Consider the following 56,388-nt stretch of genomic DNA (forward strand, 5'->3'; position numbering starts at 1 on the left):
GATCGGCATGTCGGGCGTCTGGGCCTCCGGCGGCATCACCTCCTCGCCCCGCGACCTGGCCACGTTCATCGGCGCGTACTCCGCCGGAGCCCTCACCTCCCGGGCGGCCGTGAAGGAACAGCGGCACTGGATCCCCGGCGCCTCCGAACCGGCCGGCCCGGGCCGCAACAGCGCCGGACTCGCACTCTTCCGCTACGCCACCCGCTGCGGGGTGGTTCTCGGACATACCGGAAACACCCTCGGTTACACACAGTTCATCGCGGCCACCCCCGACGGTCGGCGCGCGCTCACTTTCTCATTGACAACTCAGGTGAACCAGGCGGGTACCCCCGCTCTGCTGCGCAAGCTGCGCGCGGTCGAGGAGGACGCCGTGTGCAGCCTGCTGGGAGGAACGTACGGGTCGTGACTCCGGCGTCCGGTGCCTCGGACCCGGACGCCGCCGGAACCCGGGCCGCATGTCGGACGAGACCGCGGCGATGATCCTGCACTTCGGCCGGCCAACCGCCGCACCCACGCCCGCAGTTCGGGGTGAACTCGCCGAAAGCACCCTGACCGTCGGTGACTTCCGCACCCTGGGTCTGTTCGCGGGCTGCCCGGGGTGCGGCCTGGGCAGCGACCGGTTGCGCCCGTACGTCACCGTCGACCATCTGCACGACCGCGCGCTGCGGCTGGTCGGGTGCGGTGCGTGCGGCCGGCAGGACGGCTGTGACCTCCGAGCCTGGTGAACCGTTCCTGCTGAGGCTCAGGCGACCGTGCTGTCGGGCCCGTCGAGGCGTCCCTCCCGCTCCGACGAGGCGGGCAGGGACAGCCACTGGGCGATCGTCCGGGCGATCGGCTGGCCCGTGTCCGCCTCGACGAAGCCGAACTGGCCCGACTGGTTGCACTCCAGGAACCACCAGGTGCCGTCGCCGTCCTCGGCGAAGTCGAAGGCGCCGTAGGCCAGTTCGGCCTCGCGCAGATAGGTGCGGACGGCCTCGGCGATGCGCGGCGGGACCTCGGTGGGATGCCAGGGCTGCGCGGGTGTGGCGAAGCGGACATCGACCTCGGCGGGGTCCGCGTCCGGGGCGGTCGCCGTGCGGGCGGCCAGCATCCGGTCGCCCACCACGGTGAGCCGGATGTCGGCGCGCTTGGCGATCCGCCGCTGCAGCAGCGTGGGACCGAACGCGACGGCGGCGAAGTCGGTGTCCGGCGCGACCCGGCTGGTCGGCACCGCTCTGGGCGGATCCTGCGGATGGGCACCGGAGACCGGCTTGACCACCAGGTCCGGGAAGCGTTGCGAGAACTCGCGGGCGGCCTGCGGGAAGGTGGTGATCAGGGTGGCCGGCACGGGCAGCCCGCTGCGCTGGGCGAGCCGTAGCTGCCAGGGCTTGTGCCGGGCGCGGCGAGCGGCGTCGGGGTGGTTCATCCAGCGGGCGCCGGAGCCGCGGAGCATGCCGTAGAGCGCCTGGGACGCCTCCTCGGTCAGCCACTCGGAGGGCTGGGGTCCGCGGGTGGCCGGAGTGCCCGGTCTGCGCACCCAGATGGACCGCAGTCCGCTCAGGCTCACCAGCCGCCCTCCGGCGGACAGATGACCCCGGAAACGGCCGTGGACGTACTCGCCGGAGAGCGCGACCCCGCCGGTGAGGTCGGCGGGATCGATCCGGACCACGGGGACGCCGGACGCGTGCAGGTGGACCACCACCATGTCCGCCGTGACGTCCTCTTCACAGGTAAGGACCAACACGGTCATTTTCGTCGTTCCGTGTTCAGTCGTCGAAGTGGGTCTTCGATCCCGCGGTGGACGTCGTGGTGCCCAGTTCTCTCAGCAGAGCGAGATCATGGGCGGCCACCCGTCCGTCGGCGAGCACGTTCAACTGCAGTCCGGAGTCGTAGCTGTACGGAGCGGAAAGCTCCAACTGTGAAGCCGGGCGAGCGTAGTTGAGCGCGAACGGTTGCATCGTCTCTCCCTCGTCGGTACTGCCTCGTGCAAGCGGCCGGCCACCCTGCGAGGTCGCTCGACCCGCCGACTTCCGTCTGCTTCCAGAGACTTATACGAATCGAACGAGTGAATGGTTTCCTTACGCTGCGTAGTCACAGGAAGGAAGGCGAGACGCACGCCGGGGTCAGCCGGGGTCGCCCGGCCGCCCCTCCTCCTGCTCGCCGAGGGAGTTGCGCATCGTGCGCAGGGCGAGGAGAAGGACGGCGATGTCGTCCAGATACACGGGGTCGGGCATCAGGTCGGTCGGCAGTACGAAGTAGAGGACGGCACCCCAGAAAACCCATTTGGGGCCGGTCGGAAGCCCTGCGCGCCGCAGTCCGCGCCGCGTACGGACGAGCCGCACCAGCACTCCGACGGCCACGGCGAGCAGCATCACCGCGAGCACCACGGCGACGACGATCACGGTTGTGGTCGAATCCACGGGAGCCCCTTTTCCGGTGCGGCCGCACGGCATGTGCCCTATCCGAATGCCCGGTTACGGCCCCGGTATTGCCTGCGAGGGGAACATCACACCCGAACGCCCGGAAGGGTCTTGACAGTCGCCGACCGCGCTTGACCGTCAGCCACAACTCCCAGGACTGGTACGGGCCTTGCAGTGACTTTCCGGTGTCCCACAGGGCCAGTCAGGATCGATCCCGATCATCGTCACGCGGTGGATCCGCACGGTCCGCGTCGACCGGAGAAGCGGGGCGCAGCGCCTTCGTCGCGTCCCGCAGGCGGCCGAACGTCCGCTGGAGCGGGGACACCGATGCTTCGGGAGGCAACCCGGACACGGCGCCGGCGGACTCGCGCAGGGCGGCGAGCGCCTCGTTGGCGCGGTCGGCGGACTCCCGGTACAGGTCCCGGGACTTCGTCATCGCCTCCAGCGCCTCGGCGTACATGGCCACCAGCCTGCGCTCCCGGGCGAGTTCCTCCTCAAGCGTCATCAGGCGCCACTGCTCCCGCAGCGCGGTGACGGCCGCCTCGCCGCCCTCCGGCAGCGGACGCGCGGAGGCGGCGTAACGGCGCAGCACGTCCACGAGTTCGGTCGGCTCCGAACCGTCGAGGAAGACACTGCGCACGGAGAAGTCACGCACGTCGTAGCCGGGCGCGGCCGGGCTCGTGGGCAGCACCACCGCGCCGCCGCGCGGTACCTGGAAGTCGAACTCGCGCAGCAACGCCCAGTTGACGGACCGCAGTTGGTCCGGCGTGGCCCGGTGCTCCACCACGCGGTGCCGGAGGCTCTCGGGCAGCAGCCGCGCCAGGGGCAGCCGGCCGCGCGCGTCCGGGGTCATGGCCTCGTGCACGACGACGTGAATGCTCCAGCCGTCCTGCGCGCAGCTCCTGAACAGGCGCCGCAGCTCCTTCTCGTCGGACGGCAGCGGATTGACCTCCCGGAAGCGCAGCCCCGGAACCGTCACATGGTCCCAGCCGGCGTCCGTGTCCTCGGGGTCCTCGGGCCAGAACACGGTCGCGGGGGAGGGCCACCGGGGATCCCAGACCCGCTCGGCCTCCGCGACCAGGACCCACTCCTGCCCGTCGGCCGCTGCCGAACCCGGCTCCGGAGCGGACGGCAGCGTCAACCGGGCCCGGACGGTGACCGTCCCCTCGACCCGCCAGCGCGCCTCGAAGACCGGCTGGAAAGCGTCCGGTTCGTCGTCCGCGTCCGGTTCCAGATGGTCGTCGATGACCTCGCGGTCCTTGAGTCGCTGCAACTGTCGCCGTACGACGTCCGCCGCGTCGGACCCGACGTGGCGGCCGCGAGCCAGCCACACCGTGTGGGGGATCGTGGGCGGAGCTGTGGAGGAGTTCGACATAGGCCAATCTGCGGGCGGGGGCGGTGCTGACCCACCAGTATCACCGTCGGAGATCTTGGCGCGTCAAGCGGGGGTCGGAGAGTCTCGTATGCCCGGCTTTCCCGCGATACGGCGCGAGCGTACGCGCGGGGTGTGATCGGTTCGCTCCGGGCGGCCGGGTTTCACTCGTGCCTTTGACATGGCCCGGTCCTCAGAATGGTGGGGCGGACGGGACCCGCCCACCATCCGCTCGGGGTGGGTCCCTTCCGTGCGCCACGCGGTCTCACCTCCGCCGACGGCCGTCCACGGCACCCCGCCGGGACGGGGCGCCCGGTTCGGGCGCGGGCGCGCTGAAGCCGGCCGGCACCGGACGCGCGCTCGTCGCGGACGGGGCCTGAAGGGGTACGACCGGCTCCTCGCGCGGCGGCCGGGTGCGCGGCAACGGTTTGCCGACGACTCGCGTGTGCGTCATCAGCGAGGCGCAGGCCGCGCAGACCTCGGTCAGGGTCCACACCTGGCCGACCGCGGGATCGTGGCGCAGTACGAGCAGCACCGAACCCGAGCAGTCGACCCGGGTCCCCTCGTGCGCCGCGCACCGCTGCCGGCGGCAGCCGCAGGCGGCGTCGGGGCGTACGGTCGCCGCTCTGGCATGGGCCGCCGCATGGGCTTCGGCGAAGCGGCGCAGGGCCGCGATGTCACGCGACCGCGCGGGCATGCCGCACCCGGAGGAGCAGCTGACCGAAGCGGTGCGGTCGCGGTGACCGGTGATGCGAATAGTCCAGATACGCCCGGGTCGACGGGCTGACGGGGCGTCAGGGTACGCGAGAGCCAAGACCACAGTTCCTTTGAGTGGAGGTGTTCACGCGGAAGAGGCGCTGAGTTAAGAACTACCCGTCGTGAGGCACTTCACAGCATTTATGTGCCCCAAGTATTCGTTCGACCCCGTGGTCTTCTTCGGGTCGGTCAGTGGGGGTAGGCGCGCGGCGCCCGCTGCCGGGGCAGTTCGTCGCGGAACTCCGCGATGAGGGAACTCACCTGCCGGATCAGGGCGGTCTCCTCCAGCCGGTCGAGTTAGAGGTTGCGGCGCGCGAGACCCCGCGCGTCCACGCAGAAGTACAGGGCCATCAGCAGATTGATGAACAGCTCGCTGCCACGCGTGCGTTCGGTGAAGCGGACGTCCCCGAAGTCTCCGCGTACGGCCGCCGCCACGGAACCGTTGACGATGCTCGGATGCTCCGGCGTGGACTTCTGGGCGTGGGCCACCGCGTCGAGGTACAGCCGCCCCTCGCGGCTCTCGCGCGGCAGGGAGAACGCGCCCAGGTAGGCACCGTCACGCTCCAGCGCGGCCAGATTCTCCAGGACCAGCGAGTGGTTGACGCCGTGATAGGCGTCGACGCCGAAGCCGAGGCACGCCACCAGCCGCACCGCCACCTCGTCGAGCCCGTTCACGGCGGCGAGGCTGACCATGTCCTCCTCCGGCGTGCCCAGTCCGTGCTCGTCGCCCCGCATCAGGATGTCGGTCCCGCCGTCCACCAGCACGACGGCGTCGACCCCGCCGAGATGCCCGATCAGCGCGCGGTACGCGTCCCGCAGCGGCCGCACACCGGTGAGGGGGAACGCGTACACCGTTGACGGCATGTCGTGCAGGTCGAGCCAGCGCGCGAGGGACCGCTCGGGGAAGTAGTCGCCCCGGGCCTGCGTTTCGGGCCGTATCGCGGCGACGTCCGGCTCCAGCCACACGTCCTGGTCGAGGCCGTACAGGTCGGCGAAGGACAGGTTCGCCAGGTGCACCTCCTTGCCGGCCGCGCGCAGCGCCAGGGCCAGCGGCAGCCCGGCGTAGACGTCGAAGCCGCCGCCCGCACCGGCGACGAGAATCCGGCGCGCGTCGCGCAGCCGGGAAAGGAACGGGGGTTCGAGAAGTGTGAACACCTCAGGACGCTAACAGCCCCGTGGGCCATGATGGGCGGGTGGACTTCGAGGCGTTCCGGGGCGAGTTGGTGGCGTACTGCTATCGGATGCTGGGCTCGTTCCACGAGGCCGAGGACCTGGTGCAGGAGACCATGCTGCGCGCGTGGAAGGCCCGCGACCGCTATGACCCGGCGCGGGCGTCCGTACGGACCTGGCTGTACCGCATCGCCACCAACGTGTGCCTCACCGCGCTCGAAGGACGGTCCCGCCGCCCGCTGCCGTCCGGCCTCGGCGCACCGGGCGAGGACCCCGGGACGCCGCTCACCCCGGCGACCGACATCCCCTGGCTGCAGCCCTTCCCCGACGCCCGCTACGACATGGAGGCGCGGGCGGACATGCGGCTGGCTCTCGTCGTAGCCCTGCAACACCTGCCGGCGCGGCAGCGGGCCGTGCTCGTCCTGCGCGAGGTGCTCCAGTTCAGCGCCGCCGAGGTCGCCGACCAGCTCGACACCACGGTCCCGGCCGTCAACAGCACGCTCCAGCGCGCCCGCGCGGCCCTCACGGACGTCGGCGACAGCGACGCGATCACCGAACCGGACGACCCCGAGGCACGCGAGGTGATCGACCGCTACCTGCGGGCCTTCGAGGCGGCCGACGTCCCCGCCCTCGTACGGCTCCTGGCCCACGAGGTCGTCCTGGAGATGCCGCCGGTCCCGCTCTGGTTCCGGGGCACCGAGCACTACGGCGCGTTCATGCGCCGGGTCTTCGAACTCCGGGGCACGGACTGGGCGTTGACGCGCCTGTCCGCCAATGGTCAGCCCGCACTCGCCGCCTACGCGACGGGTCCCGAGGGATACCGGTGGTTGCACAGCGTCCAGGTCTTCACCGTCACCGGCGGACGTGTCGCCGGCAACGTCGTGTTCACCGATCCGCAGGTACTGGAGGCCTTCGGCCTGCCACGACAGATTTCCTCGGACCGATCGCGCGCGCAGCGATGAGTTCGGCCGACGCCGCCGGTATGTACCGGTGAGCATCGACCGAAGGGACACCGATCATGAGCGTCATCGTCATTCAGTTCACCACCCTGGACGGCATCGTGTCCGACCCCGACGGGTCCGACGGCACCCCGGACGGCGGCTGGATCTTCCGCTACGGCCGTGAGGAGATCGGCGGCGACAAGTTCCGGCTGGGCAGCATCCTCGACGAGGGGGTCATGCTGCTCGGCCGCACCACCTGGGAGGCGTTCTCGCGGCTGTGGCCGGGCCGCGACGAACCGTTCGCCGCCCGCATGAACGCCGTGCCGAAACTGGTCGCGTCCCGCACCCTGACCGATGTGTCGGCGTGGTCGCATTCGACCGTCCTCGACGGCGATCTCGTCGACGCCGTGAAGCGCGAGGAACGGGACGTGATCGTCATCGGCAGCCTGAGCGTCGTCCGCGCGCTGATGGCGGAGGACCTCGTCGACGAGTACCGGCTGATCACCTTCCCCACGGTCCTCGGCACCGGTGAGCGGCTCTTCCCGGCGGGCGGTCCGGCTGTGCACCTGGAGTGCCTGGCCGTGGAGAAGCCGGGGCCCACCGTGTACGCGCGGTACGGGCGGGCGGCGAGCTGACCTGCGCGAGGGGCCCGGCGATACGTCCGCCGGGCCCCTCGCCTTCAACTCGGTGGCGCTTACGCGCCGCTCGCCCTGAGCATGTCCTCACGCTCGACGAGCTTCACGCGCTCGCGGCCCTGCGGCTCGCCCAGCGCCTTCTCGGCGGCGTCCAGCCGGTACCAGCCGTCCCAGGTGGTGAAGCGGACGTCGCGCTCGGCGAGGAACGCGTCCACGGCCTCCGGGTCGGGCGAAACAGGCGTGTGCAAACGGCCGTTGGCGTGGTCGTCGAGCAGGTTCGCGACCGTCTCGTTGGCGTCGCCCTTGGTGTGGCCGATCAGACCGACCGGGCCGCGCCGGATCCAGCCCGTGACGTACGTCGACTGGAGGTGCTCGCCGGTCTCCTGGATGACCCGGCCGCCCTCGTCCGGGACCGTGCCCGACTCGATGTCCCAGGGAAGCTTGGGGAGCTTGTCGGAGAGGTAGCCGACCGCGCGGTAGATCGCCGTGACGTCCCAGTCCTTGAACTCGCCGGTGCCCTTGACGTTGCCGGTGCCGTCGAGGGCGGTGCGCTCGGTGCGCAGGCCGACGACCTTGCCGTCCTCGCCGAGGATCTCCGCCGGCGACTCGAAGAAGTGCAGGAAGAGCTTGTGCGGGCGGTCGCCCACATCGCGGATCGCCCAGTTCTCCAGCGTCTTGGCGACCATGTCGGCCTGCTTGTTGCTACGGCGGGTGGTGATCGAGCCCTCGTCGTAGTCGATGTCCTCGGGGTCGACGATGACCTCGATGTTCGGGGAGTGGTCCAGCTCGCGCAGCTCCATCGGGCTGAACTTCGCCTGCGCCGGGCCGCGGCGGCCGAAGACGTGGACCTCCAGGGCCTTGTTGGCCTTGAGGCCCTCGTGGACGTTCGGCGGGATCTCGGTCGGCAGCAGCTCGTCGCCCGTCTTGGCGAGGATGCGGGCCACGTCGAGGGCCACGTTGCCGACACCGAGCACGGCGACCTTCTCCGCCTCCAGCGGCCAGGTGCGCGGGACGTCCGGGTGGCCGTCGTACCAGGAGACGAAGTCGGCGGCGCCGTAGGAGCCGTCGAGCTCGATGCCGGGTATGGACATCTCGCGGTCGGCCGTGGCACCGGTGGAGAAGACCACCGCGTCGTAGAAGCTCCGCAGGTCGTCCAGGCAGATGTCGGTCGGGTAGTCGACGTTGCCGAAGAGGCGGATCTGCGGCTTGTCCAGGACCTGGTGCAGGGCGGTGATGATGCCCTTGATGCGCGGGTGGTCGGGGGCGACGCCGTACCGGATCAGGCCGAAGGGCGCGGGCATCCGCTCGAAGAGGTCGATGGACACGCCGGGTTCGGCGGCCACTTCGGACTTGAGCAGGGCGTCGGCGGCGTAGATCCCGGCGGGGCCGGCTCCGACGATGGCTACCCGCAGGGGGCGCAGCATGATCAGGTTCCCTTCGAGCGATTTCGAGCGATACTGAGCGACTCGACGGGAAGCCTAAACTAAGGCATGCCTAACTCGGTATGCGGGTCCGGTCTATGACCTCATAAGGCCGGCTTATGGGGTGCCGAAGTCCGGTGCATGGGGGGTTGGGCCGGGATCCTCAGCCCGCCGGACGGATGTGCACCACGTCCTGGACGACCTCGGGCGGTGTGCCGAGCAACTGGAGCAGGACCCGGGCGGCGGTGGCCGAAAGGAGCGGCTTCGTGGCGCCCACCCTGGTCAGATAGCCGTCCGCCTCCCACACCGGCGCGGCGCGCTGGCGGTCCTCGCCGGTGAAGTTCTCGTAGAACGCGCTGTCCGAGATCGAGCCCAGGATCACCAGGGCGACCCGGATGCCGTCGCCGCGCAGCTCCTTGTGCATCGCGGCGGTGAAGCCGTTCAGGCCGTGCTTGCTCGCCGCGTACATGGCCATCAGCGGCATGTGGTCCAGGGTGATCTCGGAGGAGATGTTGAGAATGTCACCGCCCCCCGCCGCCCGCAGCAGGGGGACCGCCGAGCGGATCGTGTGGATCGGGCCCAGGAGGTTGGTGCCCACACAGGCGTGGATGTCCTCGTCGGCGGTCTCCTCGATGGCGCGGATACGGGCGGTCCCGGCACTGTTCACCAGGATGTCCACCCGCCCGAACCGCTCCTCGACCTGAGCGAACGCCGCGCGGACACTGTCCCCGTCGCTGACATCGGTCGGGATCGTCAGCACCGCCCCCGCCATCTCCCGCGCGGCCGCCTCCAGCCGGTCGGCACGCCGGGCGAGCAGCACCACCTTCGCCCCGCTCTCCGCGAGCAGCGCCCCGACGGCACGCCCCACACCGGTCGAACCCCCGCTGATCACCGCGACCTTGCCCTGCATCGTGCCTGCCATGGCGGCCTCCCCCGCGAGACGTGGCGATTGCGGGAGAGGCTACCTCTCGCTATGTGAGAACACCATATTCGCGCACTGCGCACCGCACCCGACCTCCCCGCTCGAAAGGGGTTCAACTCACTGGTGACGGACCCGTCCGCTGGCTAGGCTGCGCACAGAATCGGGATCGTCAACGCGCCGGTGGCTGGGTAGCGCGTCTCTCCGACATGTTCACGGGAGACGCCGATGGCGTACCGATCCCTCCTCCGTGTTCCCGGCGCGGGATTCTTCCCGCTCGGGTTCCTCGCCCGCCTTCCCTACGCCACCTCCGCCCTCGCGACACTCGTCCTCGTCCAGGCCGCCTCCGGCAGTTACGCCTTCGCCGGTCTCACCGCGGCGGCCCAGGGCTGCGCCAACGCGCTGGGCGGTCCGCTCTCCGGGGCACTGGCCGACCGTCACGGCCACCGCCTCGTCGGGACGGTCACCGCACTGGCCAACGCCGTCGCCCTGACCGGCCTCGTCGCGGCGAGCCACACCGGCCGCGCGAGCATGCTCATCGCGGCGGCCCTCTCGGGTCTCACTCAACCGCCGGTCGGCCCCCTGGTCCGCGTGCACTGGTCACGCCTGCTCCGGGCACGCGGGCGAACCGACCTCATCCCCACGGCCTTCTCGTACGAGGCCACCGCCGACGAGATCAGCTTCGTCGCCGGACCGGCGATCGTCGGACTGCTCACCTCCATCAGCCCGACAGCGCCGACGGTGGCGGCCATCGTCCTCCTCGTCCTGGCCACGTTGCCCTTCGCGTTGTCCCTGGCCGACGGGGAGACCGAGCACCGGGAGAGCCCGCGTTCCGCGCGAACTCCCTTGCCACGGCTGCCACTTGTGGGCCTGTTCCTCGCCATGGCCGCCATGGGCACCGTGTTCGGCGCGGTACAGACCGGCGTCACCGCGTACGCCAACGACAGCGGGCACCCCGGCAGCGCAGGACTCCTCTACGCCCTCTTCGGCATCGGCAGCGCCCTGGCCGGCGCGGCCTGCGCCTGGCTCCCCGCGCGATTCAGCCTGCTCCAGCGGTACGTGACCTTCGCGGCGACCCTGCTGCTGGGCACGCTCACCGTGGTCGTCGGGGAAACACACAACGCCGTTCCCGCCGCCATGGCCCTCGCCGGCGTGACCGTGGCCCCCTACCTGATCAGCCTCTACGCCCTCACCGAACGCCTCGCGCCCGCCGACCGGGCGACCGCCGCACTGGCGATCCTGTGCGCCGGAGGCCCCCTCGGCACCGCGACCGGCCAGGCGCTGGCCGGGTACCTCGCCGACAGCCACGGCAGCGCCGGAGCGTTCCTGGTCGCGCCGATCGCGGCGGCAGCGGCACTACTGCTCGCCGTGGCGACGCTCCTCGCGGACTCGGCCGTACGCCCCGCCCGGGCCCGGTGATCGAACGGGACAGGACCACCGCATGGCCATCCGTGTCAGCCGTTGCGGTCGGGTCCAAGACGCCTGAGTCTGAAGGAATGTGCCGGGCCATGAGGAGGACTCACGATGGGGACGAGCGGTGAAACGGCGGACGCCGAGCGGCGACGGCTGGCCGAGGCCGACGATTCCGGGGTGCCTTGGCGCCGTTGGGGTCCCTATCTGAGCGAGCGCCAGTGGGGGACCGTGCGGGAGGACTACAGCCAGGGCGGCGACGCCTGGTCGTACTTCACCCACGACCAGGCGCGCTCCCGCGCCTACCGCTGGGGCGAGGACGGCATCGCGGGCGTCAGCGACGACAAGCAGCGGCTCTGCTTCGCGCTCGCGCTGTGGAACGGCCGCGACCCGATCCTCAAGGAGCGGATGTTCGGCCTCACCAACTCCGAGGGAAACCACGGCGAGGACGTCAAGGAGTACTACTTCTACCTCGACAGCACGCCCACGCACTCGTACATGAAGTACCTCTACAAATACCCGCAGGCCCAGTACCCGTACGAGGCCCTCAAGGCGACCAACCGGGACCGGGGCCGCGGCGACTTCGAGTACGAACTCCTCGACACCGGAATCTTCGACGAGGACCGCTACTTCGACGTGTTCGTCGAGTACGCCAAGGCCGGCCCCGAAGACCTGCTGATCGAGATCACCGCCCACAACCGCGGCCCCGACGAAGCCCCGTTGCACCTGCTGCCGACCCTGTGGTTCCGGCACACCTGGTCCTGGGCGGGCGGCAGCGCCGTACCGGCCATCCACCAGGAACCCGGCGGCCCGCTCCGCGCCGACCACGCGGAGCTGGGCCCCCGGTGGCTGTACTGCGACGCGGAAGCGCCGACCCTGTTCACCGAGAACGACACCAACAACGAGAAGATCTTCGGCAGTTCGAACGCCTCCCCGTACGTCAAGGACGGCATCGGCCGTTACGTCGTCCAGGGGGAGACAGGAGCGGTCAACCCCGACCGGACCGGCACCAAGGCCGCCGTCCACCACGTGCTCACCATCCCGGGCGGGCAGAGCGCCACGGTCCGCCTGCGCCTCAGCGCCGCCGAACTGCCGGACTGGACCGGGGACTTCGACACGGTGATGACCCAACGCCGCGCCGAGGCAGACCAGTTCTACGACGGCATCACACCCTCCGACCTGGGCGTCGACCAACGGCGGCTGGTCCGGCAGGCGTTGGCCGGGATGCTGTGGAGCAAGCAGTACTACTACCTCGACGTCGAACGCTGGCTCTCCGAGCACGGGGTCGACCCGCTCGCCTCCGACCCCCGGGTCCGGAACAGCAACTGGTACCACATGGTCAACGACGAGATCATGTCGATGCCGGACACCTGGGAGTACCCGTGGTTCGCGGCCTGGGACCTCGCCTTCCACACCGTCGCCCTGTCGATGGTCGATCTCACCTTCGCCAAGGGCCAGTTGGACCTGCTGCTGCGCCGCCTCTACCTCCACCCCAACGGCCAGATCCCGGCGTACGAATGGAACTTCGGCGACGTCAACCCGCCTGTGCACGCCTGGGCCACCCTGTTCCTCTACGAGCTGGAGAAGCACCGCACCGGCAAGGGTGACCGGGTCTTCCTGGAGAACGCCTTCCAGAAGCTGATGAAGAACTTCACCTGGTGGCTCAACCGCAAGGACACCGACGGCAACAACGTCTTCCAGGGCGGTTTCCTCGGCCTCGACAACATCGGCGTCTTCGACCGCAGCGCCCCGCTCCCCACCGGCGGCCACCTCGACCAGGCCGACGGCACCGCGTGGATGGCGCTGTACTGCCAGAACCTCCTCGAGATCGCACTGGAGTTGGCGGTCGACAACCCCGTCTACGTCGAGCAGGCGCAGTCCCTGTTCGAGCACTTCGCGTGGATCGCCGTCGCCATGAACCGCATCGGCGCGGACAACGCGAGCCTGTGGGACGAGGAGGACGGCTTCTTCTACGACGTGCTGCGACTGCCCGACGGCACGGCGACCCGGCTCAAGGTGCGCTCGCTCGTCGGACTGATCCCCCTCGCCGCCACCAGCCTGGTCGGCGGCTGGGCCGACCAGCGCTTCCCCGAACTGGTCGCCGGAGCAAGGGAGTTCATCGAACGCCATCCGGCCGTGGAAGCCACCGTCTCCTCGCACGAGGCGCTCGGCCCGAACGCCGACGGCCACTATCTGTTCGCCCTGTTCGGTGAGGACCGGCTGCGGCGCGTCCTGTCCCGGATGCTCGACGAGGACGAGTTCCTCGGCCCGCACGGCATCCGCTCCCTGTCCCGCTACCACGCCGAGCACCCGTACACCTTCGAGGTGCACGGCGAGACCTACGGCGTCGGCTATCTGCCGGCCGAGTCCGACTCCGGGATGTTCGGCGGCAACTCCAACTGGCGCGGCCCGGTGTGGTTCCCGGTCAACCTGCTGCTGATCCGCGCCCTGCTCAACCTGCACGCCTTCCACGGCGCCGACTTCACCGTCGAGTGCCCGACCGGCTCGGGCCGGCACCTCACCCTCTACGAGGTCGCCCGCGAGATCTCCGACCGGCTCACCGCCACCTTCCTCAGCGACGACGACGGACACCGGCCGGTGCACGGCGCCCAGGCCAAGTTTGCCAAGGACCCGCACTGGAAGGACCTGATTCTCTTCTACGAGTACTTCCACGGCGACAACGGCGCCGGCCTCGGCGCTTCCCACCAGACCGGCTGGAGCGGCCTGTCGGCCGTCACCGCCACCCTCTTCCACACCCTGGGCGACGGCGAGTGGTCGGCCCGCGGCCGCGAGAGCCTGCGCCCGACCGGCGACCGAGAGGAGCCGCTGTCATGACCGCCTGGCCCGACCACCCGGTGATCTACGAGATCAACACCCTTGTCTGGCTGGGCGAGTTGAGCAACCGCTACGGCCGCCGCGTCACCCTCGGCGAGGTGCCCTCGCCCGCCTGGGACGAGGTCGCCCTCCCGGGTGTCGACGCCGTCTGGCTGATGGGCGTGTGGCAGCGCAGCCCGGCCGGACTGGAGATCGCCCTGCGCGACGAGTCGCTCCAGGCGTCGTTCCGGGCGGCCCTGCCCGACCTCCGCCCCGAGGACGTGGCCGGATCGCCGTACTGCGTGCGGGGGTACGTCGTCGACGCGGCACTCGGCGGCCCGGACGGGTTGGCCGCGGCCCGCGCTCAACTGGCGTCCCGCGGTATCCGGTTGATCCTCGACCACGTCCCCAACCACGTCGCCCCCGACCACCCCTGGCTGACCGAACGGCCCGGCTGCCTGGTCCAGGGCACGCCGGACGACCTGGCCCGAGACCCCGGCGCCTTCCTGGAGGCCGGCGGCAAGGTGTTCGCCCGGGGCCGCGACCCCTACTTCGCGCCCTGGCCGGACGTCGTCCAACTCAACGCCTTCAGCGAGGAGTTGCGCACGGCGGCCGTCGGCACCCTGGCCTCGATCGCCGACCAGGCGGACGGTGTGCGCTGCGACATGGCCATGCTGCTGATGACCGACGTGTTCACGAAGACCTGGGGCGAACGCGCGGGCACGGCACCGGCCGAGGACTTCTGGCCGTACGTCATCCCCCGGGTCCGCGAGCGCCACCCCGACTTCCTCTTCGTCGCCGAGGCGTACTGGGACCTCGAATTCGCGCTCCAGCAGCAGGGGTTCGACCACTGCTACGACAAACGGCTCTACGACCGGCTGCTGCACGAGGGCGCCGATCCGGTGCGCGGCCACCTCCAGGCCGACGTCGGCTACCAGCGCGGCCTGGTCCGCTTCCTGGAGAACCACGACGAGCCCCGGGCCGCCGCCACCATGTCACCCGAGCGGGAACGGGCGTCGGCGGTCACCATCGCCACCCTGCCCGGCGCGACGCTTTGGCACGAGGGCCAGTTCGAAGGGCGCCGGGTACGGCTGCCGGTCTTCCTCTCCCGCCGCCCGGAGGAGCCGGTCGACAAGGAACTCCTCGCTTTCCAGCACCAGTTGCTCGCCGCGGTCGCCGCCTCCGGGATGCGCACCGAAGGGGAGTGGCGGCTCCTCGACTGCACCGGCTGGCCGGACAACCCCACCCACGAGAACCTGGTCGCCTGGTCCTGGACCACGTCCGCCGGCCGTCACCTCGTCGTCGTCAACCTCTCCGACCGGCCCGCCCAGGGCCGGGTCCGCCTCCCATGGACCGAACTGCGCGGCGGCCCCCACCGGCTCACCGAACTGCTCACCGACCGGACCTACGACCGGGACGGCGACGAGCTGCTCGACCCCGGTCTGTATGTCGACTTGGAGGGGCTTCGCTGGCATCTGGTCGACGTGCTGCCCGGATCTTGACCTGTGGCCAACTGGTGAAGGATTGACGGGAGTTGTGAAAGGTGACAAGAATTCAGCTTGCTTCGCTGTGATTTCACTGAGTGAAGCGATGTGAGCGGTCCGGTCGCGCACGCCTTCGACCGTTTCTTCCGTGCGCCCACCGGTCGCGCTCTGCCACCTCCCACACCTTTCACCATCGCCGAGGCTCACTTTGTCACGTTCGCACCACCTCAGAAACCTGTCCGCCCTCGCCGCCACCGCGTTCATCGCCGCCGCCGCGCCCGTACTCGCGGCCGGCCCGGCGAGCGCCGCGGAGTCCGGCGGCTGCGAGTCCGCGACGGTGCAGTACCGCATCGTCGGCGCCGACGGAAACGTCGTCGGCGCGGACTGGACCTCGCAGGGCGGCTTCCACCAGTGGGACACCGTCCCCGGCACCGTCGAGGTCCGGCTCGCTCCCGACCAGAGCGTGGGAGACGGCTGCAAGTACCCTGTCTCGCTCGCCGAATACACCGCCGAGGGCTCCACCTGGTACACCTCGGGCCATCAGGCCATGGTCGACAAGGCCACGGTCTACCTCACCGCCAAGGACGTCGCCGGCGCGGACGACGCGCAGCGCACCTGGCAGCAGCTCAAGGTCAAGTCGCCCGACTGCTACGGCCAGATCGACCTGTACGGCGACGACGTCACCTACGACGGCGGTACGGGTGAAGGCCACGGCCCGCTGCCCTACGAGCCCGACAACATCATGACCCCCTACCACCTCATCGCGGCCTGGAACGGAGGCGACAAGGAGTGCACCCCCAGCACGCCGGACTCGCCCACCCCGACCCCGCCGGCCTCGGCTCCGCCCGCGACGCCGTCGACCCCGGCCGACAGCACGCCGCCCGCCGAGGAGTCGACCCCGCCGGCCAGCCCCAAGCCGTCGACGACACCTCCGACGTCGGCGCACGTCCCGCCGCTGAAGGCGACGCCGACCGCCACTCCGTCGCCGACGCCCAACGGCGGCAAGCAGCCGCTGGCGGAGACCGGTTCCAGCGCGCCGGTCGGCCTCATCGCAGGCGGTGCGGCCCTCGTGATCGCCCTCGGTGCCGGAGGCGTCTACGCGGCAGGCCGCGCCCGCCGCTCCTGACCCGGACACGTCGTCCGACGTGAACCGGCAGCCCTGCCCCGCGCGTTGTCACGGGGCAGGGCTCACGGTCGTGGCCAGGGACGCCCGCCGAGCCGCTCGATATCGGTGTTGAAGCGTCGTAGAAAGGCCGCGAAGGCGGCGATGTCCGCCTCCGACCAGTCGTCCATGATCTGGTCCAGCGACTGCACGAGCCCCTCGCGCTCCTCGTCGAGCATCCGCGCGCCCAGCTCCGTGATACGGAACTTGCGGGCCATCCCGCCCTGCGGATCGGGGATGCGCTCCACAAGACCGGAGCGCATGGCGGCCGCCGTCTGCCGGTTGAGGGTGGACGTGTCCAGACCGAAGGCGTCGCTCAACTCGCCGATGGACATGGGCCCTTGGACGCGGATCCGGCTCAGCAGGATGTAGGCGCTGCGCTCCAGCACACCGTCCTTGCGGCGCCCTCCCCGGTGTGAGAGCAGCCCGTGCCGGCTCAGGAGCATCTGCTCGTACTCGATCTCGCGCGTGCGCCTGTCCATCGGTCCGCTGCCTCCTGCTTCCCGCCGATGCCGCCGCCGTGTCCTGCGGTCCGGGACGGCCGGGCCCATCCTCGCACGAGGGTATGCAGCATGCCGATCACATGCTCGATACATACGATGTGTACGATGCATATTCCTTGTCCCGACTGAACAGATACGCCGAGGAGTCCCGTCATGGACGCCCCCCAGCCCACAGCACGCGCAGGCGGCGTGGTCGCCACGCTGGCCTTCGCCGGCACCACGGCCGCGATCATGCAGACGCTGGTCACCCCGCTCATCGCCGACCTCCCGGAGATGCTGCACACCTCGTCCTCCAACGCCGCGTGGGTGATCACGGCCACCCTGCTGGTGGCGGCCGTCTGTGTGCCGGTCGTCGGCCGCCTCGGCGACCTGCTGGGCAAGCGCCGCATGCTGCTCGCCTGCTCCGTCCCGCTGATCGTGGGCTCGGTCGTCTGCGCGCTCTCCTCCTCCGTCGTCCCGATGATCGTCGGACGCGGTCTGCAGGGCATGGGCATGGGCATGGTCCCGCTCGGCATCGCCCTGCTGCGGGACGTCGTGCCGCAGGAGCGGCTCAGCCCCTCCATCGCCCTGGTCAGCGCCTCCATGGGCATCGGCGGCGGCCTCGGCCTGCCGCTCGCCGCGGGCATCGCCCAGTACGCCAACTGGCGTGCCCTGTTCTGGGGTTCGGCCGCCCTCGCCGCGATCGTCGCCGCGCTGATCTGGTTCCTCATCCCGGACGTACCGCCCGCCGCCAAGGGGCAGCGCTTCGACGTCCCCGGCTCCCTCGGCCTCGCCGTCGGCCTCGTCTGTCTGCTGCTCGGCATCTCCAAGGGCGCCGACTGGGGCTGGGGTTCGGCGACCATTCTCGGCCTGTTCGCCGTCGCCGTCGTGGCCTTCCTGGCCTGGGGCGTGTGGGAGCTGCGCACCAGCGACCCGCTGATCGACCTGCGCACCACGGCCCGGCCCCGGGTCCTGATCACCAACATCGCCTCGGTGTTCGTCGGCGTCGGCATGTACTCCAGCATGCTGGTGGTACCCCAGCTCCTCCAGTTCCCCGAGGCCACGGGCTACGGCCTGGGCCAGTCGATGCTCGCGGCCGGCCTCTGGATGGCCCCCGGCGGCATCATGATGATGATCGTCTCCCCGCTCGGCGGAAAGCTCACCAACGCCCGCGGTCCCAAGTTCACCCTGATCAGCGGCGTGCTCGTGATCACCGCCGGCTACGCCCTGTCGATGGCCCTCATGGGCTCCGCCTGGGGCCTCATGGTCGTCGTCATCGTGATCAACAGCGGCGTCGGCCTGGCCTACGGCGCGATGCCCGCCCTCATCATGAGCTCGGTCCCGCTCGCCGAGACCGCCGCCGCCAACGGCTTCAACACCCTCATGCGCTCCCTCGGCACCTCCATCGGCGCCGCGGTGATCGGCGTGGTCCTCTCCCAGCTCACCACCACGGCCGGCGGCTACACCTTCACCTCCGAGGACGGCTTCCGCACCGGCCTGCTCATCGGCGGTGGCGTCGCCCTCGTAGCGGCCCTGGTCGCGGCGGCGATCCCGGCGGTACGCCAGGCGACACCCGAGCAGGAGCAGTCCGAGTCGGCCGCCGCGCTCGAAGGGGCCGGGGTCGAGTCCTGACCGGAGCGCGCTGAACGCACGGGGAAAACGCTGCCCGGCGACGGAGGACCGAGAGATCGGTCCTCCGCGCCGGGCAGTGTGCTGTTCCGGCTCCTCGCGGCTGGCGTCGGCGGACCCGCCGGAGGACCGTGGACGATGTGGAGAAGCGGCGCTACGACGTGTGGGCGGCCGGGGACGCCTACGAGCGGTACATGGGGCGATGGAGCCGACATGTCGCCGAGGACTTCGTCGCATGGCTCGCGTGCGGACCCGGCGCGCGCTGGCTGGACGTGGGGTGCGGCACCGGAGCCCTGACCGCGACGGTCGCGGACCGGTGCCGACCCCGGACGGTGATCGGCCTGGAACGGTCCACCGCCTTCGTCACCTCGGCCCGCACCACCGTCCCTACAGCCACCGGTTTCGCCGTGGCCGACGCAAGGGCGTTGCCGTTCCCCGAGGCCGTGTTCGACGTCGCCGTCAGCGGACTGATGCTCAACTTCCTTCCCGAACCCGCCGATTGGGTGCGCGAAGCGGCCCGTGTGGTGCGACCGGGCGGGCTGGTCGCCGCGTACGTGTGGGACTACGCCGACGGCATGGCGTTTCTACGGCACTTCTGGGACGCGGCGACCGCGCTGGACCCGGCGGCCGCCGAACTCGACGAGGGTCGCCGGTTCCCGGTGTGCCGTCCGGAGCCGCTCCGGGAGATGTGGGCGGCGGTCGGCCTGCTCGACGTAGCGGTCGCCCCCGTCGAAGTGCCCACCGTCTTCGCCGACTTCACGGATCTGTGGGAGCCGTTCCTTGCGGGCCAAGGACCCGCTCCCGGCTATGTCGCCGCCCTCCCGGCGTCGGCCCGCGACCGGCTGCGCGCGGCACTTGAGGCCTCCGTACCGACCCGGCCGGACGGAGCGATGGAGCTCACGGCCCGCGCGTGGGCGGTACGAGGGCGCAGACCGGTCCGGTCCCGCACCGTCCCGCCGTAGTCGAGTCAGCTTCCCGGTCCGAGGCCTTGCAGGGCCTTGTCGAGTTGCGCCGGGGTCAGGGCGGGGGACGGGAGCGGAGGCGCGGCGGGTGTGCCGCGCAGGCCGTCGAGGAGGAGGGCGAGGGGGCGGAGCCAGGCGTCGGCGCCTGCGGCCGCGGTGAGCGAAGGGACGGTACGGCCCAGGGCGGCGAGGGCGAACAGCACGTCCTCCGGGGTGACGTCCGCACGGATCGTGCCCTGCTCCCGCCCCCGGCTCAGCAGTATCTCCACGGTGCGGCGGTTGTGGGCGTGCACGGCCTGGAGCGAGTCGACGCCGTCGAGGTGGGTGGTCATCAGGTCGTTGGTCCCACGGTCGGCGGCCAGACCGGCGAACACGGTGTGGAGATAGCCCGTCAGCCCCGCCAGGGCGTCGTCGGCGAGGCGCGCCCGCTCGCCCGCTGTCATCGTGCCGGTGAGCAGGTCGCGGAAGACGGCGTCGACGAGGGCGGCGCGGGTGGGGAAGTGCCGGTAGAGGGTGGCGTTCCCGATGCCGGCCCGACGGGCGATCACGTCGATCGGCGCGTGCAGCCCCTGCTCGGTGAAGACCTCGTGCGCGGCCTCGATCAGGAGCTCCCGGTTGCGCCGCGCATCGCGCCGCCGAGCCGGTGCCGTCGCGTCGTTCGGGCCCGTCGTCCTCACCTCCGAGGTAGTGGGGAGTACTCCCCGGTAGTGATGTTATCGTCGATCCATCAAGTGGGGAGCACTCCCCATTTCGACGACAGGGGGTGGCGTCATGCGGAGCACGGCATTGGTCCTGGGCGGAGGCGGGCCGGTCGGCGGGGCGTGGATGACGGGGGTGCTCGCCGGGCTCACAGAGGCCGGTGTCGACCTCGCCCGCGCCGACGTGATCATCGGCACCTCGGCGGGCGCGATCTTCGGTACCCGGCTCGCGGCCGGCGAGACGCCGCAGGAGCTGTACGAGCGCCAACTGACCCGTGCCGACAAGGTGGAGCTGCGGGTGACCGCCGCCCAGACGGCCCGATTCCTGTGGGCGGCCATGGGATCCCGCGATCCGGAACGCTCCGTACGACGGCTGGGCCGTGCCGCGCTGAACGCCCGCACCGGACCCGAGTCCGAACTGCTCGACGCCCTCGGCACGTTGCTGCGCGGCACACGGGACTGGCCTGCCCGTGTCCTGCGGATCGCGGCCGTGGACGCCCGGACGGGTTCCCTGGAAACCTTTGACACCGACTCGAAGGTCACCCTCCTCGAAGCGGTCGCCGCGAGCTGCGCCGTCCCCCTCGTCTGCGCGCCCGTCACGGCCGGCGGCCGGCGCTGGATCGACGGCGGCAGCCGCACGACCACCAATCTGCACCTCGCCGCCGGTTACCGGCACATCCTGGCCGTCTCACCGATACCGACGGCGGTCGGCCCGCACCCGAGCGCTCGGCAGCAGGCGGCTCAACTCGCGGCACAGGGCGCCGAGATCACCCTGGTGACCCCCGATCGCGCGGCCCGCCGTGCGATGGGCCGCGACATGACCGCCGACGCCCGCCGCCCGGCAGCCGCCAAGGCGGGCCACGCCCAGGCAACGGCCCTCGCGTCCACGGTGGATGCCGTATGGCGCACCGACGTGTGACCGCGTGCCCCCGCGTTCCCGGCAACCATCGAAAGGAGTGCCATGCCCGCACCCACCCTCCAGGACCTCGCCCCCGAAGGCCATGACCTGGCCGCCGATCCCCACCCCGTCTACGCGGCCCTGCGCGAGCGGGGCCCCGTCCACCGCATCCTGGTCCCGGGCAGCGGCGAGAGCTGGCTGGTCGTCACGCGGGACGCGGCACGCACCGCGCTGACCGATCCGCGCCTGCGCAACGACATACGCCACTCCTCGACCTGGCAGGACGACGGCGGCCACGCCCTGGGCCGCAACATGCTGCAGACCGACCCACCCCAGCACACACGCCTACGGCGGCTGGTCGCCGGCCACTTCACGCCCGCGCGGATCGCCGCGCTCCGCCCGGGAATCGAGGCGATCGCCGTCGACCTGCTCGCCGAGCTGCCGACGCGGGGGACAGCGGATCTGGTCAGCGGGTACGCCCTGCCGCTGCCCGTCACGGTGATCTGCGACCTGTTCGGGGTGCCCGCCGCGGACCGTACGGTGTTCCACGCCTGGTCCAACGAACTCGTCATGCCGGCCTCGCCCGAGACAGGCGCCTCGGCCGCTGACGCCCTGGGCGCCTATCTGGCCGACCTGATCCACCGCAAGCGCGGCACCCGGGAGTCCGACCTGCTCGGTGACCTGGTCAGCGCGGCCCGCGTCCCCGCCGCCGAGTCCCCACTGACCTCCCAAGAACTCCTCGGCATGGCCTTCCTCCTCCTGGTGGCCGGGCACGAGACGACCGTCAACCTGATCTCCGCGACCGTCCACGCCCTGCTCACCCACCCCGACCAGCTCGAACTCCTCCGCGCCGAACCGGAGTCGGCGGCTGCCGCGGTGGAGGAGTCGCTGCGCCACAGCGCACCCGTCCATGCCACGGCGTTCCGTTTCGCGGCCGAGTCGATGGACCTCGCGGGCACTCGTGTCCCGGCCGGAGACGCGGTACAGATCTCCCTGGCGGCCGCCTCCCGCGACCCCCTCCACTTCCCCGAACCCGACCGCTTCGACCTGCGACGCCGGGGCCCCGGACACCTCGCCTTCGGCCACGGCCTCCACCACTGCCTGGGCGCACCCCTGGCCCGCACGGAGGCCGCCGTCGCCGTACGTCTCCTTCTCCACCACCGCCCCGACATCGCCCTCGCCACCGACCCCACGACACTGAGCTGGCGAACGAGCACGCTGGTGCGGGGGTTGAGCGCGCTGCCGGTACGTTTCGGCCCGGTATGGGATGCGGGCGCCGCCGGATGAACGGCCGGCCCGGGATCCGTACGCCGGCGTGACCGCGTCGCCTTCCCGTCGACCCCGCCGGAGTCGGCGGCGGCTCAGATGGCCAGGATCGCGCGCACCCGCTTGCCGCCCCCGGTGAGCGGGGTGACGTCGAGGCGGTGGGCCAGGCAGCGGACCATGGCCAGGCCGCGCCCGCTCTCGCCCTCGGCCGTCATCGGCCGCAGTCGGGGCGGGGTCGGGCTGTCGTCGTAGACCTCGACCGTGACGCGCTCGTCGGACAGTTGGAGGCGCAGCCGGCACTCGCCGCGGCCGTGCTCGGTCGCGTTGGCGACCAGTTCGGAGACGATGAGCGTCGCGTCGTCGATCTGCTCCGCGTCCATCCGCGTCAGCCGAGGGCGGGAGCGGGCGAGGAACTCCGAGGTCAGCCTGCGGGCCTGGCCCGCCGACGCGGCTTCGTCGGGCAGCAGGTACTCCACGCGTACAGAACGCCTATGGGTACGCCGATGCGTACGCATGGCGGATCACTTCCCCTCCTAGGACAACCCGGTATCCCCGCGGCGCCACCGCACCGGGGCCGCTGCACGTCTTGCGCGGCCGGTCCCACACACTCCATGTGCCCGGAGTCCGTGATCGGCAACCGGGCGGACCGCGTTGGTTGTCGCCGATCAGGAAATGTCCGCTCTCGGACTCAATTGGGTAAAGCGCTGGGCACGCCCGGGGGATTGCCTGGGAGCCTTGCGATGTCCAAAGGTGGGGGAGAGGCCCCGCGGAAGGCGGTTCCCGGGAGCCGTGACGCTTTGGAGAGGACCATGGCCGCAGCGAAGCCGCAGCGCAGTCTCTCCGTGCTGACCTGGCTGCCCGCCGTGGTGATGGCGGTGGTCGCGGTCGGGGACGTTCTCACCGGCCCCGGACTCGGTTTCCTGCCCCTGGCCTCCCTCGGTCCGGCCTTCGCCGGGCTGGTCGGCGGCTGGCGCCGTACCGCCTGGTTCGGCGCGGCGGCGCTCGCGCTGTGCGTCGGACTCGGCCTGTACGACGGACTGTTCCAGGAACGCAGGGGCTTCCTGGCGATGGTGTCGGTGGTGGGCGTGACCGGCGCGGGCATCGCCGCCGCGGTGATGCGTGGCCGTCGCGAGGCCGAACTGGCCAGCGTGCGCTCCATCGCCGAGGTCGCGCAACGTGTGCTGCTGCGGCCGGTGCCCCTGACCGCGGGCCCCCTCCAGGCGGCGGTGTCGTACACCTCGGCCGTCGCGGAGGCCCGGATCGGCGGTGACCTGTACGAGGTGGTCGCCTCCCCGCACGGCGTCCGCGTCATCGTCGGCGATGTCCAGGGCAAGGGCTTGGCCGCGGTCGAGACGGCCGCCGTGGTGCTCGGCGCGTTCCGGGAGGCCGCGCACGACGAACCCGACCTGGTGGGACTCGGCGAGCGGCTGGAGCGCAGCGTCTCCCGGGTGCTGTCCGACGAGAAGTTCGTGACCGCAGTCCTCGCCGAGATCGGCGCGGACCACGAGGTGCTCTTCCTCAACTACGGCCACCCGCCCCCGATGGTCGTACGGCGCGACGGCGCCGCCGACTTCCCGGCACCGCCCGCCTACGCCCCGCCGCTCGGCCTGGGCGGTGCCCAGGGCAGCGAGAGTCCGAAGCCGTTCTCCGTGTGCTTCGCACCGGGCGAGCAACTGCTGCTGTACACCGACGGCGTCACCGAGGCCCGCGACGACCACGGCACCTTCTATCCGCTCGGCGAGCGGGCGCACCTGCTGAAGGAACCCGACGCGCAGAGCGCGCTCGACTCCCTGCGCGAGGACCTGGTCCGCCACACGGCCGGCCCGCTCCACGACGACGCCGCGATGCTCCTGCTCCGCTACCACGACCACACGGACACGGACACGGCGGGAGACGGCCCGACTCTGCGGTGAGCCGCGGAAACCCCGTTGCGGGCCGGAGGCGATCACCCGACAGTGGGAGCATGACCGCCCCCACTCCTGCACCGCCCGGTCTGCTCGTCCGCCCGGCGACACCGGGGGACGCGGACGCGGTGTGCGCCCTGCTGAACGAGATCGACCTGCTGGAGATCGGCCGCCCGGACACCGAACTGGCCGAGATCCAGGCGGATCTCAAGCACCCCGAGGTGGACCTGGAGCACGACTCCTGGCTGCTCTTCGAGGGCGCCCGCCTGATCGGGTACGGCCTGCTGTGGGACGACTCGGGCGGCGAGCGGATCGACATCGACCACTACATCGTGCCGGACCGGCTGCCGGCCGCCCTGCACCTGTTCGACCTGGTGGAGGCCAGGGCCGCGGCACGCGCCGCCGCCAACGGCGCGTCCCGTGCCGTGGTGCATCTGCACCTCACCCTCGCCCCCACCATGGACCTGCCCGCACTGCGCGGCCGGGGCTGGCGACCGGTCCGCCGCTACAACGTGATGGCTCGTCAAATCTCGCCTACGGCCGACCCGTTGCCGTCCCCTCCGCCCGGTGTGACCCTGCGCCCCTGCCTGACGGAACCGGACCGCCGACGTGCCCACGCGCTGCTCCAGGAAGCCATGACCGAGCACTTCGACTTCCAGTACCGCACCTACCCGCAGTGGCTCGACGACATCGACGCCGACCGGGTCGACTGGTCACTGATCTGGATCGCCCATGTCGACGGCCTCGGGGACGCCGCGATGCTGCGCAGCCACAACGACCGCGCCTCCATGGCCTGGATCGGCAACCTCGCCGTCCTGCGCCAGGCCCGCGGCCGGGGCCTGGGCAGTCACCTCCTGCGGTACGGCTTCGGCCACTACGCGGCGCTGGGCCGCGACCGGATCGGCCTGGGCGTCGACACCGACAACACGAGCAACGCGCTGGCCCTGTACGAACGGCACGGCATGACACTCGACTTCGGGGTCGACACCTGGGAGTTGACCCTCCCCGTCACCTTCGGGTGAACGACTTGAAGGTGTGGCTGAAGTACCAGGTGTCCTGGGCGATTCCCGAGCAGTTGTTGGCGCCGCCGGTGCCCACACAGCCGCCGTTGTCGCGTTGGAGCGCCCAGAAGGAGAGCGTGTTGATGCCCTGGGCCTCGGCCCACTTCTTCACCGTGACCGCGTTCTGCGTGGTGAAGGTCTCCGCCGGGCCGAAGTCGTCGATGCCGGGCATCTCGGTGACGCCGATCATCTTCCACAGCTTCGCCGGGCTCTTCTTCGGGTAGAGCGCGGCGAGTTGGGCGTGCAGGCCGGTGGCGGCCGTCCTGGTGTCCTCCGCCATGTCGTGGGTGGCGCCGTCGTAGTAGTCGAACGTCATGATGTTGACGACGTCGACATGGGCGCCGTTGTCGACCGCGTTCTGAAGCAGGGCCACGCCGTTGGGCGCGAGACCGGTGGTGGTCGTCGGCAGCGTGTAGGAGAACTCCACGCTGCGGCCGGTGCGTTGGGCCCAGCGCTGCACCTTGGCGATGGCCTTGTTGCGGCGGTCGATGCCCGCGGTGTTGTTGATGGAGTCGGCCTCGATGTCGAGGTCGATGCGGCTCACGCCGTACGTCGTGACCAGGCTCTCGTAGACCTTGGCGATGGCGTCGACGTCGGTGCAACTGTCGGCCAGTTCGGTGTTGGTGGTGTCCGCGCTGTAGCCGCCGAAGGACGGGATGACGTTGCCGCCGCGCGCCTGGATCGTGGCGATGTCCTTGCCGAAGGTGGACCTGGCGATCGGCTGGGCGGGCAGACCGTTCCAGTACGCCGTGCACGAACCGGCCGCCTCGGTCTGCAGGAAGGCCATCGTGAGGTACTTGTTGCCCGAGGCCGCGGCGAGCGCGGCCGGGCTCTCCCCGGTCCACGCCTCGAAGTACGGCGCCGCCACGTGGTCCGGCATGGGCCGCGCGCGGTGATCCGCGCTCGCGGCGCTTCCGCCTAGGGCAACCAGCCCCGCGGACAGGGCGGTTACGGCCGTACAGGACAGTGACGCGCGAAGAGGCCCAGGTCGTCTCATGACGCTCCCATGCTGAAGGAGAGAAGCCGCCCCAGACCGGGGCGAACAGCGACCATATTTGGACTAGACCAATCGTCTGTCAAGGTTCTTTACAGTGAACTGACCGGGGCGGCACCGGAATTCGGGCACAGGGGCTCGCGCTAGTGGTGGTGCTCGTGTTGCGGCTCGTGCTCACCGTCTTCCGGTGAACCGCCCATCATCCGCAGCATGGCCGGGCCGCCGCTGCGCAGGAACCGTACGACCAGACTCGCGGCCAGCAGCAGGAAGACGATGTTCAGCCAGGTCGTGTAGTTCCAGGTGATCCCGTCGTCGGGGATCGTGGCGTCGGCCTGGTCGGGGATCAGGCCGAGCCCGCCGAAGGCGAACTCCACGACATAGCCGGCTACCGCCATCGCGGCGAAGAAGGTGACCAGCAGGAAGCCGGCCATCCGGGGGCCGTAGTACTTCCGGTAGATGTTCAGGATCGGCAGGATCAGCAGGTCGGCGTAGATGAAGGAGATCACTCCGCCGAAGCTGATGCCGCCCTTCCACAGCACCACCGCGAGGGGCACGTTGCCGATCGAGCAGACGAAGGTCGCGATGGCCACCAGCGGTCCGACGAGCGGTCCGACCAGCTTCGAGGCGAGCGGGTGGTCCACGAGGAAGAACGTGTGCCAGAAGCTGTCCGGCACCCATGCGGCGATCGCGCCCGCGATCAGCAGTCCGGCCACCAGATCGCGCAGGATGGCGGCCCACTCCATCACGAAGATGTGCGAGACGGACGTGAACCCGTCCCGTGAGAACAGCCGACGGGCGAAACTCCCCTCGCCCCCGATCGACATGTCCATCGCCGCGTGCCCCTCCATGGAACCGGCCAGCCCGCGCTCCGCCTGCTCCTGGGCCCGGCGCAGCAGTCGCTGCCGCAGAAAGAGACGGAACAGCACCGCGAGCACCACGATCATGATCGGCCCGCCGACGAACTCGGCGGCGGTGAACTGCCAGCCCATCAACAGGGCCAGGATCACGCCGAGTTCGACGACCAGATTGGTGGAGGCGATCTCGAAGGCCATGGCCGCGGTGAAGTTCGCACCCTTCCGGAACAGCGAACGCGCGAGCGCGACGGCGGCATAGGAGCACGAGGACGAAGCCGCACCGAGCCCTGCGGACAGCGCGAGCGTGCGCGGCCGGTCGTCACCGAGCAGCCGTACGACCGTAGACCGACGCACCACCGCCTGCACGACGGCGGAGAGCGTGAAGCCGAGGATCAGTGCCCAGGTGACCTCCCAGGTCATCGACCCGGCAATGGACAAGGCGTGCCCGATCGCTCCCATGAACCTGCCCCTCTCCGGTGTGCGTCAGGCAGGACTATACCCCTAGGGGGTATCCAATGCAGGTGACGCGACACAGGCAAGGCCGCCGCATGGGCGGCGGCCTTGAGTGTCGAGCGTCAGCTCGCCGGCTGCCGCACCACGGCGACTTCCCTGGCGGAGAGGACGGGGAAGCCGTCGGCGCCCGCGCTGCCGACCAGCAGCTCACCGGACAGGCCGGGCAACGGCACTGTCTCGTCGGTCCTGTTGACCAGGAACAGGTAGCGGCTCTCGGCGTTCCGGCGCACGGTCAGTTCGACATTCCCCCTTGCGCCGTCCGGGAGTTCACTGACGACACCGGCGGGCGCGAGCAGCTCGGGGAGCAGGCCGGTGAGGCCGTCGCGGCCCAGTCGGGTGGAGACGTAGGCGGCCGAACCCCCGCCCACCGTACGGCGGGTGACGGCGGGGCGCCCGGTGTACGTACCGCTGCGGTAGTGGGCCAGCACCTCCACCTCCGGGTCGGTCACCGTGATGCGGTCGGTCCACAGGGAGCCGGTGGCAGTGGCGTCGAGGTCCAGCTCGACCGTGTCGCCGTCGAGCAGCGGGCCGAACTCCTCGATGCGGATGCCGAGCAGGTCGCGCAGGGCGCCCGGGTAGCCGCCGAGCCAGATGTGGTCGTTCTCGTCCACGACACCGGAGAAGTAGGTGGACACCAGGTGGCCGCCCTGCTCGACGTAGCGAGTGAGTTCCTTGGACAGGGCCGCCGGGATCATGTGCAGTACCGGCGTGATCACCACGTCGTACCGGTCGAGGGCGGTCTGGGCCGTGACGATGTCGGCCCGTACGCCGAGGTCGAGGAGGGCGGAGTACCAGTCGAGCGCCTCCTGCCGGTAGTCGAGCCGGTCGGTGGGGTGCGAGTCCTGCTCGCTGGCCCACCAGGACTCCCAGTCGAAGACGATGCCGACCCGGGCCGACTCGCGGTCCGTGCCCGCGACCGGCGCCAACGTCCGCAGGGTGCGCCCGAGTTCGGCCACCGCGCGGAAGACCTCGCTGTCGGCACCGGCGTGCGGCACCATCGCCGAGTGGTACTTCTCGGCACCGGCCGCCGACTGGCGCCACTGGAAATAGCAGACGGCGTCGGCGCCGTGCGCGACATGCAGCAGCGAGTCGCGGGCCAGGTCGCCGGGCCGCTTGGCCACGTTGACGGGCTGCCAGTTGACGGCGCTGGTGGAGTGCTCCATCAGGAACCACGGACGGCCGGCGGAGATACCGCTGACGAGGTTCGCGGAGAAGGACAGCTCGTCGCGGTCCTGCGAACCGGGCAGCACGTAGTGGTCGTTGGAGACGAAGTCGATCTCGGCGGCCCAGTCGGCGTAGTTCATGCCCTTGGTGTTGCCCATCACCATGAAGTTGGTGGTGACCGGCACGTCCGGGGTGATCTCGCGCAACAGGTCGCGCTCCGCGCGCAGATGGTCCTTGAGTGCGTCCGAGGAGAAGCGCTTGAAGTCGAGCTGCTGGGTCGGGTTCGGGAAGGACGCGGCCAGCCGGGGCGGCAGGATCTGCTCCCAGTCGCTGTACCGCTGGGACCAGAACGCCGTGCCCCAGGCCTGGTTGAGCGTCTCGACGGTGGAGTAGCGGGCGCGCAGCCAGTCACGGAAGGCGCGGGCCGCGTCGTCGGAGTAGTCGTAGACGTTGTGACAGCCCAGCTCGTTGGAGACGTGCCAGGCGACCAGCGCGGGGTGCTGCGCATACCGTTCGGCCAACTTCCGTACCAGGCGCAGCGCGTGGTCGCGGAAGACGGGCGAGGTGGGACGCCAGTGCTGACGGCCCCCCGGCCACAGGGTCTCGCCGGAGGCGGTCACCGGGAGGATCTCCGGGTGCTCCGTGCTCAGCCACGGCGGCGGGGACGCGGTCGCGGTCGCCAGGTCGACGCCGATGCCGCCCGCGTGCAGCAGGTCCATGACCTCGTCGAGCCAGCCGAAGTCCCACTCGTCCCGGGCCGGTTGGATCCGGGCCCAGGAGAAGATCCCCACGGAGACGATGTTGACGCCGGCCTCGCGCATCAGCCGGATGTCTTCCTCCCACACCTCGCGAGGCCACTGCTCCGGGTTGTAGTCGGCGCCGTAGGCGAGGCGGGGGGTGGTGGGGTCACCGTCCGGCCCGTGCCGCAACTGGGACAGGAGGGTGGAGATCATGGTGGTCCTTCCGGTTACCGCACAGGTGGAACGAGTCGCTGGGTGGATCGCGGGCGGCCGCCGCCGAGGCATGACTGCTCGGCGGCGGCTCCCGAGGTGGTGCCGGGTGTTACTTGGAGACGGTGAAGCCCTGCTCGCTGCCGTACTTGATCGAGGCGTCCTGCCAGCTCTTCAGGCCCTGGGCCAGCGTGGTGCCGGAGATGTAGGCCTTGCCGACGGTGTCGTTGAAGATCGAGTTGGCGTACTGCTGGAAGGGCAGGTACGACCAGTCGGAAGCGACCTCGGCCGCGGACTCGGCGAAGATCTTGTTGGCCTTCTGGCCGCCGAAGTACGGGAACTCCTTGTTCTGGAACGCCGCGGACTGCTGCTCCGCCTTGGTCGCCGGGAAGGCGCCCTGGTCGACACGGGTCTGGACGCCGGCGCCGGCGTTGGCGTAGTCGACGAACGCGTAGGCCAGTTCCTTGTTCTTGCCCAGGGTGGGCAGGGCGAGGGAGCTGCCGCCGTTCTCCGCGCTGGCCTTGCCGCCCGCGGTCCACTGCGGCATCGGGGCCGCGCGCCAGTCACCGGAGGCACCGGCGACACCGCTGACGAAGTTGGCGGGCATCCAGGCGCCGGTGGTCAGGGTGGCGATGGTGCCGTCACCGAGGCCCTTGTACCAGTCGTCGGTCCAGCCGTTGATGGGCGAGACGAGCTTCTCGTCGATCAGCTTCTGCCAGGTGTCCGTGTACTTCTTGGCGCCCGCGTCCTCGAAGTTGACGGTCACCTTGGTGCCGTCGACCTTGTAGGGGCGCGAACCGGCCTGCCACAGCATGCTGGTGGTGAAGCCGGCGTCACCGGCGTCGTTGGCGATGTACGCCTTCGGGTCGGCCTTGTGCAGCTTGCGGGCCGCGACGACGTACTCGTCCCACGTCGTCGGGACGGCGATCTTGTACTTGTCGAAGACCTTCTTGTTGTAGAACATCGCCATCGGGCCCGAGTCCATCGGCAGGCCGTAGACCTTGGAGCCGTCGCTCACGGCGTTCCACGGACCCGCCGTGTACTTCGAGGCCAGCTTGTCGGCGCCGTAGGGCGCCAGGTCGGTGAGGCCCTTGGTGAGGGAGTACTGGCTCAGCGCGAAGTACTCGACCTGGGCGACGTCCGGGACGCCCTTGCCCGCCGCGATCGCGTTCGACAGCGCGGTGTAGTGCTTGTCACCGGAGCGGTCGCTGACCAGGTTGATCTTGACCTTGGGGTACTTCTTCTCGAAGTCGGCGGCGACCGTCTTCAGCGTGGGCTCCCAGGCCCAGACCGTGACCGTGCCGCCCTTCTTCAGGGCCGCCTGGATGTCCGCCGAGGAGACGGCCTTGGTGCTGGAGCTGTCGTCGTCCGAGCTGCCGCACGCGGTCGCCCCCAGGGAGAGGACGGACAGGAGGGCGAGGCCGCGCAGCAGGCGGCCGGTGGTTCTGCGCATGGAGGTGCTTCCACTTCTTCGTGGGTGGGACTTCTTGAGGGTTGGGTTATTCCTTGACGCTTCCGGCGGCGAGACCGGACTGCCAGTACTTCTGCAGCAGCAGGAACGCGGCGATCAGCGGCACGATGGTGAGCAGCGAACCCGTGATCACCAAGTTGAAGATGACGTCACCGCCGATCGTCTGGGCCTGGTTCTTCCACGCGTCCAGGCCCAGGGTCAGGGGGTACCAGTCAGGGTTCTTGATCATGATCAGCGGCAGGAAGTAGTTGTTCCATGTCGCGACCGTGGTGAACAGCAGGACCGTCACCACACCGGGGGCGAGCAGCGGCAGGGAGACCTGGAAGAAGGTCCGCAGCTCGCCCGCTCCGTCGATCCGGGCGGCTTCCAGGAGTTCCACGGGGATGGCCTCGGTGGCGAAGACCCACATCAGGTACAGGCCGAACGGCGAGACCAGCGAGGGGATGATCACCGCCCACGGGGTGTCGGTCAGCCCGATCTTGCTGAACATCAGGAAGGTCGGCACCGCGAGGGCCGTACCGGGGACGGCGACCGCGCCGATGACCACGGCGAAGACGGCGCGCTTCCCGGGGAAGTTGAACTTCGCCAGCGCGTAGCCGCCGAGGATCGACAGGAGGGTGGCGCCGCCGGCCCCGAGCACGACGTACAACAGGGTGTTCAGCAGCCAGCGACCGAAGATGCCGTCGTGGTAGGTGAACGTGTCGTGGAGGTTCTGCCAGAGGTCGAAGTGGTGGGCGAACCACAGTCCGTTGGAGTTGTTGAGTCCCGACTCGGACTTGGTCGCGTTGATGACCAGCCACACCAGGGGCACCACGGCGTACAGCATGATCAGGCCGGTGAGCACGGTCAGCAGCACACTGCGCTTGGGACGTCCCGGTGTGTGCTTCTTGCGGGGTGTGCGCAGCCGGGGCGCGCCCTTGGAACTCCCACCGGAAGGGGCGGACGCGGACGGGGAGGCGGTGGTGACGGGGGTGCTCATGGCTCAGGCTCCCTTGCGCATGCCGCGGAGCTGCACGACGTAGGCGACGACCATGGTGATCAGCCCCATGATGATGGCGACCGCCGCGGAGTAGTTGTGCTGCTGTCCGTTGAAGGACAGCGAGTAGGTGTAGAAGTTCGGCGTGTAGTCCGTCGTGATGGCGTTGCGCGCCAACGGCCGCAGAATGCTGGGCTCGTTGAAGAGCTGGAAGCTGCCGATGATCGAGAAGATCGTCGCGATGACCAGGGCGCCGCGGATCGCGGGGAGCTTGATGGCCGTGATGACGCGGAACTGCCCGGCGCCGTCGATCTCCGCGGCCTCGTACAGCGAGTTCGGGATGACCCGCAGCGCGGAGTAGAAGATCAGCATGTTGTAGCCGACGAACTCCCAGGTGACGATGTTGCCGATCGACGCCAGGACCAGGTGTGCCGAGAGCGGGTCCGGCAGGGTCACGCCGAATGCGCTGTTGATGTCACCCACCAGACCGAACTGGGTGCCGTACATGAAACCCCACATGAGGGTGGCGACCACGGCGGGCACCGCGTACGGCAGGAAGATCGAGATCCGGAAGAAGTCCCGGCCGAAGAGCCGGCCGCTGTCCAGGGCGAGCGCCACGAACAGGGCGATGCCGAGCATGATCGGCACCTGGACCACCAGGAACAGGGAGACCCGCTCCAGGGAGGACCAGAACTGGTCGTCCTGGAAGGCCTGCTTGTAGTTGTCCAGGCCGACGAAGTGGTTTCCGCCGATGAGCTGGTTGCGGTACAGGCTGAGATAGATCGAGTACACGATCGGCGCCAGGAAGACGAAGGCGAAGACCACCGCGAAGGGTCCGATGAAACCCCACCCTGTCCAGGAACGGCGGTCCCGTTTCGCCGATGGCCTGGCTGGGGGCCGAGTCGCGGCCGCAGGGGGTTGAAGCGTCGTCATGTAGTTCCTCGCTCGTCCATCTCGGAACCGGCGTCCTACGCCGTCGCGATGGTTGCGTAAACACGCAGGTCCAAGGACGTCCCGGCCTGTTATGTTTACGTAAACATCTGATGGCGGCATGTCTACACTGCCCCAATGTCGGTGGTCAAGGTTCGTTTGGTGAAACACGACCGAGGCAATCGGATCGATATGTGAGGGAGACCGGTGGACACAGCGGACGGTGCCTCGGCCGGCACACAGGAGCCTCGTAGACGCTCCGGGAAACGGTCCTCGCGGCGCGCCCCCAGCGCGTCCATGGCGGATGTGGCGCGCGTGGCCGGCGTCTCCTCGCAGACCGTCTCCCGGGTGTCCAACGGTTACGAGGGCGTCAACGAGGAGACCAGGCAACAGGTCCTCGCCGCCATGAAGGAGTTGGGCTACCGGCCCAACAGCGCGGCCCGCGCCCTCAAACGCGGTGAGTTCCGCACCATCGGTGTGATCACCTTCAACCTCTCGACCACCGGCAACATGCGCACCCTGGAGGCGATCGCCACCTCCGCCGCGCAGGAGGGCTACGCCGTCACGCTCCTGCCGGTCGCCGTCCCCACCCAGGACGAGGTGCGCGGAGCCTTCTCCCGCCTCGGCGAACTCGCCGTCGACGCCGTCATCGCCATCATGGAGGTGCACCTCCTGGACGCGGCGACCATCTCCCTGCCGCCGCACGTCCAGGTCGTCGTCGCCGACTCCGACGCGGGCGACCGCTACAGCGTGGTCGACACCGACCAGAACGGCGGCGCACGGGCCGCCGTACGCCACCTCCTGGACCTCGGCCACCGCACGGTCTGGCATCTGGCGGGACCCGAGGAGTCCTTCGCGGCGCAGCGCCGCGCCGACGCGTGGAGCGCCGAACTCACCGACGCGGGCCGGCCCGTGCCGCCCGTGGTGCGCGGCGACTGGTCCGCCGAGTCCGGCTACCGCACGGGCCTCGCGCTGGCCGAACAGGCAGACTGCACAGCCGTGTTCGCGGCCAACGACCAGATGGCACTGGGTCTGCTGCGGGCCCTGCACGAGCGCGGCCGGCGCATCCCCGAGGACGTCAGCGTCATCGGCTTCGACGACATCCCCGAGGCGGGCTCCTTCCTGCCGCCCCTGACCACCGTCCACCAGGACTTCGCCGAGGTCGGCCGCCTGTGCGTGGAGGGTGTCCTACGGCGGATGCGGCAGCGGGGCGACGAGCACGGCACCACGCTGGTGCCCACGCAGCTCGTGATACGCGACAGCACGGCGCCGCCCGCGGCACACACGTCCGGCCCCCCTGTCTGAGCAGGAGGGCTGGAACATCACGTCCGCACGGCTCAGGCCGTCGTCTCCGGGCGGCCGGGCCGGGACCAGTGCGTGTGGAAGGTGCCGGTCCTGTCCGTACGGCCGTAGGTGTGCGCGCCGAAGAAGTCGCGCTGGCCCTGGAGGAGGGCCGCCGGCAGCCGCTCGGCACGCAGCGTGTCGTAGTGGGACAGCGCGGCGGAGAACGCGGGCACCGGAATGCCGCGGCGGGCCGCCGAGGCCACCACCTCACGCCAGGGGACCTGCGCGTCGCCGATCTCCCGCGCGAACTCCTCCTCGCCCAGCAGGCTGACCAGACCCGGCTCGGCCGTGTACGCGGCACGGATGCGGTCGAGGAAGGAGGCGCGGATGATGCAGCCGCCTCGCCAGATCCCGGCGACGGCGGCGAGGTCGATCGACCAGCCGTACTCGTCGGCCGCGTCCTGGATCATCTTCCAGCCCTGGTCGTAGGCGATGACCTTCGAGGCGTACAGCGCCTGTTCGACCTGCGCGGTGAAGCGTTCGGCCTCGGTGCGGCTCAGCGGGGGAGTGGTGCCGCCGGGCAGCCCTCGGTAGGCGGCGCGCAGGTTGGCCTGGCTGGAGGAGGCGCGGGCGAAGGTGGCCTGTGCGATCGCGGTGACCGGCGAGCCCAGCTCCAGCGCGGTCTGCACGGTCCAGCGCCCGGTGCCCTTCTGGCCGGCGGCGTCCTTGACGATGTCGACGAACGCGCCGCCGGTCTCCGCGTCGGTGTGGGCCAGGACCTCGGCGGTGATCTCGATCAGATAGGAACCGAGCCGGCCCTCGTTCCAGCGGCGGAAGACGTCCGCGATCTCGGCGGGGGAGTAGCCGCCGACCTGGCGCAGGAGGTCGTAGGCCTCGGCGATGAGCTGCATGTCGGCGTACTCGATGCCGTTGTGCACCATCTTGACGAAGTGCCCGGCGCCGTCGGTGCCGATGTGTGTGGAGCAGGGCTCGCCGTCGACCTTCGCGCTCACCGACTCGAACATCGGGCCCAGCACGGCGTACGACTCCGCCGAACCGCCGGGCATGATCGACGGGCCGTTGAGCGCGCCCTCCTCGCCGCCGGAGACCCCGGCGCCGACGAAGTGGAGGCCCCGCTCGCGCAGGGCGGCCTCGCGGCGGCGGGTGTCGGCGAAGTGCGCGTTGCCGCCGTCGATGATCATGTCGCCGGGCTCCATGAGCGCGGCGAACTCGTCGATGACCGCGTCGGTGGCCGGACCGGCCTGCACCATGATCATCAGTCGGCGGGGGCGTTCGAGCGCGGCCACGAACTCCTGTGCCGTCTCGGCCGGGACGAAGGCGCCCTCGTCGCCGTACTCCTTCATCAACTCATGGGTGCGGTGCGGCGATCGGTTGTGGACGGCGACCGTGTAGCCGTTGCGGGCGAAGTTGCGGGCCAGGTTGCGGCCCATCACTCCCAGGCCGGTGACACCGATCTGGGCGGTCGCGTCGGTGGCGGGGGTGTTCGGTACGGGTGCGTTCATGGGGTGCCTGTTCTCCGAGTCGGTGACGTGGCGGGTCGGCGCGGGGCGCCCATGACCGCAGGTACGGCTGTGATCACGAATTGACTCGAAGTCCGGGAACCCGATTCGGGATTCATGTTGGCGCCCGGCCGTCGGACCGCGCTCTCAGCAGCCTGTTCCGGTCGGCGCGAACGTCACGCGCGTGTGCTCGTCCGCGAGGCGGACGTCGTCGTAGGCGGCACGTGTGACCTGGTACCAGACGTCGTCCCTGCCGGTGTCGCCGCCCACGTCGTCCAGGCTGACGCACCACCGCTCCTTGCGGACGACACGGGTGTACGTCTCCGTGCCGCTGCGCACCTTCGCGCACTTCCGGTACCGCTCCGTGGTGTACCAGGTGCGGGTCTTCTTCTTGGTGCCCGTGCCCGAACTGGACGTGTGCCGGACCTGCTTGGTGGCCGAGGCGCACTTCGTGACGGTGTGCGGGCGAGTGGCCCTCGTCGTCTGCCGGGCGAGGTGACGGACCGAGTCCCGGAGCCCGGTGACGGTGTCGGGGGTCTGCCGGGCTGTCGCTGCGGTGCTGGTCCCACCGGTGCCGGACGCGGATCCAGAGCTGTCGCCGCCCCCGCATGCGCCGAGCGTTCCGATCAGAAGTGCCGTCAACCCGGTCGTGATCAGTCGCTTGGTGAACATGTCCCCGCTGTCTGTGAATTGGAAGCGGTCAGCGTAGCTGATCACCGGCGGACCTCGGCGGGGCTCGGGCCTGCGCTTCCTGCGCTACAGGGCACCCGCGGTGGCCGGAACCTTCGAGGTGACGGGGAAGCGGGCCATCGGGGTCCACGCGGGCTGCGGGGTCTTCGCCCGCACCGGTACCGGCACGATCGTGGCCTTCTTGGGTTCCGGGACCGCCGTGCGACGGCGGTCGGTCGCGAAGACGTACAGCCGCAGCAGCAGGAAGCGGGCGAGGCCGGCCAGACCGGAAGCGCCGAGGTACACGATCTGCTCGGTCAGCGTGCCGGGCGAGGACTGCACCAGGTGCAGGACGAGCATCGCGGCGCAGGTCACCACGTAGGCCGCCGCGGCCGAACCCGCGGACTGCCAGTGCTGGCGCCATCCGGCGCGGCCGCCCGACCCGAAGGTGAAGCGGGCGTGCAGGTCGGTGCAAAGGAGGGTGGAGGCGACGGTGATCAGCGCGTTCGCCAGGGCCCAGGCCATCTGCCCGGCGAGCAGGGCCACGGCACCGCTGGAGAGGAGTCCGACCCCGCCGCCCAGCAGCACGAACCGGGCGAAGGAGGCGAGCGGACCGGGGGCGGCCGGGGTACGGGTCGCGTTGTCCATGGCGGTCTCCATCCGCTCCGTACGCTGTGCCTCGGTGATCCGGCCGCGTATATTTCCTTGACTTACTCAACTATAGCGGATTGCTTGAGTTACGCAAGTTATTTTTACGGCGATGGTTCCGAGGACATCGGCACGAGGGGAACAGGGGCGACGATGGGTGACTTACGGGTGCGGTGTGCGACCTTCAATGTGCTGCACGGCCGGCTGATCCAGCCGGACGGCCGCCCGGCACCGGTTCGCCCCGGCGATGCCTCGGCGCCCCTCGCCGAAGCCGTCGCTTCCCTGGACGCCGATGTGGTGGCTCTCCAGGAGGTCGACTGCCTTCAGGAACGGTCGGGTTGCGCCGATCAGGCGGCGGTCGCCGCCGACGCGATGGGCGCGCGGGACTGGCGCTACGGAACCTCGCTGCACTGCCGACTGGTGCCCGGTCGGGGCTGGGTCCGCGATCCCGCCGAGCCCGGCATGCGCGTCCACGGGCCCGAGGGGCGGCGGCCCCAAGTCCCTTCGCACGGCGTCGCGTTGCTGTCCAGGCTGCCGGTCCGGGAGTGGCGGGCCCTACGACTCCCAGCGGCGCCCTTCGGGATGCCCTTGAGGGTCGCCGGGCGGGCCACTCCGGCCCTGGTGCGGGATCAGCCCCGGGCCGCCCTCGCCGCCGTACTGGAAGGACCGCAGGGGCTGTTCACCGCCGTCGCCGTCCATCTCTCGTTCGTGCCGGGCTGGAACATGGGTCAACTGCGCACCGTGCGCCGGTGGATCGCCGATCTGCCCCAACCGCAGCTATTGATGGGCGACTTCAACCTGATCGGCGCGCTGCCTCGAATCGCCCTCGACGCGACCGGCCGGCGCGGCTGGCGGGGGCAGGGCCGACAGGCGACCTTCCCCTCGCATCGCCCGCTCGTCCAGCTCGACCACATCCTGGCGACCGGGCTGGGCGCGGACGCCGTGGGCACGGCGCGGGCGCCCAGGACGGCGATCTCCGATCACCGGCCGCTGGTGGTGGAGTTGTCGCTCTGAGTCAGTTCCACAGGGGGTAGGTCACGACGTGCGCGAACTCGTCGGGCCGTCCGGCGGTGTACGTCAGGCTGATCTCGCTGTAGTGCCGGAGCTGCGGGTGCTTCTTCCAGGGCTGCGGGGTGTCGAGCCGGACGACGACCGGGTACGAGTGGAACTTGCCCGCCGCGCAGTACGGCTTGCAGTCGTTCACCACGTTGAAGCCCGTGGCCGTCGCGGAGTCGGCGCTCCAGTTCGTCCAGTGCAGCGACGTCAGGCGGCTGTTGCCGTCGCCGCAGGCGAGCACGAAGTCGGCGGGGCGCACCTCGGGATGCCAGAGGCAGTCGACGAGTACCGGGTCCGCTCGTTGCTGGTGTGCGGCGGGGGCCGCGCTCGCCGTGGCCGCGGACGAGGTGCCCACGGCCGGCGCGAGCAGGGCGGCGGCGCAGACCGTGACGACTCCGACCATGGTGTGTTTGTACATGTCCGCTCCCCGCCGCCTGTTCGTCCTGGTCGTGCCGCGCCCGCACCGGCGGTGGCCCACCGGCCGGGGCACGGTCGTCGTCTCACTGTCGACGCTACGACCGTGTCCCAGGATGCACCACTCGTACGGACCAACGACACGGCTCGCCGGGGTGGCAAGGGTGTGCACGTATGTGCGACCAGGTCGGGAAGGCCAGGCATCCCGAGCGGATCAGGCGGGCCGCACGGCGCCCCGGATCGCGGCGGAACCCGCGTAGAAGATCGACTCCTCGCGTATCGGCGTCCCCGGGCTCGGCGCGTGGATCATCAGGCCGTTGCCGGTGTAGAGGCCGACGTGGTCGATGCTGTCGTAGAAGAAGATCAGGTCACCGGGGCGGATGTCCGTGAGCGGGACCAGTGTGCCGGCGCCCGACTGTTCCTGGGCGGTGCGCGGGAGCAGGACGCCCGCGGCCTTCCAGGCGGCCTGGGTGAGGCTGGAGCAGTCGTACGCGTCCGGCCCCGCCGCGCCCCACAGGCAGGGCCTGCCGATCTGTGCGCGGGCGAAGGCGAGGGCGATGCCGGTCTTGCTCTGGGTACCGGCATCCGGCGCGACGGGGACCGTCGTGGCGGATGCCGGGCTCATGGCCGGGGCCGAGGGGAGAACGATCTCGGGCGGCATGGTCGGAGCGGTGGGCAGGGTGATCTCGGGGGTGATGGCCGGGGCAGCGGCGAAAGAGACCTCGGGAGTGATGACCGGGGCAGGCGCGTAGGAGACTTCAGGGGCGACGGCCGGGGCAGCCGCGTAGGAGACCTCGGCGGCGGGCGCGGTCGGCTGCCACTCCTGCTGGGGCGGGCGCCAGTCCGGTTCCGGTGTCGTGTACCAGGCGGGCTCGACGGTCGGCTGCTCGGTCACCATGGGCATCTGTCCGGTGGACCAGTCGGTCACCATGGGCATCTGCCCGGTGGACCAGGCCGTCTCCGGGGCGGACCAGGCCGGATCCGGCGGCGGCCAGGTGGCGTTCGTCGGGGCGGTCTCGGTGCGCGGCGCGGCGATGTAGGGGAGCAGCGCCAAGTCCGCGGTGAGCGGGTCGAAGGCCGGCTCCGGAGGGGCCTGCGGGGCGAGTTGAGGCGACTGGACCATCGGCGCGGGCGCCACTTCGAGGGCGGGGACGGGCGGCAGGTCGAGCATGGTCGCCGGTGGTGCTTGCGGCGTCTGGGGCGCGGGGGGCAGTGCGGCGACGGGCCGGGCGGTCAACTCCGGTGTCGGGGTGGTGATGTCGGGTACGGCGGGCGCCGCGGTCAGCTCCGCGACGGCGCGGCTGGGCGGCGCCTGGAGCGCGAGGGCGGCCTCGGGGTCGGGACGTCGCTCGGGCCGGGGTTCCGCCGGGCGGCCGGGAGTCCTGCTGGGCGGGAGGATCGCCGGTACGGTCGGGCCCAGTTGGGCGCGGGCCCGGTCGAACCACTGCCGGGCGACGGCGTCGAGGGCGGGATCGGAAGGCCGCGACGCACCGGGTCGGGGGTTGACGCGCTGACGCGGGCCCCCGGACATCGCACGGGTGGCGTTGTAGTTTCCGGTGGCCGTCTCGGCCCTGTCGTAAAGGGAGTTGATCCGCCGCTGGACTTCTTCGCGGCTGGGTCGGTCGTCCACGGTGGGGCCACTGCCTCCGGTGCGCGTCCTTCGTTCTGCCGGCATGGCAGACGTGCTCCTTCCGTATCGCGCCTACCGGGTTAGCTGTCGGGTTCGGGCGTCGATCACGGAAGGTTTGCCCTACGGCCCTTGCCCTGCTGGGCAGTTGGGCCGATTCACCCCAAGTCGGTTGGGTCCCCGGCTCCGGCTGCCGCGAGCGGCGCACCGGACTCGGCGCAAGCCGTGCGGCCCGGCGCCGATCGCCGGAGTTAGTCGCAAGGCCTGGGCGTCAACCTAGCCAACGTGTGTGCCTCGTGTGAAGGTTGAAGCGCGATATGTCCGATACGTATTTGTGACCTTTACCTCGTCCTGGGTGTGGCGAGCGCTCATGGGTCGGCGGAGTCAGGCGTTCCGTATGAGGTCGCTATGAATTTTCGGGACGGTTGAACACACTGGGACCCGGCCCCGTATTGGGGCGGGGGATGTCCATGCCGGGACGAGCCGGGCCGACCGATACGTGTAGGAGCACTTCCTTGGCACGCAACACGCGCAGACGCCCAACGGGCGCACGCCGCGCGACGATGGCAGCAGTCGCCCTGATGCTGGGCGGCGGAGGACTGGTGGCGGCGAACGTATACGCGTCGGCGTCCGAAGGTGGCTGGGGTGGTGACTCCGCCCAACAGGGCACCCCGGACGCGGCATCGCGAGGCGCGACGATCGACTGCCCTGACATCGGCACCCAGTTGACGACGGTCCCGGACGAGGCGAAGACCGACGTCGACAAGGAACTCGCGCTGCTCGACCAGCAGATCACCGAGGCCTACCAGAAGCTGCAGGACTCCACGGAGTCCATACGCCAGGACGCCTCCTTCGCCGACAACGCGATCATGAATCCGTTGAAGGAGAAGCGGGCCGCGACCATCGGACGGATCGGCGACGCCATCGCGCGCGTCGGAGACCGCCCGGAGGGACTCGACGCGCTCGCCGCCTGCACACTGATCGCGCCCAAGAACGACACCGGTGACCAGGGCGGCAGCAGCGAGGACCCGAGCAGCGCCGCCGGTGACCAGGGCCAGCAACAGGGCGACGGCCAGGGCCAGCAGCAGTCCACCAACGGGCCCGTCGCCTCGGACTACGCGGACATCACCTCCGTACAGCCCAACGTGAACACCCCGAAGGACCAGGGGGACGCCTCGACCGGCACGTTCGTCACCGCCTGCGGTGTGAACGCGAACGGCCTGTTCAACTCCGACAACGTCATCGTCGCGCCCGGAGTCACCAACGGCGCCCACCACTTCCACGACTACGTCGGCAACCAGTCCAACAACGCCTTCGCCAGCGACCAGGATCTAGCGAACGCGAACACGAGCTGCGAGAACCCGGGCGACAAGTCCACTTACTACTGGCCCGTGTTGCGCCTGCAGAACGGGAAGCAGGAGCGGGACGCGGACAAGCCCGGCGGCGGCACCGAGGGCAACTCCGGTCAGATCGTGACCGCGAAGGCAGCCACGCTGACGTTCGTGGGCAACCCGCAGAGCAAGGTCGTCGCGATGCCGCGCCTCCTGCGCATCATCACCGGCGACGCCAAGGCCTTCGTGAACGGCCCGGCCAACGCCAACGCCTCCTGGAGCTGCACCGGGTTCGAGGACCGGCAGCTCAAGGACAAGTACCCGCTGTGCCCGGCGGGCAGCGACGTCGTACGCACCTTCAAGTTCCAGAGCTGCTGGGACGGCCGCAACATCGACAGCGCCAACCACCGCACCCACGTGGCCTTCGAGGATGCCGAAGGCGCCTGCCCGGCGGGCTTCGAGGCCATTCCGCAGTTGGTCCAGCGGATCGTCTACGACGTCGACGCGCCGAGCCTCCAGGACGGTGGCAAGACCACCCCGTTGTTCGCGGTGGACTCCTTCCCGGAGCAGCAGCACAAGCCCGTCACGGACCACGGCGACTTCATCAACGTCTTCGACGAGGGCCTGATGAAGGACATGGTCAACTGCATCAACAACGGTGATAAGTGCGGCGCCGGGACGGACAACGACCCTGGATCGGGCGGCGGTTCGGGATCCGGATCGGGGTCGGGCTCCGGTTCGGGCGGCGGTTCGGATTCGGGCGGTGGTTCGGGTTCGGGTGAGCCGCAGGAGTCCCCGACGGCCACCGACACGGCGACGGCGGCGCCCAGCGCGACCGCGACCGAGCCCGCCGGGAACGGCGGGAATGACGGAAACGGTGGAAACAGCGGGAACGGGGGGAATGGCGGCAACGGCGACAACGGTGGAAACGGCGACACCAACGACCAGCCCACCGTCGCGCCCGCGACGAGCGCCCCGGACACCGCGACCACGGACCCCAGCTCGTTGACGTCCGCTGTCGCGGTGCCCAAGGCCGACACGAAGACCGAAGGGTCGAACGCGACGCCGACGCAGGGTGGTTCGGACGACAACGCCGGTACCGGCGGTGAGGTCGGCAGTGCCGTGGAGACGCCGCCCACGAACTCCTCGGGCGGGGAGAGCTACGCCGCCGTGGCTCCGCAGACCGAACCGCAGGCGCAGGGCGGGCTCGCGGAGACCGGGGCCAACCTGTGGCCCGCGGTGGCCGGCGCGCTGCTTCTCATTGCCGGGTTCGTGGTGCTCTACCGGGGCAAGCGCAGCTCACGCTGACACCACGCACAGCGGTATCAACGACGGCCCGGCCGCCCCCAACTGGGGGCGGCCGAGCCGTCGGGTGTTCCGGGCCAGGGCGGTCAGACGGCCGGCGCCGGGTAGGTCGGGTACTCGACCCCGGAGACGTGCTGGACGACCCGGACGACCTGGCAGGAGTAGCCGAACTCGTTGTCGTACCAGAGGTAGAGGATCGCGTTGTCGCCGTCCACCTTGGTCGCGCCCGCGTCGATGATCGAGGCGTGGCGCGAGCCCATGAAGTCGCTCGACACTGCGTCGGGGGCGGTGGTGAAGTCGATCTGCCGTTTCAGCGGGGACGTCAGCGAGACCTCGCGGAGGTGGTCGAGGACCTCGGCGCGGGTGGTCTCTCGGCCGAGGCGCAGGCTGAGGATCGCGATCGAGACGTCCGGCACCGGGACCCGGATCGAGCTGCCGGTGATCGGCGCCTTGAGGTCGGGCAGCGCCTTGGCCACGGCGGACGCGGCACCGGTCTCGGTGATCACCATGTTCAGCGGCGCGGACCGGCCGCGGCGGTCGGCCTTGTGGTAGTTGTCCAGCAGGTTCTGGTCGTTGGTGAACGAGTGGACGGTCTCCACATGGCCGCGCAGCACACCGTACTCGTCGGCCATCGCCTTCAGCGGCGGTACGATCGCGTTGGTGGTGCAGGACGCACAGGACAGGATCTGCTCGTCCGGCTTGATCGTGTCGTGGTTGACGCCGTGCACGATGTTGGGGACGTCGCCCTTGCCGGGCGCGGTCAGCACGACCTTGTCGATGCCGGGCCGCAGATGCTGGGAAAGGCCTTCCCGGTCACGCCACTTGCCCGTGTTGTCGATGAGGATGGCGTCCTTGATGCCGTACGCCGTGTAGTCGACCTCGGAGGGCTCGCCCGCGTAGATCACCTTGATCTCGTTGCCGTTGGCGATGATCGTGTTGCTCGACTCGTCGACGGTGATCGTGCCCTGGAACTGGCCGTGGATGGAGTCGCGGCGCAGCAGCGAGGCGCGCTTGACGATGTCCTGCTCCCCGCCCTGCCGTACGACGATGGCGCGCAGCCGCAGACCGTTGCCCGAGCCGGCCTTCTCGATGAGGAGGCGGGCGACCAGTCGGCCGATGCGGCCGAAGCCGTACAGGACGACGTCCCGGCCCTCGCGGCACGCGATCTTGTTGGCGCCCGTGGCACCGGCGACCGCCTCGGCGGTGAACTCCTCGGCGGTGAGGCCGCGTTCGTCGGCGCGGTGGGTGGCGGCGAGCATGCCGATGTCGATCTGGGAGGGGCCCAGGTCGAGCGTGGTGAGCGCCCGCAGGTACGGGAGGGTCTCGGTGACGGAGAGTTCCTCGCCGTCGATCTGGCGGGCGAACCGGTGGGTCTTGAGGATGCTGACCACCGACTTGTTGACCAGGGAGCGGCTGTGCAGCAGGACGGTGACGTCCTGCTCGCGGTGCAGCCTCCCGATCATCGGGATCATGGACTCCGCGATCTCCTCGCGGGTCTTCCAGTTGGTGAACGAGTCCTCGTTGACAGGCACAGGTTTCTCTTTCGAGCTAGGCGGTGCTCATATGCTAACCCGCTGTTCATCTGCTCGTTCAGGAGGGGTGCCCCCGGCACGTGGAATGCCCGGAATGCCGTGAGGGCCCCGCCGACACGCGTCGGCGGGGCCCTCACGGCTGTACTGGTGTGTGTCGCTCCTACACGTCCTGGGGCGCGCCGCTGCCCAGCAGCGCCGACGCGTTCTCGAACGGTGTGAGCGCGTGCACGGGCACCGCCTCGGGCAGGCCGTGACAGGTGAAGCCGAGCCGGGTCATGGCCCGGACGACCTCGCCGCTGGTGAAGTCGCGCGGGTCCTGCCGGGTGATGATCCGGCCCACCTGCTTGACGGGGTAGCGGCGCCGCCCGATGGTCACGGACTCACCCGTGACCAGCTCGGGCTTGATGCCCTTCATCGTCTCCAGCACTCCCAACTTGGTGAGGTCGAAGGGATACCGGGCGATGACACAACGCATGTTGCCTCACAGAGAGAAGGAGATGCCGTCCGAACGGGCCCCCGAAGGGGCCGAGTTGATCCCTAGGCCGCGGGGCCGAACGACGACCGCCGCTGCCCCCGGCTGCTGCCACCGCCGTTACCGCCGCCGCTGCCGCGGCGAGCCGCGCCACCACCGGTCCGGCCCTCGGACGCCGGGCGGCCGCGGCGGCCACGGGACGACGAGGAGGACGGGCCGCGGCGGGTGCGCTCGCGCTCCACGACCGGCGCGGCGATGACGACCGGGACACCGGACGGGGCCTGGGCGCCCGTGATCCGGGTCAGCTCCTCCTCGCCCGAGCGGACCGGGGTGATCTCCGGAGTGACGCCGGCCGCGGTCATCAGGCGGGTGAAGTCACGGCGCTGGTCGGGGGTGACCAGGGTGACGACACTGCCGGACTCGCCCGCACGGGCCGTACGGCCGCCGCGGTGCAGATAGTCCTTGGGGTCGGTGGGCGGATCGACGTTGACGACCAGGTCGAGGTTGTCGACGTGGATGCCGCGCGCCGCGACGTTGGTCGCCACCAGCGCCGTCACATGCCCGTCCTTGAACTGGGCGAGGGTGCGGGTGCGCTGCGGCTGGGACTTGCCGCCGTGCAGACCGGCCGCGCGGACGCCGTTGTTCAGCAGGTGCTTGACCAGCTTGTCCACCGCGTGCTTGGTGTCCAGGAACATGATGACCCGGCCGTCGCGCGCCGCGATCTCGGTGGTCGCCCGCTGCTTGTCCGTGCCGTGCACATGCAGGACGTGGTGCTCCATCGTCGTGACCGCGCCCGCCGAGGGGTCGACGGAGTGGACGACGGGGTCGGTCAGGTAGCGGCGGACCAGGAGGTCCACATTGCGGTCGAGCGTCGCCGAGAACAGCATTCGCTGGCCGCCCGGCTGCACCTGGTTCAGCAGGCCGGTGACCTGGGGCATGAAGCCCATGTCGGCCATCTGGTCGGCCTCGTCGAGGACGGTGATGGTGACGTTGTCCAGTCGGCAGTCGCCGCGGTCGATCAGGTCCTTGAGCCGTCCCGGCGTCGCGACCACGACTTCCGCGCCACCGCGCAACGCTCCGGCCTGCCGGCCGATCGACATACCGCCGACGACGGTGGTCATCCGCACGCTGACGGCGCGGGCGTACGGGGTGAGCGCGTCGGTGACCTGCTGGGCCAGCTCGCGGGTGGGGACCAGGACGAGCGCGAGCGGCTGTCGCGGCTCGGCCCTGCGGCCCGCCGTACGGGCCAGCATCGCCAGGCCGAAGGCGAGGGTCTTGCCGGAGCCGGTGCGGCCGCGGCCGAGCACGTCACGGCCGGCGAGGGAGTTGGGGAGGGTCGTCGCCTGGATCGGGAACGGGACGCTGACGCCCTCGTGGCCGAGGGCGGCCAACAGCTTTGCGGGCATGTCCAGTTCGGCGAACGACTCCACGGCGGGCAGGCCGGGCGTGACCGTCTTCGGGAGCGCGAACTCGCCCTGGAGGGCGACCGGTCGGCCGCCGTTGCCCTTGGCGCGACGCGGTGCACCTGAGCGGTTGCCGGCGGGGGCCGCCGAACGGTAGCCGCCCTTTCCGGATTCCGCATTTCCATTGCGCTTCCGTGCGAAGCGGTCATTGGAACGTTCATTTGTTCGTGCGCGGTTCAATGTGGAACCTTCCTTGATATGGCACGTATCAAGGAATTCCCGCGGTGAATGAACGGCGCAGAGAATCGCAAGAACGAGCCGGTGGCTTCGGCGGAATAGCGCCGATAGCATGGAAAATGCAGCGAGCTGGGGCCCGCACCCCAGGTGCGGGCCCCAGCTACGAAGTAAACGTCGTTGTTACGCAGGGACGATGTTCTCGGCCGTCGGGCCCTTCTGGCCCTGCGCGATGTCGAAGGTCACCTTCTGACCCTCCTGCAGCTCGCGGAAGCCCTGGGCGGCGATGTTCGAGTAGTGGGCGAAGACGTCAGCGCCGCCACCGTCCTGCTCGATGAAGCCGAAACCCTTTTCCGCGTTGAACCACTTCACGGTGCCACTGGCCATTTTGTTCTCCTTCGGGGCGGTCAGCGGAGCCTGCACTGTGCGGGCTCCGTGTCGCCGTGATGATCACCCCGCCGGAAAGAAAAACCGGACACACAAAAAAATGCTCCACCGCCTCGGAGGGTGGTGTGGGCATCTGAAGGGTTTGGCAACCACAACTGCAACTGAGATCAATAGTAGCACGGCGCGATCGTCCGTGTGCGGTCGTCAATTCCGTTTCTCATGTCGCGAACATAGATATTCGGTGTTCTGCCCGGTTGCCCGAGCGTGTCGATCCAGTTGTGGACGACCTTGCAGCGCCAGATCCTCCACCAACGTGTCGAATCTCTCGCCGACCGCCGGCGGAATCCGGGCGGGCGGCGACAGCAGTCACGGTTCGGCCTCCCGGTCCGGGCTGACGTGGTGGGAGTCGATCAGCACGAGCCCGGCCGGGGCGCGCCGAGAGCGGTCCCGGGGTCCGTGCCGGTGAGGCTCCCGAAGGTCCGGTATCGGGCAAGATCTGGGGCATGGTGATGTGCGACTACTTCTCCGCCGCGAGTGACGAGGTGCGCGCACGGCCGCGCTCCGGGGAGTTGCTCTCGGACCCCGAGGCCGAAGAAGCCTTCGTCATCGGCGTCCCGGACACTCTCCGGGTCGCGCTGGCCACCGCGTCCGACGACCAACTGGAGCTGGCGGCAGGGCTGTTCGGGGCCGTGGAAGAGGTGGATCTCCCGCCCGACCGGGCACTGGAACTGCTCCACCTGCTGTCCGGCCTGGCCCGGCGGGCGACGGCGGAGGACCGGCGGTTGTACTGCTGGTGGGCCCTGTAGGACAACTCGGAAGGCAGGAGCGGCCCGTGACCACACCCGGTGAACGGCCAACGCCCGAGCCGCTCGGTCCCTCGTCGCTGGCCTGGCGGTACTTCAGCGACTGGCGGGGGATGCTGATCAGTCTCTGGGCCGGGTCGATGCAGAACATGCATCCCGGCCTCGGTGCGGGAGTCGAGGAACACTCGCGGTTCTTCGAGGAGCGCTGGGAACGCCTGCTCCGCTCGCTCTACCCGATCGCCGGGGTGATCTACGACGGCCCGGACGCGGCCCGGACGGCCCGGGAGGTGCGCGACTACCACGTCGGCATCAAGGGCGTGGACAGCAAGGGCCGGCGCTACCACGCGCTCGACCCCGACACGTTCTTCTGGGCGCACGCGACGTTCGTCATGGTCCCGGTGCTGGTGTGCCAGCACTTCGGCCGGCCGATGACGCGGAGGCAGAAGGAGCGGTACTACGCCGAGAGCCTCCAGTGGTACGGGCTGTACGGGGTCAGCGACCGGGCCGCTCCGGCCGACTGGGCAGGATTCAGCGCCTACTTCGAGCGGATGTGCGCCGAGGTGCTGGAGGACAACTGGGCGGCACGCGCGGTGCTGGACATCCGTCGTCTGGACAGGCCGCCCGCGCTGACGTGGCTGCCGGACGCGGTGTGGAAGGTGGTCCGGGTTCCGGTGACGCGGTCCTTCGTGTGGCTCACCATCGGGATGTATCCGCCCACCGTGCGCGCCAAGTTGGGCTTTCGCTGGTCGCGGCGGAGTGCGCTCGGGCTGTGGCTGGTGGGTCGTACCGTCGCACTGGGCTGGCACCTGGTGCCGTTCGAGCGGCGCTACCACCCACGGGCCAGGGCCGCTTGGCGACGGGCGCGCGGTCTCGCCGTAGGACCGGTCGAGACGCCGCGCCGGAACCTGCCGCCGGAGGAACACCGGGGCGACGGCAAGCACTACGCGCCGGACGTGTGAGGGCGGGGAGTCAGCCGGGCAGGCCGAGGAGGTCACGGCCGGCGCGTCGTACCGTGATGCTGACCGCCTCCGGGTCGTCCAGTCCCGCGCTGGACAGGGCGCCGTCGTGCAGCAGGACCAGGACGCGGCCCGCGTGGTCGGGATCAGGATGGCCGGCCTTGGCCGCCAGGTCGGTGACCGTCTCCTGGAACCAGGCACGGTGCTCGGCGATCGCCTCGCGGACCGGGTCGGAGGCGTTGGGATACTCCGCCGCCGCGTTGATGAAATGGCAGCCCCTGAATCCGGCCGAGCAGGTCACCTCGCCGATCAGATCGAGAAGCGCCGAGACTCCCTGGTCGGACTCCGCCTCCGCGACGGCGGCCTCGACGGCGGCGCGCAGACGGGTGTCGGTGGCCCTCAGGTAGGCCACCACCAGGTCCTCCTTGGTCGGGAAGTGGCGGTAGAACGTCGCCCTGGTGACCTCGGCCTCGGTGACCAGACGATCCACCGGAACGGTGTGGATGCCCTCGCTGTAGAACAGGCGGACGGCCGTCTCCAGCAAGCGTTCGCGGGGGCTCGGGGGCTTCGTCGGCATGGGGCCAGTCTAAGAGACAGAACATTCTGTTGACACGCCTGTGGGCGCCCTCTACGGTCAAGGAAGAACGAACGTTCTGTCTACACCTGGCAGGAGATCACCGTGTCCCGCTTCGCCGCATACGTCGAGCGCAACCAGGCCTTCGCGGCCACCGACGCCAAGTCCCACGTGCCGGAGATTCCCTTCATCCCCTTCAAGCAGACCTTCGTGATCACCTGTCTCGATCCGCGGGTGGAGCCCGCCGCCGTCCTCGGTGTCGAACTCGGGGAGGCCATCGTCCTGCGCAACGTGGGCGGCCGTGTCACCCCCGCGACGCTCCAGGACGTGGCCTGGATCAGCCATCTGCACGAGGCGAAGACGCCGGACGCCGACTGGTTCGACCTGGTCGTGATCCATCACACCGACTGTGGTTCGGCACTCTTCGCCGACGACGAACTGCGCGGGGAGTTCACCGACCGGCGGGGCTACGACGATGCGACCGTCGCCGCTCTGGCCGTACTCGATCCGGCCGCGACCGTGCGCGAGGACGTCGATCGCCTGCGCGCCTTTCCCGGTCTGTCGTCCCGTGTCGAGGTCTCGGGGTACATGTACGACTTGGCGACCGGTCTGCTCACGGAGGTCGCCGCAGCGGAGACCGCGACCACCTGAGCCGTGTCCCCGCCTCGTACGGGGACACGGCTCAGGTGGTCACCGGGTCAGGACTTGACGGGCCTGCCGCGTCCCCAGGCCCAGGCGAGGCGGTCGGCGCCGGACTGGTTGGTGGTGACCAGCCAGGGGCGGGCGGCGTCGCCGATGAGCTTCTGGATCGAGTAGGTGTCGTCGGTGCGCAGACCGGGCCAGTAGACCGAGCCCATGCCGAGCTCGCGGAAGGTGTCGGTGTCGGCCTGGATGAAGTTGACCGAGTTGTCGTCGGGCGTCGGCACGTCGTAGTTCAGGCCCGTGGTCATCGGCGCGCCGAACTCGTCGGCCACCGTGCGGTTCGCGCAGTCGCCGAGGCGCTCCTTGAGGTCGCTCACCCACTGGTCGTAGGTCGCGTAGTCCTTCCAGAAGCCGTAGTGGTGCAGCGAGAGGTATGTGCCCTTCAGCCGCGGGTCGGCGCAGACCGTGGTGACGTGGTCGTTGTAGCCGGCGCCGCTGACGAACACCCGGTCGCGCGGCACCCGGGAGTAGGTGTCCAGCCACTTCGCGGCGAGGTCGGCCCACTCGGCGTCGGTGTAGCCGTGGGGCTCGTTCATCGGCTCGAAGTAGACCCGCTGGTTGTGCTGGTAGGCCTTCACCACGGTGTTCCACATGGGCCAGTAGGTGGCGGGGTCGTCGATGAAGCCGTCCTTGTTGGCGCCCGTCCCCTCCCAGTAGGAGACGATGACCTTGAAGCCCTGGGCCGTCGCGGCGTCGATGACACCGCGGTACGACTTCCAGTAACTGCCGTTCACCGTGTACGGGTTGATGGGCAGCCGCACCGTGTTGGCCCCGAGGTTGGCGCGGAAGGCCGCGATCACGCGGGTCGCCTTGGTGTACGTCTGGGCGTAGGTGTCGGACAGCGACAGGCCGGACAGGACGACCGGGTCGTCGGCGTAATTGTCGCGCGGGTCGGCCCAGTTGACGCCCTTGAACTGGGACGTGTTCGTGCTCGGCGCGGCGGACGCGGGGCTGCCGGCCAGCGTGGCGCCGGTGACCGCGGCGATCGCGACGGCCACGAAGGTGGCCCGCAGGCGGGTTCTGGCGGGGATGGTGCGCATCGACTTGCCCTTTCAGGAATGGCGGCTCGCCGTCGTCGGACCCGGTCGGCTCGGAGTGGGGGAGTGCGGGCTCGGTGGGCCCTGATCCTTGGAGATGTTTACGTAAACATCGCGGCGCCGGAATCGTGGCATCCGGCACCGCGCCCGTCAAGGTTTCCCACACGTAACGTCGTTGGGGTCCTACGGCGGCTTTCCGGGCCCTCCGTCCCGGCGCACGACAACGGGCCCCGGGGCAACTGCCCAGGGGCCCGCGGAAGTTCGGCTACGGCTTGATGCCCACCCCGGTCCAGAGGCTGACCTCGGCGTCCGTCGGCGGCTCCGTCTCGGTGGCGTCCTCGGCGGCGTCAGGGCGCCAGCGGTGGCCCATGACGATGCCCGGGTCGAGCAGGTCGAGCCCCGTGAAGAAGCGGGAGACTTCCTTCTGGGAGCGGATCTGCACCGGTGTCCCGGCATTGTTGTAGATCGCGGTCACCTTCTCCCAGGTGCCGGGGTCGAAGTCGGGCGTGCAGTGGCTGATGGCCAGGGCGCTGCCCGAAGGGAGAGCGGACAGCAGACGGGCCACGAGCCCGTACGGGTCCTGGGCGTCGGTGACGAAGTGCAGCAGCGCGTTGAGGGACAGCGCGACCGGCTTGTCGAGGTCCAGAATCTCGGCGAGTTCGGGCGCGTTGAGGAGCGTCTCGGGGTCGTTGGCGTCCGCCTGGACGTACGTGGTGCGGCCCTGCCGGGTGCTGCGCATCAGGCGCTCGGCGTACTTGAGGACCAGCGGGTCGTTGTCGGCGTAGACCACCCGGGCCTCGGGGACCACGGACTGGGCGACCTGGTGGAGGTTCGGCTCGGTGGGGATGCCGGTGCCGATGTCGAGCCACTGGCGGATGCCGTGCTCACGGGCGAGCACACGGGTGGCCCGGTGCATGAAGGCGCGGTTCTCGCGGGCGCAGACGAAGATGGCCGGGTAGACCGACGCGACCGACGCGGCGGCCTGCTTGTCGATCTCGAAGTGGTCCTTGCCGCCCAGGTAGTAGTCGTACATGCGGGCGGAGTGCGGCCTGCTGGTGTCGATGTCCCGCGCGGCGTGGGGGTTGGTCATGCTCTGCCTCTCCAGTGGTGTACGTCGGCGTCTCGGGCAGATCGCAGCCGGGACGGCTCCCATCCCTCACGCCCGTGGTCTGGTTCAGCCGGCCATCAGATGGTCGGCCAGGCCCCGCTTGACGCCGGCGACGAACGCGGCCATCTCCTGGGGTGTGTAGATCAGCGCGGGACCGGCGGGGTCGGTCGACTGGCGCAGTGCGATCCGGCCGTCGGCCAGTTGCTTCGTCTCCACGCACTGACCGCCGTTGGGACCGCTCCAGGGGCATTCCCAGCCCTGCTCGCCGAGGTTCGACGCGGGCATCCCGTTGTAGACCAAGTCGTCGGTGGTGGTCATGAGTACTCCTTGCGCATGCGGTTCAAGAGCGCCTTGCTGTCCGCGGACGAGGTCAGCAGCGACATCCTGTTGTGCGCTTCCAGATGGGCCACGACGTCGGATCGCTGGTCCAGGTACATGGAGCCGGAGAGGATCTCGCTGTAGACGACGTCGGGCAGCTCCGGTTCCTCGAACCGGAAATAGGTGAAGGGTGCGCACGCCCCCACGTGGGCACCCGCCGAGAACGGGACGATGTCGACACTGACGTGGTCCAGTTCCGAGACTTCGAGGAGCCGGTCTATCTGTTCCCGCATGACCGCGGGACCGCCCACCACCCGGTGGAGCACGGCTTCTTCCAGTACGGCCCACAGGGTGGGCGCGTCCGGCCTCTCCAGCAGACTCTGGCGGCGCAGGCGTAACCGCACCCGCTTCTCCAGCTCCTCGTCCCCGTCGTTCGGGAAGCCGCCGCTCAGTACGGCGCGCGCGTAGCCGTACGTCTGGAGCAGTCCCGTCACGTAGTGGGGCTCATAGGTGCGCAGGGTCTTGGCGCCGGTCTCCAGGCTCACATAGGCGGTGAACCAGCCGGGCAGCACATCGCGGTAGGCGTGCCACCAGCCGGGTTCGTTGGCGCGCTCGGCGAGGGCGACGAACTCCTCGATCTCCTGCTCGTCGGCGCCGTAGGTCTCCAGCAGCTTCTCGACGTACAGGGGTTTGAGGCCGACCTCGGCCTTCTCCAGCCGGCGGATGGTCAGTGTCTTCACCCGCAGGGCCCTGGCGGCGTCCTCCAGTGACACGCCCGCACCCTGTCGCCGCTCCTGCAGCCGGCGGCCGAGGATCATGCGGAGAACCGTGGGTGCACCGGCGCCGGTGCCCGAACGAGCTTCGCTCACGCCCAACCTCCTGAGGGACTGTCACCGCCGTTAGTCTGACAGCGACTTGCTGATGCCGCCAGACGGAAACCGTCGGTCTGAAATTATCAGGGAGTCGGTTGCAGCTTGAACTGAGCTACGGGCATAGTTACTTGTGTGAGCGATCTGGGCCACGCACCGGAACACCCCCATTCCGGCAGGTCAGTTGCTGACACCGGTATCCCGCCTGCGCCCGCCCCCGATGGAAGGCGAACCACCGTGTCCCCCCACACGACTCCCTCCCCACAGCTCTTAGACGTCGCCAGCCCCGACCTGGCGCACTGGCTGGAACTTCCGGCACATCGCTCCGGCGTCCGGGTCGCCCGTCACGTCATGGGTACACAGCTCGCCAAGTGGCATCTGCCCGACGAGGTGTGCGACGACGCGGTACTGCTCATCTCCGAGTTGGCCACCAACGGGGTGTGCCACACGCCCAGCACCCGGCTCCTGTGCGGGATCGGACTCGTCGCCGACCGAAGACTGCGCATCGAGGTGCACGACCACGACTACTCCGGCGGCGGCCTCTCCCGCTGCGAGCCGTGCGCCGACGACGAGAGCGGACGCGGACTGTTCATCGTGCAGGCGGTCGCGGACACCTGGGGGGTCGACCGATCGGCGCTCACCGGCGGAAAGGCCGTCTGGGCCACACTGACCACCGGCTATTGATGCCGGGCACCCGGAGGGGGCGAGGACGCCCGCGGCCTGTTCAGGTGGTCGCGGGCGTCAACTCGGCGATCAGCAGCGTGCGGTCGTCCGCCCCGGGCGCCTCGGACGGCGCGCGCAACAGCCGCTCGCACAGCGAGGGGAACGCGTCCGGGCCGACGGCCGACGACGTGGGCTCGGCGGTGGCCCGGTCCAGGGCACGGGCGAGGTTCGCGATCTCCTGGTCGATGTCGGAGTGCCGGGACTCCACCAGCCCGTCGCTGTAGAGCAGGAGCAGGGACGGTTCGGAGACCTTCAGCACCGTGGCCTCGTAGTTGCCCGTGCCGAGCCCCAGCGGCAGCCCCGGGCCGGCCAGCGTGACCGGCGCGGCCGGTCCGTCCGGGCCGCGCAGCAGTGGGGGAGGGTGGCCGGCGCCGACCAGGGTGCAGGAGTGCGCCTCGGCGTCCCACTCGGCGTACATACAGGTCGCGAAGGACGCGCCCGGGGTGTCGTAGGCCAACTCGTCGAGGCGGCGCATGAGTTCGGCCGGTTCCATGTCGAGCCGGGCCAAGGTGCGTACCGCCGTGCGCAGTTGGATCATGGCGACGGCGGATTCGGGGCCGTGCCCCATCGCGTCGCCGACGACCAGACCGACCCGGCCGCCGGGGCGCGGCAGTACGTCGAACCAGTCGCCGCCGATGATGTTGCCCTGGCCGGCCGGGAGATAGCCGTGGGCGATACGGCAGCCGTGGAACGCCTGGGCCGGATCCGGGAGCAGACTGTTGCGGATGGCCAGCGCGGTGCGGCGCTCGCGTTCGTAGCGGCGCGCGTTGTCCAGGGCCACCCCGGCCCGGGCCGCCAGCGACTCCACGGCCACGGCCTCGCCGGGCAGGAACGGCTCCCGGTCCGGACCGCGCGTGCAGGCGATGAACCCGACGGTGGCGCCCCGCAGTTGGAGCGGCACGACGAGGAAGGACGCCGTGTGCAGCAGGTCGTCTATGCGCTGTGCGTCCCCGCCCGCCGAGGCCAGCAGCCGCTCCGAGGTGTGCTGGTCCACCCCGTCGAGCACCTGGGTGTGCCCGGTGGCGAGGGCACGGGCGTACGGGGTCTCACGCGGGAAGACGATCACCTCGCCGACCGGCAGCACCCCGTCCCAGGTCTCGGGCGCCTCCGTGCCCACCCGCACCGCCAGCCGGCGCGCCTCGATCTGCGGCGGATCCACGGACGGAAACGCGTTCTCCTCGACGACCCACCGCTCCAGCAGATACACCGACGCCGCGTCGCAGAACCCGGGCGTCAGCGCGTGCACGACATGGCTGCCGGTCAGCCGCAGGTCCAGCTCCGAGCCGATCACGTCCGCGGCCGGGGCGAAGGCCTGCCTGCGGCGTGGGGGGCCGGGGTGACTGAGCGGTTCGTTCCGCAGGGTCGTGCCTTTCCGGAGGGGGACCGGCCGCGTGGTGTGGGGGACGAGCGGCCTGCCGGGTGTTCAAGGCAACTATATGATGACGCGTCAAGGATCTTCGGTTGAGAGGGAGTTGTGGTGCCGGGTACTGGAGGTCTGCCGCAGGGGATCGATCCCGACAAGGCGAGTGTCGCCCGAATGTACGACGCCATGCTGGGCGGTGAACACAATTTCGCCATAGACCGCGAGGCGGTGGCGGCGTTCACGGCGATCGACCCCCAGGTGCGCACCCTGGCCCGCGCCAACCGCGACTTCCTCGGCCGGGCCGTGCGCTTCCTCGCGGCCTCCGGGGTACGGCAGTTCATCGACCTCGGCTCGGGCATCCCCACCCAGGGCAATGTGCACGAGGTCGCGCAGGCGGCCGCTCCCGGGGCCCGGGTGGTCTACGTGGACAACGACCCGGTGGCCGTCGCCCACAGCACGTCGCTCCTCGCCGACAACCCGGACGCGGACATCGTCGACGGCGACATCCGACGCCCCGCCGAGGTCCTTTCCTCCCCGCAGGTACGGAAGTTGATCGACTTCGATCAGCCCGTCGCCGTACTGATGATCACGATCCTGCACTTCGTCACCCCTGCCGAGGACCCGGCCGGCATCGTCGCCGCGTTCCGCGACGCGCTGCCCGACGGCAGTTGGCTGGCGCTCAGCCACGCCACCAACCAGGACCGCCCGGACACCGCGGCGGCCGTGGGGCAGTTGTACCGGTCCAAGGCCACCTCACCCGTCACCGCCCGCTCCCACGACGAGATCCTCGGCCTGTTCGACGGCTTCGACCTCGTCGC

Annotated in this window: 52 protein-coding genes, 2 pseudogenes and 1 riboswitch (2 of these 55 only partly in view); of the genes and pseudogenes, 22 read left to right on the top strand and 32 right to left on the bottom strand. The window is 70.2% G+C overall.

Annotated features, from left to right (window positions below; genetic code table 11):
• Both AB0M63_RS28455 and AB0M63_RS28460 read left to right on the top strand, forming a co-directional pair.
• Positions 1–406: the final stretch of a serine hydrolase domain-containing protein gene (locus AB0M63_RS28455; RefSeq protein WP_366021436.1), read on the top strand. Its footprint begins 743 nt before the window's first position; only the last 406 of its 1,149 coding nucleotides appear in the window; its start codon lies beyond the left edge, outside the window; its stop codon occupies positions 404–406.
• A 49-nt stretch (positions 407–455) separates the two neighbouring features.
• Positions 456–725, top strand: coding sequence for a hypothetical protein (locus AB0M63_RS28460; RefSeq protein WP_366021437.1), 270 nt, complete (start codon positions 456–458; stop codon positions 723–725).
• A 17-nt stretch (positions 726–742) separates the two neighbouring features.
• On the opposite strand, the gene tgmB is transcribed toward AB0M63_RS28460, so the two are convergent.
• From tgmB to AB0M63_RS28490, 6 genes and pseudogenes are all read right to left on the bottom strand, one after another.
• Entirely contained in the window at positions 743–1,729 is a 987-nt protein-coding gene (tgmB, locus tag AB0M63_RS28465) for an ATP-grasp ribosomal peptide maturase (protein WP_366021438.1), read from the bottom strand.
• A 16-nt stretch (positions 1,730–1,745) separates the two neighbouring features.
• The gene (tgmA, locus tag AB0M63_RS28470) at positions 1,746–1,937 is read right to left on the bottom strand and encodes a putative ATP-grasp-modified RiPP (protein WP_355914683.1); all 192 of its coding nucleotides are present in this window, start codon (positions 1,935–1,937) and stop codon (positions 1,746–1,748) included.
• A gap of 165 nt (positions 1,938–2,102) precedes the next feature.
• Entirely contained in the window at positions 2,103–2,399 is a 297-nt protein-coding gene (locus AB0M63_RS28475) for a YkvA family protein (RefSeq protein WP_355914680.1), read from the bottom strand.
• Between the two features lie 202 nt (positions 2,400–2,601).
• Complete coding sequence (locus AB0M63_RS28480; protein WP_366021439.1) at positions 2,602–3,774, bottom strand: hypothetical protein; 1,173 nt, start codon at positions 3,772–3,774, stop codon at positions 2,602–2,604.
• Between the two features lie 262 nt (positions 3,775–4,036).
• Positions 4,037–4,468: a hypothetical protein gene (locus tag AB0M63_RS28485; RefSeq protein WP_366021440.1), complete on the bottom strand. Its 432-nt coding sequence runs from the start codon at positions 4,466–4,468 to the stop codon at positions 4,037–4,039.
• A 248-nt stretch (positions 4,469–4,716) separates the two neighbouring features.
• A pseudogene (locus AB0M63_RS28490) lies at positions 4,717–5,682 on the bottom strand (DUF1152 domain-containing protein).
• A gap of 38 nt (positions 5,683–5,720) precedes the next feature.
• On the opposite strand from AB0M63_RS28490, the gene AB0M63_RS28495 reads away from it, so the two are divergent.
• Positions 5,721–6,659 carry a sigma-70 family RNA polymerase sigma factor gene (locus AB0M63_RS28495; RefSeq protein ID WP_366021441.1) on the top strand — a complete coding sequence of 313 codons (939 nt, stop codon included), beginning with the start codon at positions 5,721–5,723 and terminating at the stop codon, positions 6,657–6,659.
• Between the two features lie 56 nt (positions 6,660–6,715).
• Positions 6,716–7,273, top strand: coding sequence for a dihydrofolate reductase family protein (locus AB0M63_RS28500; protein WP_355914666.1), 558 nt, complete (start codon positions 6,716–6,718; stop codon positions 7,271–7,273).
• Between the two features lie 59 nt (positions 7,274–7,332).
• Here the strand turns inward: AB0M63_RS28500 and AB0M63_RS28505 are convergent, their stop codons facing one another.
• Both AB0M63_RS28505 and AB0M63_RS28510 read right to left on the bottom strand, forming a co-directional pair.
• On the bottom strand, positions 7,333–8,697 hold the full coding sequence (locus AB0M63_RS28505; RefSeq protein ID WP_366021442.1) for an FAD-dependent oxidoreductase: 1,365 nt from the start codon (positions 8,695–8,697) through the stop codon (positions 7,333–7,335).
• 160 nt (positions 8,698–8,857) lie between these two features.
• Entirely contained in the window at positions 8,858–9,616 is a 759-nt protein-coding gene (locus AB0M63_RS28510) for an SDR family NAD(P)-dependent oxidoreductase (RefSeq protein ID WP_366021443.1), read from the bottom strand.
• Positions 9,617–9,841: 225 nt separating this feature from the next.
• Between AB0M63_RS28510 and AB0M63_RS28515 the strand changes: the two genes are divergently transcribed.
• From AB0M63_RS28515 to AB0M63_RS28530, 4 genes are all read left to right on the top strand, one after another.
• Positions 9,842–11,032 (top strand): MFS transporter, encoded by a 1,191-nt coding sequence (locus AB0M63_RS28515; protein ID WP_366021444.1) that lies wholly within the window; start codon positions 9,842–9,844, stop codon positions 11,030–11,032.
• Between the two features lie 105 nt (positions 11,033–11,137).
• Positions 11,138–13,858 carry a glucosidase gene (locus AB0M63_RS28520; protein ID WP_366021445.1) on the top strand — a complete coding sequence of 907 codons (2,721 nt, stop codon included), beginning with the start codon at positions 11,138–11,140 and terminating at the stop codon, positions 13,856–13,858.
• Entirely contained in the window at positions 13,855–15,339 is a 1,485-nt protein-coding gene (locus tag AB0M63_RS28525) for an alpha-amylase (RefSeq protein WP_366021446.1), read from the top strand. Before AB0M63_RS28520 ends, AB0M63_RS28525 begins: the two co-directional genes overlap by 4 nt.
• 190 nt (positions 15,340–15,529) lie before the next feature.
• A complete protein-coding gene (locus AB0M63_RS28530) occupies positions 15,530–16,447 on the top strand; it encodes a hypothetical protein (RefSeq protein ID WP_366021447.1) in 918 nt (305 codons plus the stop codon).
• Positions 16,448–16,509: 62 nt separating this feature from the next.
• Here AB0M63_RS28530 and AB0M63_RS28535 read toward each other — a convergent pair whose 3' ends face one another.
• Positions 16,510–16,965: a MarR family transcriptional regulator gene (locus AB0M63_RS28535; protein WP_355914645.1), complete on the bottom strand. Its 456-nt coding sequence runs from the start codon at positions 16,963–16,965 to the stop codon at positions 16,510–16,512.
• Positions 16,966–17,139: 174 nt separating this feature from the next.
• Between AB0M63_RS28535 and AB0M63_RS28540 the strand changes: the two genes are divergently transcribed.
• Positions 17,140–18,597: an MFS transporter gene (locus AB0M63_RS28540; protein WP_355914642.1), complete on the top strand. Its 1,458-nt coding sequence runs from the start codon at positions 17,140–17,142 to the stop codon at positions 18,595–18,597.
• A gap of 128 nt (positions 18,598–18,725) precedes the next feature.
• A complete protein-coding gene (locus AB0M63_RS28545; RefSeq protein ID WP_355914639.1) occupies positions 18,726–19,556 on the top strand; it encodes a class I SAM-dependent methyltransferase in 831 nt (276 codons plus the stop codon).
• Positions 19,557–19,561: 5 nt separating this feature from the next.
• Here the strand turns inward: AB0M63_RS28545 and AB0M63_RS28550 are convergent, their stop codons facing one another.
• Positions 19,562–20,233 (bottom strand): TetR family transcriptional regulator, encoded by a 672-nt coding sequence (locus AB0M63_RS28550; RefSeq protein WP_366021448.1) that lies wholly within the window; start codon positions 20,231–20,233, stop codon positions 19,562–19,564.
• A 94-nt stretch (positions 20,234–20,327) separates the two neighbouring features.
• On the opposite strand from AB0M63_RS28550, the gene AB0M63_RS28555 reads away from it, so the two are divergent.
• A complete protein-coding gene (locus AB0M63_RS28555) occupies positions 20,328–21,173 on the top strand; it encodes a patatin-like phospholipase family protein (protein WP_355914633.1) in 846 nt (281 codons plus the stop codon).
• Between the two features lie 42 nt (positions 21,174–21,215).
• Positions 21,216–22,439 (top strand): cytochrome P450, encoded by a 1,224-nt coding sequence (locus AB0M63_RS28560; RefSeq protein ID WP_355914630.1) that lies wholly within the window; start codon positions 21,216–21,218, stop codon positions 22,437–22,439.
• Positions 22,440–22,513: 74 nt separating this feature from the next.
• Here the strand turns inward: AB0M63_RS28560 and AB0M63_RS28565 are convergent, their stop codons facing one another.
• A complete protein-coding gene (locus AB0M63_RS28565; RefSeq protein ID WP_355914627.1) occupies positions 22,514–22,894 on the bottom strand; it encodes an ATP-binding protein in 381 nt (126 codons plus the stop codon).
• A gap of 333 nt (positions 22,895–23,227) precedes the next feature.
• Here AB0M63_RS28565 and AB0M63_RS28570 point away from each other — a divergent pair, with 333 nt between their 5' ends.
• Both AB0M63_RS28570 and AB0M63_RS28575 read left to right on the top strand, forming a co-directional pair.
• Positions 23,228–24,331: a PP2C family protein-serine/threonine phosphatase gene (locus tag AB0M63_RS28570; protein ID WP_355914624.1), complete on the top strand. Its 1,104-nt coding sequence runs from the start codon at positions 23,228–23,230 to the stop codon at positions 24,329–24,331.
• Positions 24,332–24,381: 50 nt separating this feature from the next.
• Entirely contained in the window at positions 24,382–25,344 is a 963-nt protein-coding gene (locus AB0M63_RS28575) for a GNAT family N-acetyltransferase (RefSeq protein ID WP_366021449.1), read from the top strand.
• Here AB0M63_RS28575 and AB0M63_RS28580 read toward each other — a convergent pair.
• The 6 genes and pseudogenes from AB0M63_RS28580 to AB0M63_RS28605 form a co-directional block, all read right to left on the bottom strand.
• A pseudogene (locus AB0M63_RS28580) lies at positions 25,340–26,380 on the bottom strand (chitinase); the annotation flags it as partial. The gene AB0M63_RS28575 and the pseudogene AB0M63_RS28580 sit on opposite strands and share 5 nt — an antisense overlap.
• A gap of 140 nt (positions 26,381–26,520) precedes the next feature.
• A complete protein-coding gene (locus AB0M63_RS28585; RefSeq protein ID WP_366021450.1) occupies positions 26,521–27,690 on the bottom strand; it encodes a permease in 1,170 nt (389 codons plus the stop codon).
• A 116-nt stretch (positions 27,691–27,806) separates the two neighbouring features.
• The gene (locus AB0M63_RS28590) at positions 27,807–29,861 is read right to left on the bottom strand and encodes a beta-galactosidase (protein ID WP_366021451.1); all 2,055 of its coding nucleotides are present in this window, start codon (positions 29,859–29,861) and stop codon (positions 27,807–27,809) included.
• A 109-nt stretch (positions 29,862–29,970) separates the two neighbouring features.
• The gene (locus AB0M63_RS28595; protein WP_355914613.1) at positions 29,971–31,311 is read right to left on the bottom strand and encodes a sugar ABC transporter substrate-binding protein; all 1,341 of its coding nucleotides are present in this window, start codon (positions 31,309–31,311) and stop codon (positions 29,971–29,973) included.
• Positions 31,312–31,357: 46 nt separating this feature from the next.
• Positions 31,358–32,308, bottom strand: coding sequence for a carbohydrate ABC transporter permease (locus AB0M63_RS28600; protein WP_366021452.1), 951 nt, complete (start codon positions 32,306–32,308; stop codon positions 31,358–31,360).
• Positions 32,309–32,311: 3 nt separating this feature from the next.
• Positions 32,312–33,238, bottom strand: a complete 927-nt coding sequence (locus tag AB0M63_RS28605) for a sugar ABC transporter permease (protein ID WP_366021453.1) — start codon at positions 33,236–33,238, stop codon at positions 32,312–32,314.
• Positions 33,239–33,532: 294 nt separating this feature from the next.
• Between AB0M63_RS28605 and AB0M63_RS28610 the strand changes: the two genes are divergently transcribed.
• Positions 33,533–34,540: a LacI family DNA-binding transcriptional regulator gene (locus tag AB0M63_RS28610; protein ID WP_366021586.1), complete on the top strand. Its 1,008-nt coding sequence runs from the start codon at positions 33,533–33,535 to the stop codon at positions 34,538–34,540.
• 32 nt (positions 34,541–34,572) lie between these two features.
• Here the strand turns inward: AB0M63_RS28610 and gndA are convergent, their stop codons facing one another.
• The 3 genes from gndA to AB0M63_RS28625 form a co-directional block, all read right to left on the bottom strand.
• Entirely contained in the window at positions 34,573–36,042 is a 1,470-nt protein-coding gene (gndA, locus tag AB0M63_RS28615) for an NADP-dependent phosphogluconate dehydrogenase (protein WP_366021454.1), read from the bottom strand.
• Positions 36,043–36,186: 144 nt separating this feature from the next.
• The gene (locus tag AB0M63_RS28620; RefSeq protein ID WP_355914598.1) at positions 36,187–36,711 is read right to left on the bottom strand and encodes a hypothetical protein; all 525 of its coding nucleotides are present in this window, start codon (positions 36,709–36,711) and stop codon (positions 36,187–36,189) included.
• 84 nt (positions 36,712–36,795) lie between these two features.
• Positions 36,796–37,356, bottom strand: a complete 561-nt coding sequence (locus AB0M63_RS28625; protein ID WP_366021455.1) for a GtrA family protein — start codon at positions 37,354–37,356, stop codon at positions 36,796–36,798.
• Between the two features lie 153 nt (positions 37,357–37,509).
• On the opposite strand from AB0M63_RS28625, the gene AB0M63_RS28630 reads away from it, so the two are divergent.
• Positions 37,510–38,370 carry an endonuclease/exonuclease/phosphatase family protein gene (locus tag AB0M63_RS28630; protein ID WP_366021456.1) on the top strand — a complete coding sequence of 287 codons (861 nt, stop codon included), beginning with the start codon at positions 37,510–37,512 and terminating at the stop codon, positions 38,368–38,370.
• Between the two features lies 1 nt (position 38,371).
• Here AB0M63_RS28630 and AB0M63_RS28635 read toward each other — a convergent pair whose 3' ends face one another.
• Together AB0M63_RS28635 and AB0M63_RS28640 are read right to left on the bottom strand one after the other, a co-directional pair.
• Positions 38,372–38,830, bottom strand: coding sequence for a hypothetical protein (locus AB0M63_RS28635; RefSeq protein WP_366021457.1), 459 nt, complete (start codon positions 38,828–38,830; stop codon positions 38,372–38,374).
• A 210-nt stretch (positions 38,831–39,040) separates the two neighbouring features.
• Positions 39,041–40,501 carry an NlpC/P60 family protein gene (locus AB0M63_RS28640; RefSeq protein ID WP_366021458.1) on the bottom strand — a complete coding sequence of 487 codons (1,461 nt, stop codon included), beginning with the start codon at positions 40,499–40,501 and terminating at the stop codon, positions 39,041–39,043.
• An 8-nt stretch (positions 40,502–40,509) separates the two neighbouring features.
• Positions 40,510–40,682: riboswitch (cyclic di-AMP (ydaO/yuaA leader) on the bottom strand.
• 334 nt (positions 40,683–41,016) lie between these two features.
• Between AB0M63_RS28640 and AB0M63_RS28645 the strand changes: the two genes are divergently transcribed.
• Positions 41,017–43,092 carry a DUF1996 domain-containing protein gene (locus AB0M63_RS28645; RefSeq protein ID WP_366021459.1) on the top strand — a complete coding sequence of 692 codons (2,076 nt, stop codon included), beginning with the start codon at positions 41,017–41,019 and terminating at the stop codon, positions 43,090–43,092.
• An 83-nt stretch (positions 43,093–43,175) separates the two neighbouring features.
• On the opposite strand, the gene AB0M63_RS28650 is transcribed toward AB0M63_RS28645, so the two are convergent.
• The 4 genes from AB0M63_RS28650 to AB0M63_RS28665 all read right to left on the bottom strand — a co-directional run bounded on the left by AB0M63_RS28650 (position 43,176) and on the right by AB0M63_RS28665 (position 47,117).
• Positions 43,176–44,621, bottom strand: a complete 1,446-nt coding sequence (locus AB0M63_RS28650; protein ID WP_355914581.1) for a glyceraldehyde-3-phosphate dehydrogenase — start codon at positions 44,619–44,621, stop codon at positions 43,176–43,178.
• 160 nt (positions 44,622–44,781) lie between these two features.
• Entirely contained in the window at positions 44,782–45,096 is a 315-nt protein-coding gene (locus tag AB0M63_RS28655; protein WP_355914578.1) for an SCO5918 family protein, read from the bottom strand.
• Positions 45,097–45,158: 62 nt separating this feature from the next.
• A complete protein-coding gene (locus tag AB0M63_RS28660) occupies positions 45,159–46,736 on the bottom strand; it encodes a DEAD/DEAH box helicase (protein ID WP_366021460.1) in 1,578 nt (525 codons plus the stop codon).
• 177 nt (positions 46,737–46,913) lie between these two features.
• Positions 46,914–47,117, bottom strand: coding sequence for a cold-shock protein (locus tag AB0M63_RS28665; RefSeq protein WP_019056860.1), 204 nt, complete (start codon positions 47,115–47,117; stop codon positions 46,914–46,916).
• A gap of 503 nt (positions 47,118–47,620) precedes the next feature.
• Between AB0M63_RS28665 and AB0M63_RS28670 the strand changes: the two genes are divergently transcribed.
• Positions 47,621–47,923, top strand: coding sequence for a hypothetical protein (locus AB0M63_RS28670; RefSeq protein ID WP_366021461.1), 303 nt, complete (start codon positions 47,621–47,623; stop codon positions 47,921–47,923).
• A 26-nt stretch (positions 47,924–47,949) separates the two neighbouring features.
• Positions 47,950–48,879: an oxygenase MpaB family protein gene (locus AB0M63_RS28675; RefSeq protein WP_366021462.1), complete on the top strand. Its 930-nt coding sequence runs from the start codon at positions 47,950–47,952 to the stop codon at positions 48,877–48,879.
• A gap of 10 nt (positions 48,880–48,889) precedes the next feature.
• On the opposite strand, the gene AB0M63_RS28680 is transcribed toward AB0M63_RS28675, so the two are convergent.
• Positions 48,890–49,453, bottom strand: coding sequence for a TetR/AcrR family transcriptional regulator (locus AB0M63_RS28680; RefSeq protein WP_366021463.1), 564 nt, complete (start codon positions 49,451–49,453; stop codon positions 48,890–48,892).
• A 102-nt stretch (positions 49,454–49,555) separates the two neighbouring features.
• On the opposite strand from AB0M63_RS28680, the gene AB0M63_RS28685 reads away from it, so the two are divergent.
• On the top strand, positions 49,556–50,101 hold the full coding sequence (locus AB0M63_RS28685; RefSeq protein ID WP_366021464.1) for a carbonic anhydrase: 546 nt from the start codon (positions 49,556–49,558) through the stop codon (positions 50,099–50,101).
• A gap of 47 nt (positions 50,102–50,148) precedes the next feature.
• Here AB0M63_RS28685 and AB0M63_RS28690 read toward each other — a convergent pair whose 3' ends face one another.
• The 4 genes from AB0M63_RS28690 to AB0M63_RS28705 all read right to left on the bottom strand — a co-directional run bounded on the left by AB0M63_RS28690 (position 50,149) and on the right by AB0M63_RS28705 (position 53,484).
• Positions 50,149–51,192, bottom strand: a complete 1,044-nt coding sequence (locus AB0M63_RS28690) for a cellulase family glycosylhydrolase (protein ID WP_366021465.1) — start codon at positions 51,190–51,192, stop codon at positions 50,149–50,151.
• A gap of 262 nt (positions 51,193–51,454) precedes the next feature.
• A complete protein-coding gene (locus AB0M63_RS28695; protein ID WP_355914556.1) occupies positions 51,455–52,279 on the bottom strand; it encodes an SAM-dependent methyltransferase in 825 nt (274 codons plus the stop codon).
• A gap of 84 nt (positions 52,280–52,363) precedes the next feature.
• Positions 52,364–52,615 carry a DUF397 domain-containing protein gene (locus AB0M63_RS28700; RefSeq protein ID WP_355914553.1) on the bottom strand — a complete coding sequence of 84 codons (252 nt, stop codon included), beginning with the start codon at positions 52,613–52,615 and terminating at the stop codon, positions 52,364–52,366.
• The gene (locus AB0M63_RS28705; RefSeq protein ID WP_355914550.1) at positions 52,612–53,484 is read right to left on the bottom strand and encodes a helix-turn-helix transcriptional regulator; all 873 of its coding nucleotides are present in this window, start codon (positions 53,482–53,484) and stop codon (positions 52,612–52,614) included. The genes AB0M63_RS28700 and AB0M63_RS28705 overlap by 4 nt, the downstream gene beginning before the upstream one ends.
• A 237-nt stretch (positions 53,485–53,721) precedes the next feature.
• Between AB0M63_RS28705 and AB0M63_RS28710 the strand changes: the two genes are divergently transcribed.
• The gene (locus tag AB0M63_RS28710) at positions 53,722–54,168 is read left to right on the top strand and encodes an ATP-binding protein (protein ID WP_355914547.1); all 447 of its coding nucleotides are present in this window, start codon (positions 53,722–53,724) and stop codon (positions 54,166–54,168) included.
• Between the two features lie 40 nt (positions 54,169–54,208).
• Here the strand turns inward: AB0M63_RS28710 and AB0M63_RS28715 are convergent, their stop codons facing one another.
• Positions 54,209–55,498, bottom strand: a complete 1,290-nt coding sequence (locus tag AB0M63_RS28715) for a SpoIIE family protein phosphatase (RefSeq protein ID WP_366021466.1) — start codon at positions 55,496–55,498, stop codon at positions 54,209–54,211.
• 183 nt (positions 55,499–55,681) lie between these two features.
• Between AB0M63_RS28715 and AB0M63_RS28720 the strand changes: the two genes are divergently transcribed.
• Positions 55,682–56,388, top strand: partial view of an SAM-dependent methyltransferase gene (locus tag AB0M63_RS28720; protein WP_355914541.1) — the 5' portion only. 109 nt of this gene lie beyond the right edge of the window; only the first 707 of its 816 coding nucleotides appear in the window; the start codon lies at positions 55,682–55,684; its stop codon lies off the right edge, out of view.

Source organism: Streptomyces sp. NPDC051576, from assembly GCF_040681835.1.
GTDB lineage: Bacteria > Actinomycetota > Actinomycetes > Streptomycetales > Streptomycetaceae > Streptomyces.

Coding starts and splice junctions, on each gene's coding strand:
- AB0M63_RS28460 (WP_366021437.1), top strand. CDS start 456: ATGTCGGACGAGACCGCGGCGATGATCCTGCACTTCGGCCGGCCAACC.
- tgmB (WP_366021438.1), bottom strand. CDS start 1,729: ATGACCGTGTTGGTCCTTACCTGTGAAGAGGACGTCACGGCGGACATG.
- tgmA (WP_355914683.1), bottom strand. CDS start 1,937: ATGCAACCGTTCGCGCTCAACTACGCTCGCCCGGCTTCACAGTTGGAG.
- AB0M63_RS28480 (WP_366021439.1), bottom strand. CDS start 3,774: ATGTCGAACTCCTCCACAGCTCCGCCCACGATCCCCCACACGGTGTGG.
- AB0M63_RS28485 (WP_366021440.1), bottom strand. CDS start 4,468: ATGCCCGCGCGGTCGCGTGACATCGCGGCCCTGCGCCGCTTCGCCGAA.
- AB0M63_RS28500 (WP_355914666.1), top strand. CDS start 6,716: ATGAGCGTCATCGTCATTCAGTTCACCACCCTGGACGGCATCGTGTCC.
- AB0M63_RS28505 (WP_366021442.1), bottom strand. CDS start 8,697: ATGCTGCGCCCCCTGCGGGTAGCCATCGTCGGAGCCGGCCCCGCCGGG.
- AB0M63_RS28510 (WP_366021443.1), bottom strand. CDS start 9,616: ATGGCAGGCACGATGCAGGGCAAGGTCGCGGTGATCAGCGGGGGTTCG.
- AB0M63_RS28515 (WP_366021444.1), top strand. CDS start 9,842: ATGGCGTACCGATCCCTCCTCCGTGTTCCCGGCGCGGGATTCTTCCCG.
- AB0M63_RS28520 (WP_366021445.1), top strand. CDS start 11,138: ATGGGGACGAGCGGTGAAACGGCGGACGCCGAGCGGCGACGGCTGGCC.
- AB0M63_RS28525 (WP_366021446.1), top strand. CDS start 13,855: ATGACCGCCTGGCCCGACCACCCGGTGATCTACGAGATCAACACCCTT.
- AB0M63_RS28535 (WP_355914645.1), bottom strand. CDS start 16,965: ATGGACAGGCGCACGCGCGAGATCGAGTACGAGCAGATGCTCCTGAGC.
- AB0M63_RS28540 (WP_355914642.1), top strand. CDS start 17,140: ATGGACGCCCCCCAGCCCACAGCACGCGCAGGCGGCGTGGTCGCCACG.
- AB0M63_RS28555 (WP_355914633.1), top strand. CDS start 20,328: ATGCGGAGCACGGCATTGGTCCTGGGCGGAGGCGGGCCGGTCGGCGGG.
- AB0M63_RS28560 (WP_355914630.1), top strand. CDS start 21,216: ATGCCCGCACCCACCCTCCAGGACCTCGCCCCCGAAGGCCATGACCTG.
- AB0M63_RS28570 (WP_355914624.1), top strand. CDS start 23,228: ATGGCCGCAGCGAAGCCGCAGCGCAGTCTCTCCGTGCTGACCTGGCTG.
- AB0M63_RS28575 (WP_366021449.1), top strand. CDS start 24,382: ATGACCGCCCCCACTCCTGCACCGCCCGGTCTGCTCGTCCGCCCGGCG.
- AB0M63_RS28585 (WP_366021450.1), bottom strand. CDS start 27,690: ATGGGAGCGATCGGGCACGCCTTGTCCATTGCCGGGTCGATGACCTGG.
- AB0M63_RS28590 (WP_366021451.1), bottom strand. CDS start 29,861: ATGATCTCCACCCTCCTGTCCCAGTTGCGGCACGGGCCGGACGGTGAC.
- AB0M63_RS28595 (WP_355914613.1), bottom strand. CDS start 31,311: ATGCGCAGAACCACCGGCCGCCTGCTGCGCGGCCTCGCCCTCCTGTCC.
- AB0M63_RS28600 (WP_366021452.1), bottom strand. CDS start 32,308: ATGAGCACCCCCGTCACCACCGCCTCCCCGTCCGCGTCCGCCCCTTCC.
- AB0M63_RS28605 (WP_366021453.1), bottom strand. CDS start 33,238: ATGACGACGCTTCAACCCCCTGCGGCCGCGACTCGGCCCCCAGCCAGG.
- AB0M63_RS28610 (WP_366021586.1), top strand. CDS start 33,533: ATGGCGGATGTGGCGCGCGTGGCCGGCGTCTCCTCGCAGACCGTCTCC.
- gndA (WP_366021454.1), bottom strand. CDS start 36,042: ATGAACGCACCCGTACCGAACACCCCCGCCACCGACGCGACCGCCCAG.
- AB0M63_RS28620 (WP_355914598.1), bottom strand. CDS start 36,711: ATGTTCACCAAGCGACTGATCACGACCGGGTTGACGGCACTTCTGATC.
- AB0M63_RS28625 (WP_366021455.1), bottom strand. CDS start 37,356: ATGGACAACGCGACCCGTACCCCGGCCGCCCCCGGTCCGCTCGCCTCC.
- AB0M63_RS28630 (WP_366021456.1), top strand. CDS start 37,510: ATGGGTGACTTACGGGTGCGGTGTGCGACCTTCAATGTGCTGCACGGC.
- AB0M63_RS28635 (WP_366021457.1), bottom strand. CDS start 38,830: ATGTACAAACACACCATGGTCGGAGTCGTCACGGTCTGCGCCGCCGCC.
- AB0M63_RS28640 (WP_366021458.1), bottom strand. CDS start 40,501: ATGCCGGCAGAACGAAGGACGCGCACCGGAGGCAGTGGCCCCACCGTG.
- AB0M63_RS28645 (WP_366021459.1), top strand. CDS start 41,017: ATGGCAGCAGTCGCCCTGATGCTGGGCGGCGGAGGACTGGTGGCGGCG.
- AB0M63_RS28655 (WP_355914578.1), bottom strand. CDS start 45,096: ATGCGTTGTGTCATCGCCCGGTATCCCTTCGACCTCACCAAGTTGGGA.
- AB0M63_RS28665 (WP_019056860.1), bottom strand. CDS start 47,117: ATGGCCAGTGGCACCGTGAAGTGGTTCAACGCGGAAAAGGGTTTCGGC.
- AB0M63_RS28670 (WP_366021461.1), top strand. CDS start 47,621: ATGGTGATGTGCGACTACTTCTCCGCCGCGAGTGACGAGGTGCGCGCA.
- AB0M63_RS28680 (WP_366021463.1), bottom strand. CDS start 49,453: ATGCCGACGAAGCCCCCGAGCCCCCGCGAACGCTTGCTGGAGACGGCC.
- AB0M63_RS28690 (WP_366021465.1), bottom strand. CDS start 51,192: ATGCGCACCATCCCCGCCAGAACCCGCCTGCGGGCCACCTTCGTGGCC.
- AB0M63_RS28695 (WP_355914556.1), bottom strand. CDS start 52,279: ATGACCAACCCCCACGCCGCGCGGGACATCGACACCAGCAGGCCGCAC.
- AB0M63_RS28700 (WP_355914553.1), bottom strand. CDS start 52,615: ATGACCACCACCGACGACTTGGTCTACAACGGGATGCCCGCGTCGAAC.